The sequence below is a fragment of the Flavobacterium undicola genome (assembly GCF_009909155.2).
GTDB lineage: Bacteria > Bacteroidota > Bacteroidia > Flavobacteriales > Flavobacteriaceae > Flavobacterium > Flavobacterium undicola.
This window is the reverse complement of sequence record NZ_JAAAPM020000006.1, coordinates 1-57,671: the sequence shown is the minus strand read 5'-3', so window position 1 is coordinate 57,671 and position 57,671 is coordinate 1. Positions and strand designations below refer to the sequence as shown.

General features: G+C 33.3%; 48 protein-coding genes and 1 pseudogene (1 of these 49 running past the window's edge). 25 read left to right on the top strand and 24 right to left on the bottom strand.

The window, feature by feature from the left end; all coding sequences use genetic code 11:
* Positions 1–956 carry the 3' end of a cytochrome c biogenesis protein CcsA gene (gene ccsA, locus GTZ96_RS05200; RefSeq protein ID WP_161641572.1) on the top strand. The gene continues 2,245 nt to the left of window position 1, outside the view, so only the last 956 of its 3,201 coding nucleotides appear in the window; the start codon falls outside the window, past its left edge; it ends in the stop codon at positions 954–956.
* A gap of 96 nt (positions 957–1,052) precedes the next feature.
* Here ccsA and GTZ96_RS05195 read toward each other — a convergent pair whose 3' ends face one another.
* Positions 1,053–2,225: a helix-turn-helix domain-containing protein gene (locus GTZ96_RS05195; protein ID WP_161641570.1), complete on the bottom strand. Its 1,173-nt coding sequence runs from the start codon at positions 2,223–2,225 to the stop codon at positions 1,053–1,055.
* A 371-nt stretch (positions 2,226–2,596) separates the two neighbouring features.
* Between GTZ96_RS05195 and GTZ96_RS05190 the strand changes: the two genes are divergently transcribed.
* Genes GTZ96_RS05190 through GTZ96_RS05175 form a run of 4 tightly spaced genes read left to right on the top strand, consistent with a single transcriptional unit; the run spans position 2,597 to position 9,355 of the window.
* Entirely contained in the window at positions 2,597–3,067 is a 471-nt protein-coding gene (locus GTZ96_RS05190; RefSeq protein ID WP_161641568.1) for a T9SS type A sorting domain-containing protein, read from the top strand.
* A complete protein-coding gene (locus GTZ96_RS05185) occupies positions 3,064–3,693 on the top strand; it encodes a hypothetical protein (RefSeq protein WP_161641565.1) in 630 nt (209 codons plus the stop codon). Before GTZ96_RS05190 ends, GTZ96_RS05185 begins: the two co-directional genes overlap by 4 nt.
* A gap of 7 nt (positions 3,694–3,700) precedes the next feature.
* Positions 3,701–8,689 (top strand): beta strand repeat-containing protein, encoded by a 4,989-nt coding sequence (locus GTZ96_RS05180; protein ID WP_161641563.1) that lies wholly within the window; start codon positions 3,701–3,703, stop codon positions 8,687–8,689.
* A 6-nt stretch (positions 8,690–8,695) separates the two neighbouring features.
* On the top strand, positions 8,696–9,355 hold the full coding sequence (locus GTZ96_RS05175; protein WP_161641561.1) for a DUF1566 domain-containing protein: 660 nt from the start codon (positions 8,696–8,698) through the stop codon (positions 9,353–9,355).
* Positions 9,356–9,576: 221 nt separating this feature from the next.
* Here GTZ96_RS05175 and GTZ96_RS05170 read toward each other — a convergent pair whose 3' ends face one another.
* The 3 genes from GTZ96_RS05170 to GTZ96_RS05160 form a co-directional block, all read right to left on the bottom strand.
* Positions 9,577–10,521 (bottom strand): tRNA dihydrouridine synthase, encoded by a 945-nt coding sequence (locus GTZ96_RS05170; RefSeq protein ID WP_161641559.1) that lies wholly within the window; start codon positions 10,519–10,521, stop codon positions 9,577–9,579.
* 106 nt (positions 10,522–10,627) lie between these two features.
* Positions 10,628–11,413: an anti-sigma factor gene (locus tag GTZ96_RS05165; RefSeq protein WP_161641557.1), complete on the bottom strand. Its 786-nt coding sequence runs from the start codon at positions 11,411–11,413 to the stop codon at positions 10,628–10,630.
* A gap of 4 nt (positions 11,414–11,417) precedes the next feature.
* Complete coding sequence (locus tag GTZ96_RS05160; RefSeq protein WP_161641555.1) at positions 11,418–11,948, bottom strand: RNA polymerase sigma factor; 531 nt, start codon at positions 11,946–11,948, stop codon at positions 11,418–11,420.
* Positions 11,949–12,194: 246 nt separating this feature from the next.
* On the opposite strand from GTZ96_RS05160, the gene GTZ96_RS05155 reads away from it, so the two are divergent.
* From GTZ96_RS05155 to GTZ96_RS05130, 6 genes are all read left to right on the top strand, one after another.
* Positions 12,195–14,408 carry a TonB-dependent receptor gene (locus tag GTZ96_RS05155; RefSeq protein WP_161641553.1) on the top strand — a complete coding sequence of 738 codons (2,214 nt, stop codon included), beginning with the start codon at positions 12,195–12,197 and terminating at the stop codon, positions 14,406–14,408.
* 113 nt (positions 14,409–14,521) lie between these two features.
* Positions 14,522–15,109 carry a glutathione peroxidase gene (locus tag GTZ96_RS05150; RefSeq protein WP_161641551.1) on the top strand — a complete coding sequence of 196 codons (588 nt, stop codon included), beginning with the start codon at positions 14,522–14,524 and terminating at the stop codon, positions 15,107–15,109.
* Positions 15,110–15,297: 188 nt separating this feature from the next.
* Positions 15,298–16,959 carry a 2-succinyl-5-enolpyruvyl-6-hydroxy-3-cyclohexene-1-carboxylic-acid synthase gene (menD, locus tag GTZ96_RS05145; RefSeq protein WP_161641549.1) on the top strand — a complete coding sequence of 554 codons (1,662 nt, stop codon included), beginning with the start codon at positions 15,298–15,300 and terminating at the stop codon, positions 16,957–16,959.
* A gap of 372 nt (positions 16,960–17,331) precedes the next feature.
* On the top strand, positions 17,332–19,776 hold the full coding sequence (locus GTZ96_RS05140; protein ID WP_161641547.1) for a hypothetical protein: 2,445 nt from the start codon (positions 17,332–17,334) through the stop codon (positions 19,774–19,776).
* Between the two features lie 207 nt (positions 19,777–19,983).
* Positions 19,984–21,588: a family 43 glycosylhydrolase gene (locus GTZ96_RS05135; RefSeq protein ID WP_161641545.1), complete on the top strand. Its 1,605-nt coding sequence runs from the start codon at positions 19,984–19,986 to the stop codon at positions 21,586–21,588.
* Between the two features lie 320 nt (positions 21,589–21,908).
* Positions 21,909–22,763: a CvfB family protein gene (locus tag GTZ96_RS05130; protein ID WP_161641543.1), complete on the top strand. Its 855-nt coding sequence runs from the start codon at positions 21,909–21,911 to the stop codon at positions 22,761–22,763.
* Positions 22,764–23,396: 633 nt separating this feature from the next.
* Here GTZ96_RS05130 and GTZ96_RS05125 read toward each other — a convergent pair.
* A complete protein-coding gene (locus tag GTZ96_RS05125) occupies positions 23,397–24,239 on the bottom strand; it encodes a hypothetical protein (protein ID WP_161641541.1) in 843 nt (280 codons plus the stop codon).
* Positions 24,240–24,461: 222 nt separating this feature from the next.
* Here GTZ96_RS05125 and GTZ96_RS05120 point away from each other — a divergent pair, with 222 nt between their 5' ends.
* From GTZ96_RS05120 to GTZ96_RS05100, 5 genes are all read left to right on the top strand, one after another.
* Positions 24,462–25,292 carry a 1,4-dihydroxy-2-naphthoyl-CoA synthase gene (locus tag GTZ96_RS05120; protein WP_161641539.1) on the top strand — a complete coding sequence of 277 codons (831 nt, stop codon included), beginning with the start codon at positions 24,462–24,464 and terminating at the stop codon, positions 25,290–25,292.
* 129 nt (positions 25,293–25,421) lie between these two features.
* Entirely contained in the window at positions 25,422–26,384 is a 963-nt protein-coding gene (gene menA / locus GTZ96_RS05115) for a 1,4-dihydroxy-2-naphthoate octaprenyltransferase (RefSeq protein ID WP_161641537.1), read from the top strand.
* Between the two features lie 133 nt (positions 26,385–26,517).
* Positions 26,518–27,195: a metal-dependent hydrolase gene (locus GTZ96_RS05110; protein ID WP_161641535.1), complete on the top strand. Its 678-nt coding sequence runs from the start codon at positions 26,518–26,520 to the stop codon at positions 27,193–27,195.
* A 114-nt stretch (positions 27,196–27,309) separates the two neighbouring features.
* A complete protein-coding gene (locus GTZ96_RS05105) occupies positions 27,310–28,509 on the top strand; it encodes a tetratricopeptide repeat protein (protein ID WP_181033146.1) in 1,200 nt (399 codons plus the stop codon).
* 143 nt (positions 28,510–28,652) lie between these two features.
* A complete protein-coding gene (locus GTZ96_RS05100; protein ID WP_161641533.1) occupies positions 28,653–29,702 on the top strand; it encodes an o-succinylbenzoate synthase in 1,050 nt (349 codons plus the stop codon).
* Here the strand turns inward: GTZ96_RS05100 and GTZ96_RS05095 are convergent.
* From GTZ96_RS05095 to GTZ96_RS05035, 13 genes are all read right to left on the bottom strand, one after another.
* Positions 29,691–30,875 carry an MFS transporter gene (locus GTZ96_RS05095; protein ID WP_161641531.1) on the bottom strand — a complete coding sequence of 395 codons (1,185 nt, stop codon included), beginning with the start codon at positions 30,873–30,875 and terminating at the stop codon, positions 29,691–29,693. The two genes, GTZ96_RS05100 and GTZ96_RS05095, sit on opposite strands and share 12 nt — an antisense overlap.
* 160 nt (positions 30,876–31,035) lie before the next feature.
* Positions 31,036–31,509 (bottom strand): nuclear transport factor 2 family protein, encoded by a 474-nt coding sequence (locus tag GTZ96_RS05090; RefSeq protein ID WP_161641529.1) that lies wholly within the window; start codon positions 31,507–31,509, stop codon positions 31,036–31,038.
* Between the two features lie 129 nt (positions 31,510–31,638).
* Complete coding sequence (locus GTZ96_RS05085; RefSeq protein ID WP_181033145.1) at positions 31,639–31,977, bottom strand: hypothetical protein; 339 nt, start codon at positions 31,975–31,977, stop codon at positions 31,639–31,641.
* A 19-nt stretch (positions 31,978–31,996) separates the two neighbouring features.
* Positions 31,997–32,161 carry a hypothetical protein gene (locus GTZ96_RS05080; protein WP_161641527.1) on the bottom strand — a complete coding sequence of 55 codons (165 nt, stop codon included), beginning with the start codon at positions 32,159–32,161 and terminating at the stop codon, positions 31,997–31,999.
* 10 nt (positions 32,162–32,171) lie between these two features.
* Positions 32,172–32,636 carry a hypothetical protein gene (locus GTZ96_RS05075; protein ID WP_161641525.1) on the bottom strand — a complete coding sequence of 155 codons (465 nt, stop codon included), beginning with the start codon at positions 32,634–32,636 and terminating at the stop codon, positions 32,172–32,174.
* Positions 32,633–33,319: a peptidoglycan DD-metalloendopeptidase family protein gene (locus GTZ96_RS05070; protein WP_161641523.1), complete on the bottom strand. Its 687-nt coding sequence runs from the start codon at positions 33,317–33,319 to the stop codon at positions 32,633–32,635. The genes GTZ96_RS05075 and GTZ96_RS05070 overlap by 4 nt, the downstream gene beginning before the upstream one ends.
* A 100-nt stretch (positions 33,320–33,419) precedes the next feature.
* The gene (locus tag GTZ96_RS05065) at positions 33,420–34,160 is read right to left on the bottom strand and encodes an acyl-[acyl-carrier-protein] thioesterase (RefSeq protein WP_161641521.1); all 741 of its coding nucleotides are present in this window, start codon (positions 34,158–34,160) and stop codon (positions 33,420–33,422) included.
* Positions 34,161–34,180: 20 nt separating this feature from the next.
* Positions 34,181–35,104 carry a tRNA (adenosine(37)-N6)-dimethylallyltransferase MiaA gene (gene miaA, locus GTZ96_RS05060; RefSeq protein WP_161641519.1) on the bottom strand — a complete coding sequence of 308 codons (924 nt, stop codon included), beginning with the start codon at positions 35,102–35,104 and terminating at the stop codon, positions 34,181–34,183.
* Between the two features lie 74 nt (positions 35,105–35,178).
* The gene (locus GTZ96_RS05055; RefSeq protein ID WP_161641517.1) at positions 35,179–36,540 is read right to left on the bottom strand and encodes an exonuclease domain-containing protein; all 1,362 of its coding nucleotides are present in this window, start codon (positions 36,538–36,540) and stop codon (positions 35,179–35,181) included.
* 90 nt (positions 36,541–36,630) lie between these two features.
* On the bottom strand, positions 36,631–36,999 hold the full coding sequence (locus GTZ96_RS05050; RefSeq protein ID WP_161641514.1) for a four helix bundle protein: 369 nt from the start codon (positions 36,997–36,999) through the stop codon (positions 36,631–36,633).
* A gap of 46 nt (positions 37,000–37,045) precedes the next feature.
* A complete protein-coding gene (locus GTZ96_RS05045; protein ID WP_161641512.1) occupies positions 37,046–37,720 on the bottom strand; it encodes a YggS family pyridoxal phosphate-dependent enzyme in 675 nt (224 codons plus the stop codon).
* Between the two features lie 18 nt (positions 37,721–37,738).
* Entirely contained in the window at positions 37,739–38,626 is an 888-nt protein-coding gene (locus GTZ96_RS05040; protein WP_161641510.1) for a 3-hydroxyacyl-CoA dehydrogenase family protein, read from the bottom strand.
* An 80-nt stretch (positions 38,627–38,706) separates the two neighbouring features.
* Positions 38,707–39,672, bottom strand: coding sequence for a Gfo/Idh/MocA family protein (locus GTZ96_RS05035; protein ID WP_161641508.1), 966 nt, complete (start codon positions 39,670–39,672; stop codon positions 38,707–38,709).
* A gap of 122 nt (positions 39,673–39,794) precedes the next feature.
* Between GTZ96_RS05035 and GTZ96_RS05030 the strand changes: the two genes are divergently transcribed.
* Positions 39,795–40,436: a protein-L-isoaspartate(D-aspartate) O-methyltransferase gene (locus GTZ96_RS05030; RefSeq protein WP_161641726.1), complete on the top strand. Its 642-nt coding sequence runs from the start codon at positions 39,795–39,797 to the stop codon at positions 40,434–40,436.
* 11 nt (positions 40,437–40,447) lie between these two features.
* Here the strand turns inward: GTZ96_RS05030 and smpB are convergent, their stop codons facing one another.
* Complete coding sequence (gene smpB / locus GTZ96_RS05025; RefSeq protein WP_161641506.1) at positions 40,448–40,903, bottom strand: SsrA-binding protein SmpB; 456 nt, start codon at positions 40,901–40,903, stop codon at positions 40,448–40,450.
* Positions 40,904–40,973: 70 nt separating this feature from the next.
* Between smpB and GTZ96_RS05020 the strand changes: the two genes are divergently transcribed.
* Positions 40,974–41,201, top strand: a complete 228-nt coding sequence (locus tag GTZ96_RS05020) for a VF530 family protein (protein WP_161641504.1) — start codon at positions 40,974–40,976, stop codon at positions 41,199–41,201.
* Here GTZ96_RS05020 and GTZ96_RS05015 read toward each other — a convergent pair.
* Together GTZ96_RS05015 and GTZ96_RS05010 are read right to left on the bottom strand one after the other, a co-directional pair.
* A complete protein-coding gene (locus tag GTZ96_RS05015; RefSeq protein ID WP_161641502.1) occupies positions 41,198–41,755 on the bottom strand; it encodes a DUF3575 domain-containing protein in 558 nt (185 codons plus the stop codon). The two genes, GTZ96_RS05020 and GTZ96_RS05015, sit on opposite strands and share 4 nt — an antisense overlap.
* 125 nt (positions 41,756–41,880) lie before the next feature.
* Positions 41,881–42,735 (bottom strand): aldose 1-epimerase family protein, encoded by an 855-nt coding sequence (locus tag GTZ96_RS05010; RefSeq protein WP_161641499.1) that lies wholly within the window; start codon positions 42,733–42,735, stop codon positions 41,881–41,883.
* A gap of 157 nt (positions 42,736–42,892) precedes the next feature.
* Between GTZ96_RS05010 and GTZ96_RS05005 the strand changes: the two genes are divergently transcribed.
* A complete protein-coding gene (locus GTZ96_RS05005) occupies positions 42,893–45,151 on the top strand; it encodes a M1 family metallopeptidase (protein WP_161641497.1) in 2,259 nt (752 codons plus the stop codon).
* Positions 45,152–45,466: 315 nt separating this feature from the next.
* Entirely contained in the window at positions 45,467–46,153 is a 687-nt protein-coding gene (cmk, locus tag GTZ96_RS05000) for a (d)CMP kinase (protein ID WP_161641495.1), read from the top strand.
* A gap of 59 nt (positions 46,154–46,212) precedes the next feature.
* Here the strand turns inward: cmk and GTZ96_RS04995 are convergent, their stop codons facing one another.
* From GTZ96_RS04995 to GTZ96_RS04985, 3 genes are all read right to left on the bottom strand, one after another.
* Positions 46,213–46,650, bottom strand: a complete 438-nt coding sequence (locus tag GTZ96_RS04995; RefSeq protein ID WP_161641493.1) for an Hsp20/alpha crystallin family protein — start codon at positions 46,648–46,650, stop codon at positions 46,213–46,215.
* Positions 46,651–46,909: 259 nt separating this feature from the next.
* Entirely contained in the window at positions 46,910–47,389 is a 480-nt protein-coding gene (locus tag GTZ96_RS04990) for a hypothetical protein (RefSeq protein ID WP_161641491.1), read from the bottom strand.
* Positions 47,390–47,488: 99 nt separating this feature from the next.
* Positions 47,489–48,610 carry a pentapeptide repeat-containing protein gene (locus GTZ96_RS04985; protein WP_161641490.1) on the bottom strand — a complete coding sequence of 374 codons (1,122 nt, stop codon included), beginning with the start codon at positions 48,608–48,610 and terminating at the stop codon, positions 47,489–47,491.
* Positions 48,611–49,111: 501 nt separating this feature from the next.
* Between GTZ96_RS04985 and rpsA the strand changes: the two genes are divergently transcribed.
* The 5 genes and pseudogenes from rpsA to GTZ96_RS04960 all read left to right on the top strand — a co-directional run.
* The gene (rpsA, locus tag GTZ96_RS04980; protein ID WP_161641488.1) at positions 49,112–50,890 is read left to right on the top strand and encodes a 30S ribosomal protein S1; all 1,779 of its coding nucleotides are present in this window, start codon (positions 49,112–49,114) and stop codon (positions 50,888–50,890) included.
* A gap of 555 nt (positions 50,891–51,445) precedes the next feature.
* A complete protein-coding gene (locus GTZ96_RS04975) occupies positions 51,446–54,088 on the top strand; it encodes a gliding motility-associated C-terminal domain-containing protein (protein WP_161641486.1) in 2,643 nt (880 codons plus the stop codon).
* A 31-nt stretch (positions 54,089–54,119) separates the two neighbouring features.
* Entirely contained in the window at positions 54,120–55,055 is a 936-nt protein-coding gene (locus tag GTZ96_RS04970) for a PorP/SprF family type IX secretion system membrane protein (RefSeq protein WP_161641485.1), read from the top strand.
* A 10-nt stretch (positions 55,056–55,065) separates the two neighbouring features.
* Positions 55,066–57,189 carry an OmpA family protein gene (locus GTZ96_RS04965; RefSeq protein ID WP_161641724.1) on the top strand — a complete coding sequence of 708 codons (2,124 nt, stop codon included), beginning with the start codon at positions 55,066–55,068 and terminating at the stop codon, positions 57,187–57,189.
* 10 nt (positions 57,190–57,199) lie between these two features.
* A pseudogene (locus GTZ96_RS04960) lies at positions 57,200–57,481 on the top strand (fasciclin domain-containing protein); the annotation flags it as partial.
* Positions 57,482–57,671: the final 190 nt, after the last annotated feature.

Below are 57,671 nucleotides of genomic sequence, written 5' to 3'. Positions count from 1 at the left end.
AAGTTTCTTTAGAGATTCTATATAACAAATATGATGTGTTCCAAAAACTACCATATTGGTATTTAACGGCGGCAATTTTGATGCTATTGTTTACTATCTTGAAAATATTCAAAGAAGGAAAAGTATTGAATTATTTGGTTAACGGTATGCACATCATCATCGGATTGTTATTTGCATTGCACACTGCAGGATTAATTGCACGTTGGTATATTTCAGGTCATGCGCCTTGGAGTAATGCTTACGAGTCGATTGTGTATGTGTCCTGGGCAACGATGTTCTTTGGTTTGGCTTTCGATATAAAATCAAAACTGACTGTGGCTTCATCAGCCTTTGTAACAGCCATGATTTTGATGGCGGCTTATATGAACTGGATTGATCCGGAAATAGCTAATCTACAACCAGTTTTGAATTCGTATTGGTTAATGATTCACGTTGCCGTAATTGTGGCCAGTTATGGACCATTTGCATTGGGAATGATTTTAGGATTTGTATCGCTGTTGTTGATCTTTTTTACCAACGAAAAAAACAGAGCCAAAATGGATTTGAATATTCAGGAGATTACTTATATCAACGAAATGGCTTTAACCATTGGATTGATTATGTTGACTATTGGAAACTTCCTTGGTGGACAATGGGCTAATGAAAGTTGGGGACGTTACTGGGGTTGGGATCCAAAAGAAACCTGGGCATTAATCAGTATTATGATATATGCTTTTGTGATTCACGCTCGTTTTGTGCCTCATTTAAGAGGGAAATGGGTTTTCAACCTGATGAGTATGTTTGCTTTTGTTTCTATTTTGTTTACCTATTACGGAGTAAATTTTCACCTGGTAGGATTGCATTCTTATGCCAGTGGTGAAGCACATTCCCTAAACTGGATTTACTATTCGTTAGGAGGAATTGCTTTAATTGGGGCAGTTACTTACCCTAAATACAGAAAGTATTATAAGAAATAAGGTTTTGTTGTAAATAATAAACCTGACAGGTTTTTAAAAGCTGTCAGGTTTGAAATCTCTAAAAAAAGGCTCAACTTGTAAAAGTTGAGCCTTTTTTTAGGCTTCTAATTCCATTTTTATATTCTTGCAATATTCTATTGGAGAAACACCTGAGACTTCTTTAAAACTGGTGAAAAAAGGATTGTAAGATGTAAATCCGACTTGTTTAGATAAAGAATCCAATGTGTTGTTTTTTAAGTAATCCTGTTCAATATGTTTGATGGCGTCGTGAATTCGGATTGTTTTTTTGTATTCTGAAAAAGAAATTTTACAATGGTATTTAAACAAATAGGAGATATGACTTTTAGGAATATTCAGTTTGTTGGCCAGATCAGTAAGCTTCATATCGGGTTCCCTAAATAGTTCATATTCAAAAGATATTTTCTCTATTTGTTCTATATAGGATAAAATATTTTTATCTATTTTTTCTTTTAATATAAGATGCTGGCTGTTGTTTAAGGTGTTATTTGGTGATGTATTCCAAAGTTCATTCAGCACTAAGTCATTGTTTCTGTTTTCATTTATTTTTTGATAAAGCACATCGTATCCGTACAATATTTCAGGGGAAATCAATATTTTGAGCAGAATGAATAGCCAAATGAGAGAGGATACCCATTGATAACTAAGGCCTTTAATATGTTCATTATGAAAGCTTTTAAAAAGTATAGATACCAAAAGTCTTAAGGTTATCAATGTAATGGCGATAAATAAAAATATTGTCCATTTTTTTATTAATTCATTTTGCTTTTTAATTACTGTACTTTCAATTTTTCGGGTCCAAATAGTATCTTTTAATAATTGGTAACACACTACAGTGTAACACAAAGCGTAAATAAAAAAGATGGTGTAAAAAAGAATCTCTAATGATAAGGAAAAAATTAGGAATTTATTGACTAAGAGGATACAAACAAAAAAGAATATCGGGAATATAAAATGAAATAACTCTTTGCTCTCAAAATCTTTATTATTGTTGGCTAAATTTTTAAAATACAAATAGAAAAGGGGAATTACAACTGCTGCAAAATTGGAATAGGTATAAGAAGTGTCTTTAAAAACAGCATCTGACATGAAATAAGTGATTCCAATTGTTAAATGGCGTAGAGAAATAATGAGTATCAATAAAATCATATACAAATTCATCATCCTGTTTGATTTATAACTACCAAAGATTAAAAAAGTAGTTAATACACCGAGTATACCAGTAATAATGCAAAGTAAATTTGTAATCATTTGATTTTATATTTGGTTTTTCCCCATAGCGAATATGAATAAAAAAGTATAACTTTTTTATAGACAGAAAGGATGTTTTTTGTCATGCCTTAGTTCAATTTCAAATGTAGGTGTTTTTTTTAAATTTAATTCTAGGCTTACTAAAAATTGAAAAATTCTTTTAGATTTCTTAACTTTTTGTCAGTAGTTGTGAAATGTTTTTTAAAAACATCTTTAATTTCTTACGTTTAAGAGAGGTTTTGTTCTTGAAACTGGCTTTTTGTTTACTAAAAACTAAAAAGTTGTTACTAATTAACCTTTTTTTAAGATATATTTAAAAACATCGACGAAATGTATCAAAAGAACGATTAAGTTTGTTTAAAATTATTTTTATGAGGTATTTATTTATATTTATCACGATTCCTTTTTATGGGCAAATTTTGCACCATCAAATGCTTTCCTCACAAGGATTGACCACAAAAACTTCCGATGGCTACATTATAAGCCAAACAATAGGTCAACAAAGTGCCATTGGTAATTCAAATAGTAATACTGTAGTTATTCAGGGGTTTCAGCAAAGCCTTTGGAGTACTTATATCGCTTCCAATGAGAAAACTGAAGTTTCTATCCAAACTTATCCTAATCCGTTTTCGGAAACGGTTAATTTTCAATTTTCACAATTGATGCCAAATCAAATAACGGTGTATGTGTTTGACATCAGTGGGCGTTTGGTTTTTGAAAAAAAAGAGACAATAGACAATTCTATTTTGACAATTAATTTAGCCAACCTACCCCAATCAGAATATTTAGTCCGACTACAAGCCACAAATTTCAATTATTACACTAAAATTATTAAACTATGATAAAAAACTACTTACTACTTATTTTTCTATTGTCATCTGCAAGCATCTTTTCTCAGGAAATTTATTTTACTACAGGTAAAAATTACACAAAGTACCTTTATAAAGATGCTAATCTTCAGGTAAATCCAAATATCCAGAGTGGAACTGGAAATTTTTATGAAATTGGTTTTACAAAACCTTTGATAAACAAAAAAATATTGTATTCATTAGGACTTTCCTTAAATGATTATAACGCAATAGGAGGGAACTCAGCGAATTCTTATCGATGGGATACGCAGTATCTTGGTTTACAAGGTGGTTTGATGTATCAATTTTATTCTTATAAAACCAATTCAAAAAACAGTATTGATTTTTTGGTTAAAACAGCTCTAAATGCTTCTTCTCTAATTTATGGGAAACAAGAAGTAAATGGTATTTATTATGATTTAATGCATCAAAAAGAATTTTCGGGAATTATCTTAGAATCTTCGGCTGGTTTAATGGTAAAATATAATATTCCTTCATTTGGAGGTTTAAGTCTTGGATATGATTTTTGTCAGAGTATAAATATTACCAATTCTTTAAAGGAAAAATTATCATTCAGGACGAATCAATTAGAATTAGGAGTTCATTTCAACATTAATTAAAAGCGATATGAAAAAAATAGTTATACTTTTTATACTTTTTGTAGCAACTAAGACTTTTGCTCAAACGAATGGGATAAGCTATCAAGCTATAATTTTAAATCCTAAAGGCGAACAATTACCGGGGGTAAATAATGTCAGTAGCCCCGTTGTCAATAAGGATATCTGTATGGTATTTAAATTTGTTGATGAATTTTCGAATATAGAATACCAGGAAACGGTGCAAATAAAAACAGACGGTTTTGGGATGGTCAATTTAGTTATTGGTAAAGGGACACAAACTGCAGGATATGCAGCTTCTTTTAAGTCTATTGTTTGGAGTTCTTCAAAGAAAAGTTTAATTGTTGGAATTAATATCAATGGAAATTGTACTACTTATACTGAGATTAGCAGTCAGGAATTTAGTTATGCTCCACTGGCTTTTTCGGCAATAAGTGCTGAAAATGTGACTGGTGTTGTCGCTATAGAAAATGGAGGTACTAATGCTATTACCGTTTTAGGAGCCAGAACTAATTTACAAATAAACAATGTAGATAATACAACAGATTTAAATAAACCGATAAGTACGGCTACACAAACAGCATTAAATTTAAAAGAAAATGCAGCAAACAAAAGTACTAATGTTACAACCGACGGAACTTCAGATACTAAATATCCAAGTGTAAAATCGGTAAAAACCTATGTAGATGCAAGCGCTACATTGTCTTCAACGGCTTTGACTAACGAAATAACCCGCGCTACAACTGCGGAAAATACTATTGCTGCTAATTTGGTTACGGAAACCAATAATCGCACTGCTGCAAATAATACTTTAACAACCAACTTAGCTACTGAAGTAGCCAACAGAACAGCTGCAGATAATACGTTAACTACAAATTTAAGCACTGAAACTGCTACAAGAACTTCTGCTGATGCTACTTTGACAACTAACTTAGCTACTGAAGTAACCAATAGAACAGCTGCAAATAATACGTTAACTACAAACTTAAGTACAGAAACTGCTGCAAGAACTTCCGCTGATGCTACTTTGACAACTAACTTAGCTACTGAAGTAACGAACAGAACAGCTGCAGACTTACTGAAAGAAGACTTGGCAAACAAAAGCATTAATGTTACAACCGATGGAACTTCAGATACTAAATATCCAAGTGTAAAATCGGTAAAAACCTATGTAGATACCAATGCAGCATCTGCTTCAACAGCTTTGGCTAATGAAGTAACTCGTGCTACAGCTGCAGAAAATACAATTGCTACCAATTTAACTGCTGAAACTTCGGCAAGAACTTCAGCTGATGCAACTTTGACAACTAACTTAGCTACTGAAGTAACCAATAGAACAGCTGCAAATAATACGTTAACTACAAACTTAAGCACTGAAACTGCTGCAAGAACTTCCGCTGATGCTACTTTGACAGCCAACTTAGCTACTGAAGTAACAAACAGAACAGCTGCAGACTTATTGAAAGAAGATTTGGCTAACAAAAGCACTAATGTTACAACTGACGGAACTTCAGATACTAAATATCCAAGTGTAAAATCGGTAAAAACCTATGTAGATACCAATGCAGCATCTGCTTCAACAGCTTTGGCTAATGAAGTAACTCGTGCTACAGCTGCAGAAAACACGATTGCTACTAACTTAACAACAGAAACTTCGGCAAGAACTTCAGCTGATGCTACTTTGACAGCTAACTTAGCTACCGAAGTAACAAACAGAACAGCCGCCGACTTATTGAAAGAAGATTTGGCAAACAAAAGCACTAATGTTACAACCGACGGAACTTCAGATACTAAATATCCAAGTGTAAAATCGGTGAAAACCTATGTTGATGCTAGTACTGCATCTGCCACAACAGCTTTAGCTAATGAAGTAACTCGTGCTACAGCTGCAGAAAATACAATTGCTACTAATTTAACTGCTGAAACTTCGGCAAGAACTTCCGCTGATGCTACTTTGACAACCAACTTAGCTACTGAAGTAACTAACAGAACAGCCGCCGACTTACTGAAAGAAGACTTGGCTAACAAAAGTACTAATGTTACAACTGACGGAACTTCAGATACTAAATATCCAAGTGTAAAATCGGTAAAAACCTATGTAGATACCAATGCTGCATCTGCTTCAACAGCTTTGGCTAATGAAGTAACTCGTGCTACAGCTGCTGAAAACACGGTTGCTGCTAATTTGGCAACTGAAACTGCTGCAAGAACTTCCGCTGATGCTACTTTGACAGCCAACTTAGCTACTGAAGTAACGAACAGAACAGCTGCAGACTTACTGAAAGAAGACTTGGCAAACAAAAGCACTAATGTTACAACTGACGGAGCTTCAGATACGAAATACCCAAGTGTGAAATCGGTAAAAACGTATGTTGACGCGACATCTTCCACAGGTTCAACAGCGTTAGCCGCAGAAGTTACAAGAGCTACGAATGTTGAAAACACATTAACCACAGATTTAGCTACCGAAGTAACTCGTGCCACCACAGCAGAAGGGACAAAAGAAGCTTTGGCAAATAAAAGTACCGATGTGACTACGGATGGCGCTTCAGACACGAAATACCCAAGTGTTAAATCGGTAAAAACGTATGTAGATAATAGTATCGCTACAAACGCTACTCCTGATGCCACTACATTGATAAAGGGTAAAGTACAACTAGCAGGGGACTTAACAGGAACTGCAAACTCACCAACAATTGCGTCAGGAGCTATAGACAATAGCAAAGTTTCTGCAACTGCAGGTATTGTAGATACTAAGTTGGCTACCATATCAACTGCTGGAAAGGTGTCTAACTCAGCGACTACAGCCACTTCCGCCAACACGGCAAGTGCTATTGTTGCAAGAGATGCTTCCGGCAATTTTTCTGCTGGGGCAATTACCGGTACATCTTTAATCAAGTCCGGAGGTACTTCTTCCCAATTTTTAAAAGCGGACGGTAGTGTTGATTCTAGTACTTATTTAACAAGTGCAGTGACAACTTTAGATGGCCTTAGCGATTCTAAAAGTGGAGGCGCAAACTTTTCAAACAGTTTACTGATAGGTCACCGAACTACAGGTGTACTGAGTAGTGCAGATAGAAATATAGGTATTGGTTTTGGTGCATTATCCTCAATTACGCAAGGAGATGATAATATTGCTGTTGGATATCAAGCATTAACCAGTAATGCAACAGGTAATCAAAACATTGCTATTGGGCGACAATCTATGTTGGGTAATGTAACTGGATCTAGTAATACCGCAGTTGGATTGGAAACATTAGAATCAAATTCTACTGGTCATCACAATGCTGCCTTTGGTCATCTTACTATGATAAGTAACAGTACTGGTTATCAAAATGCTGCTTATGGGCAGGAAGCCTTGAAATTGAATGATACCGGAAATAAAAATACGGCGATGGGAGCAGAATCTTTATACAACAACAGCCAGGGTAATTTTAACATTGCCGTTGGATTTGGAGCTATGGGGTCTAATACCACGGGGAGTAATAATACCGCAGTGGGTTACAATGCCGACGTTTCAAGTTCTGCTTTAACCAATGCGACAGCAATAGGTAATGGTGCCATAGTTACGGCGAGCAATAAAATACAGTTGGGTAATGGAAGTGTAACTTCAGTAAATACCAGTGCAGCGATTACAGCTGCTTCCTATATTAAATCAGGAGGCACCTCTTCTCAATTTTTAAAAGCGGATGGAAGTGTTGATTCAAACACATATGTAAGTAGTGCGAGTGTAGCATCAACGTATTTGCCATTGGCAGGTGGAACATTGACAGGAGGATTAACCGGCACAACAGCTACTTTATCCGGTAATACAGCAATTGGTGGAACATTGAATGTAACGGGTAATCTTACTGCATCGGGTACTGCAAATACTGTTGGTACTATTACCAGTGGTATATGGAATGCTGGAGCCGTTACTTCAAGTGGGGCAATAACGGGTACTTCCATTGTTAAATCCGGAGGTACATCTTCCCAATTTTTAAAAGCGGACGGTAGTGTTGATTCTAGTACTTACTTAACAAGTGCAGTAACAACTTTAGACGGCCTTAGCGATTCTAAAAGTGGAGGAGCTAATTTTTCAAACAGTTTACTGATAGGTCACCGGACTACAGGTGTACTGAGTAGTGCAGATAGAAATATAGGTATTGGTACAGGAGCACTAACTTCCATTACATCGGGGGATGATAATATTGCTGTTGGATATCAGGCATTAACGAGTAATTCTACAGGTAATCAAAACATTTCTATCGGACGACAATCGATGTTGGGTAATGTTACAGGATCAAGTAATACGGCTGTTGGTTTAGAAACATTAGAATCCAATTCAACTGGTCATCACAATGCTGCCTTTGGTCATTTAACGATGATAAATAATACTACTGGTTATCAAAATGCCGCTTATGGGCAGGAAGCTTTGGCTGAAAATACTATTGGGAACTATAATACGGCGATGGGAGCAGAGTCTTTATTAAACAACAGCCAGGGTAATCTTAACGTTGCAGTTGGATTTGGAGCTATGGGTTCTAATACCACGGGAAGTAACAATACCGCTGTTGGTTACAATGCTGATGTTTCAAGTGATGCTTTAACTAATGCCACATCGATTGGTAATGGAGCTGTTGTAAATGCTAGTAATAAAATTCAATTAGGTAACACCAACGTAACTTCAGTAAATACAAGTGCTGCAATTACGGCTGCTTCCTACATAAAATCAGGAGGAACCTCTTCTCAATTTTTAAAAGCGGATGGTAGTGTAGATGCAACCTCATATTTAGTTAGAGAAGTTGCTGATGAATTTACAGCAACAGCTGCTCAAACCAGTTTTACTTTAACGCAGACACCTTCGACAAATAGTAAGGTAAAAATGTATGTGAATGGTATCAGAATAAGTAATACTGCTTATTCAGTGAGTGGCACTACTTTAACTTATATTTCTGCCAACAATGGTGCTTACGCATTGACAGCAGGCGATCGAGTTCAGTTTGACTATTATTATTAACAGGTTATGAGGAACATTAAAAACTATTTACTTATCACTATCGTTTTGTTTATTGCCAATGGTACATTTGCCCAGGGAATAAGCAAATACGGTCAAATCATATCAACAACTACTTCTTACCTGAATAAAAATGGGGGTATTGGTTTTTACGACGGATTGACCCTAACGGGAAATGTTACGATCAGCCCGTTAGGACCGGGTATTAAGTATCAGGGAGGTACTATTGTATATCTCTTTCAGAATGGAGATACTGGTTATGTACCAGGAGAAACGCACGGGCTTATAGCGTCCAATGAAGATGTAGGCTATACTGGTTGGGGTTGCCCCGGAGTGGCAACAAATGCTATAGGGACAGTAATTGGTACCGGAGTTACAAATACTGCAACCATATTAGCTATCTGCAATGCTGCGGGAACACCTGCGAAACTTTGTGATGACTATGCTGGCGGTGGTTACACCGATTGGTATTGGCCAAGTAAAGACGAACTGAACAAAATCTATTTGACTTTGTCTTACTTTACTAATGTTAACGCCTATTTGTACTGGAGCTCTTCAGAAGTTAGTTCTGCTAACGCAATCCGACAGCACATGGCCCCGGGAAATGGCGGACAACCACAGTTTGGTAAAAATTCAAATAGTCATATCAGGGCTATGCGAACATTTTAACTTACGGGTTTATCAAGCGGCACTACTTATTATGTAAGGGCTTATGCCACGAATAATCAAGGAATCTCATATGGAACCGGAGTTAGTTTTACAACACCATGAGTTTTTCGATTAGACCAAGACGAACGGTTAGGCTAATACTGTCTCTGGTCAAAAACGCATTTATCTAACGGGTGATTTGATGAAGGTTTAATAGTCTCTGACAAATGATTTAGTATCAATTACCCTTCCTTAATAATTTCTCTAACCGCTTGTTCATAATTGCGTATACTTTTAGCCTTTTTTATCTTTTTATGGATTTTGTGTGGATTGGAAAAAATTACCGAAAAGTACTCCCATAAATGGTGCATTTTCAATAAAATATGGGTTGCTCCAGATAGTGATTCACTATAACCGGCGTATAAAGTATCGTGGAAATCGCTGAATAATTCCATTTTGTTAGATGGATATTCGGAGCTGTTGTTTTTAATCATGCTCGGTAAAAAGGGATCGGCTATCAAACCGCGACCTATCATCCAATGATCGATAGTAGGAAAGCGTTCCTGCATTTTGTGAAATTGAGCTACCGAGGTAATATCGCCATTGTAGTATAGTTTAAGTTTGGTATTGTCTACACATTGTTGGAAACCGTCTAAATTCACTCCACCATTGTACAATTGTTTTCCAATGCGGGCATGAATCGCCACATTTTTGATGGGATATTGTTCTAACAGCGGTAAAACATCCAGAATTTCTTCGGCGTTGTCATAACCTAAGCGCATTTTCATTGATACAATAATGTCTGATTCGGCATGTACTTTTTCTAAAATTGCATTGATTTTTTCGGTTTGGCAAATCAATCCCGAACCCATTCCTGATTTGGTTACCATGGGATAAGGACAACCCAAATTCCAATTGAGTTCTTTGTACCCTAATTCCTGAACATACTTGGAAACAAATAAAAATTCCTCAGCATCATTGGTGATGATTTGTGGAATGACTTCTAATCCTTCATTATTTTCAGGAAGTAAGTCACGTTGATAAGACGATTTTACAACTAGTTTTCCATTTAAACGGATGTAAGGTGAATAAAAAGTATCAATCCCTCCAAAATATTTATTTTGGGCATTTCTAAAACGAAAATCAGTAAATCCTTGAAGAGGTGAAGAAAGAAGGGTGTAGCTCATGAAAAAAATAATTGTGCAAATATAATCAATACAAACTACAACTGTATCAAACAAAAAAAAGACTTTCGTGAGAAAGTCTTTTTTACTATTTAATTTTTGAATTGAATTATACTTTTCCTAACGTATACAATTGTTCCATTGTAGGTGTTATACTTCCGCCAGCTGGTTCTAATGTGATACCAAATGCCTGAGCGTCTCCAGTATTATTGACTGCAAAAAAGCGTTGGTCATTTTTATCAAAGTTATCCAGCAATCCGATACTTGTAGGAGTCAATGGATTTAATTTTAAAGCCCAAACCTGATACACCATGCCTTTAGGAGGTTGCGGTAATCCGGAAGCATCAACATATACTTTTTGAGTTTCTTTGTTCCAATATATTTTTGCTGAAGATTCTGGAGCTACAGTTTGACCCGCAAGAGCAACTACAGTATTTTTTTCGTCTTTTATAACGGCTAAATTAGTTTCGATGGCTGCTTTTTTAAGTGCTAATTCATTCAGTTCTTTTTCTACTTTAGCTTTTTCATTTGTCGCATTTACCACTTGATTATTGGTTTGTTCCAATTGATTGTATTGGAATCCAATACCAACTAATAATAGTATTGCCGCAGCCCAGCCAATGAATTGAGACCAATTTCTCTTAGGAGCCATTGGGATTACTTCAGCTGCTTTTAAATCTAGTTTTTCTTTTATTTTAGCGTAATTTTCTGCAGATTGAAATGGAGAAAAACTGGAAGACAATGCTACAATTGATTTCTCAATTGCTAAAATTTCAGCATTAATTTCGGGGTGTTTTTTAGCCATTGCTGCTACTTCTTCGCTTTCGGTCTCAGTTAATGAGCCGTAAACGTAAAGTTCTAATATGCCTGATTCTATATATTCTTTCGTTTCCATTGTACTATACTTTCAAATAGTTTCTTAAATCATTAATACAGTTTCTGTTGTGCGTTTTTACTGTTCCTAAAGGAATTTCCAGTTCTTCCGCAGCTTCTTGTTGGGTATAGCCTTTAAAAAATAATAAATCTATTATTTGGATACATTTAGGTTTTAATCTTTTAATAAATTCTTGCATTCCTATTCCATCAACCTTGTTCGTCAGTTTGTTACTGTCTTCTAATAGATTTACGAAATTATCTGTAGAAAGGTTTTTTTGACTGTTGTTAAAGTTTTTAGAACGTAATTTATCAATAGATGTATTACGGGCAATATTGAGTATCCAAGTGTAAAAACGACCTTTACTCTCGTTATAACTGTCTAAGTTTTTCCAGATTTTTACAAATACTTCCTGCAGAACATCTTCTGCTTCTTCCGTATTTTTAATGAGAACACTAATCACCGAAAATAAACTTTTAGCATACATATCATAAAGATGTGTAAAGGCTTTTTCGTCCTTTCTGTAGATTAAAACTAATAATTCGTCCTGGCTCATAGTTTTTATTTTTGCTATACAAACTTATACAAACTTATTTAGAAATGGATATCTTTTCATAAATTCATAAATAAAAATCTTATTTTTCATTTGGATAACTACTAACTAGAATGAAAACTGTTCTTGTTTTTTATCGCAATGAAAATGAAATATTTTAATTAGATACAGGATACTACTTATACCCCGACATTTTATATTTGGCAATTGTAAAATTATATAACAACCAACCCAATAGTATAGTTTTTTATGAAGCGCATTTTTACACTACTTACTGTTCTTATAGTTTTTTGTTCTTTCTCGCAAACGCAAAAAGGTATTGTAATAGATGGTTATGGAAATGCAGTTGAAAATGCTTTTATTATCAATCCTAGTACTGAATCTCATTCGCATACGGATGATTCAGGTGCTTTTATAATTGAAAAAACCAATGTAGGTGATGTTTTGAGAATTACCGCTTTAGGTTTTAAAATAAAAAGTTATAAAGTCAGTAATGAGGAAAATAAGATTGTTCTGGAAGATGGTGTGTTGAAATTAAATGATGTTGTAATTCAGCACAAACTTTCGGCAATGAATCTAATTTCAAAAATAGATTTGCAAACTTCGCCAGTGAATACTTCTCAGGAAATTTTGCAAAAAGTACCGGGATTATTCATAGGACAACATGCCGGTGGAGGAAAAAGCGAACAGATGTTTTTGAGAGGTTTTGATATTGATCATGGTACTGATGTTGCCATTTCAGTTGATGGAATGCCTGTAAATTTGGTTTCTCATGCACATGGTCAGGGCTATGCCGATTTACATTTTGTGATTCCTGAAACAGTTGATAAAATTGATTATGGTAAAGGAACTTATTATGCCAATAAAGGAGATTTTGCTACAGCTGGATATGTAGGTTTTCAGACTAAAGAAAAATTAGATAATAGTAGCATTAGCATCGAAGCAGGACAATTTAACATGAAACGAGCCGTAGGGATGTTTAATCTTTTGGACAATGCCAAAAATCAAAGAGCGTACATTGCCACAGAGTATTTTTTGACCGATGGACCTTTCGAATCGCCTCAAAATTTCAACCGTTTTAATTTGTTAGGAAAATATACGTATTTATTGGGACTCAATAGTAAATTTTCAATTTCTGCCTCTCATTTTTCAAGTAAGTGGGATGCTTCAGGGCAAATTCCTCAGCGATTAGTGGATAATGGTATTATTTCCAGATTTGGAGCAGTTGACGATACTGAAGGTGGAAATACTTCGAGAACTAATATTATAGCTTCTTTGAATAAGCCAATAGACAAAAACACCTTTGTAAAAATCAATACTTTTTTTAGCAAGTACGCACTTGAATTGTATTCTAATTTTACTTTTTTCTTAAAAGATCCTGTTAATGGAAACCAAATCAGGCAAAAAGAAAACAGAACGCTTTATGGGATGAGTGCCGAAATAAATAAAAAAATAAAGAATGATGTTTGGGATATTAATTATCAGGCTGGAATTGGTTTTAGAGCTGATGCAACAAAAGACAGTGAATTGTCTCATACTTTGAATCGAAAAACCACACTGGAAAATATTAAACTAGGGGATATCGATGAAAATAATAATTATGGGTACTTCAATTCAGAATTTATCTTCGGGAAATTAATGATTAATCCGGGACTGCGTTTCGATTATTTTAAATTCAATTATCAGGATAAATTAAGTGAAACCTATACAAACCAATCGGAGAGTGAAGTGAAATTCTCTCCAAAATTGAATTTCATCTATTCTCAAAACAACAATTTGCAATTTTTTGTAAAATCAGGAATGGGATTTCACTCTAATGATGTCCGTGTAGTTGTTCAGGATAATACTAAGAAAATCTTGCCAACAGCCATGGGCGCTGATATAGGAACGATTTGGAAACCTTCTCATAACCTGATTATTAATTCAGTTTTGTGGTACATGTACTTGCAGCAAGAGTTTGTGTATTCAGGTGATGGGGGAATTATGGAGCCAAGTGGAAGAACAAAACGCATGGGAGCCGATTTTGGTATTCGCTACCATTTAAATGAGATTTTATATATTTATTTGGATGCCAATTATACTTTTGCCAGAAGTATGGATGAAGTTAGAGGTGAAGATTACATTCCGTTAGCGCCTGATTTTACTACTACAGGAGGAATCAGTTTTCAAAATTGGCATCAATTTTCAGGAGGAATACGGTATCGTTATTTAAAAAGCCGTCCTGCTAATGAAGACAATTCTATTGTTGCCGAGGGTTACTTTGTGACCGATATGAATTTAAACTATGATTTCAAGAATTTTACTTTTGGTGTAGCCATCCAAAATTTATTTAATACCGAATGGAACGAAACCCAGTTTGCCACCGAATCCAGATTGAAAGATGAGCCAAATTCTGTTGATGAAATCCATTTTACTCCCGGAACACCTTTTAATTTAAAAGCTAAAATTGCGTATCGATTTTAAAAGTAAAGTGCTTTTTGTTGGGTTTTATTTAACCTTTGTTGAATCAAAATTAGTTATTGAAAAGAATGGCACAGAAATTGAATTTGATTAATTTTAGAAAAAAATATAGCTATATGAAAAAATTATTATTTACGGCCTGTGCCGCCTTATTGTTCTTTAGTGGATTTACTCAGGCACAAAGTAAAAAAAGCGATAAAATCAAAAAAGAAAAAACAGTGGATACACAAAGTATTTATCAATTTAAAGTAGAAGATTTATACGGGGAAAAATTTGACTTTTCGACTCTAAAAGGAAAGAAAGTGTTGATTGTAAATACGGCTTCCAAATGTGGCTATACACCACAGTACGAGCAACTGGAGGCAATTTATAAAGAATACAAAAGCAAAGGTTTTACAGTTATAGGTTTTCCTGCCAATAATTTCAATTCTCAGGAACCGGGAACAAATAAAGACATTGAGACTTTTTGTAAATTAAACTACGGAGTAACTTTTCCAATGATGGGTAAAATCTCGGTAAAAGGAGCCGATATGAGTCCGATTTATCAATTTTTAACTCAAAAAGAGAAAAATGGAGTGAAAGATTCGGAAGTAAAATGGAATTTCCAAAAGTATCTTATTGATGAAAAAGGACATTTGGTAGAAGTATATTTTTCTAAAACCAAACCTGATGCCCCGGAAATTGTAAACTGGATCAAACAATAAATAATACATTGTTTTTTAGAAAAAGCGATTTTTAAACTTAGTTTAGAAATCGCTTTTTTTATCTAAAAACGAAATGAATTCAAGTATAATATTATGTTTTTGGTATAAATTATTTATGTTATAAGTGTAAATTTTTATATTAAAGTAAGGGCATCTTTGTATCTTTGTTTTCTTTTGAAATAAAAACAATGATTTACCCCAAAATACCTTTAGCGCAAAGCATTATTCAGATTTGTCAAGCCAAAGGAATCCTTGATATCGTAATTTCTCCAGGTTCCAGAAATGCACCCTTAACTATTGGTTTTGCCTCTAATCCTAATTTTAAATGTTACAGTATTGCTGACGAACGATGTGCAGCTTTTTTTGCTTTGGGAATAGCCCAACAAATTAAGCGTCCCGTAGCGGTAGTTTGTACTTCCGGCTCGGCTTTGTTGAATTATTATCCCGCCTTTGCGGAAGCTTTTTACAGTCAAATTCCTTTGATTGTTATTTCGGCTGATAGACCACAAAGCAAGATTGATATTGGTGATGGGCAAACCATTCGTCAGGAAAATGTTTTTGCAAATCATTCTCTTTACAATGCTAATTTAACCGAAGAAGCTTCAAAAACAAACGATCATAAAATCAACGAAGCCATTGATGCCGCTTTTCATAAAAAAGGACCAGTACATATTAACGCTCCTTTTGAAGAGCCTTTGTATGAAACGGTTACGGAGCTTTCTGTAGCTGCGATGGTTCATAATTTTGCCAGTTTAAATCCAATACCTCCGTTGGAGGATTTGACTGCTTTTGCAGCTATTTGGAATAAATCGAATAAGAAATTAGTATTGGTAGGAGTGAATGATCCTAATGCGATTTCGGATGCAACCATTGAGGCTTTAGCCAAAGACGAATCGGTTGTGGTGATGACGGAGACTACTTCCAACTTGTATCATCCAAGTTTTATTTCGAATATTGATACTATAATTACGCCATTTAACAACGAAGATTTTGAAGATTTCTGCCCGGAAATTTTGGTCACTTTTGGCGGAATGATTGTTTCTAAGCGTGTCAAAGCCTTTTTACGTAAATACAAACCAAAACACCATTGGCATATTGATTCTTTGCGTGCTTATGATACTTTTGGCATATTAACAAAGCATTTCGAACTGAATCCCAATACATTTTTTGAAGCATTTTCACCTTTAACTATTGCTGTAAAAAGTGATTATTTTGAAAAAATGAATCAGATTAAAGAAATTCGAAAAGAGAAACAAGCAGCTTATTTAGCTAAAACTCCTTTTTCTGATTTTGTAGTTTTTGATGCAGTAATTAAAAGTTTGCCTTCGGATAGCCAATTGCAAATTAGTAATAGTGCAGCCATTCGCTATGCACAGTTAATAGATGTCAATCCTACTATTGAAGTATTTTGCAATCGAGGAACAAGTGGAATTGACGGCAGTACTTCAACGGCTATTGGGGCTGCTGTGGCCAATAATAAATCAACCGTTTTTATTACCGGCGATGTGAGTTTTCTTTATGATAGTAATGCGTTGTGGAATAATTATGTCCCAAATAATTTTAAAATTATTATCATAAACAATGCAGGCGGTGGTATCTTCAGAATTTTACCAGGTCACGATGAAACAGAAGTTTTTAATACTTTTTTCGAAACTTCACATGGCTTAACAGCCGAACATTTGGCTAAAATGTATGGTTTTGAATATAACACTGCTACTAATGAAACTAGTTTGGAAAATGGTTTAAAGCAATTGTATGCACAAAATAATCAAGCGTCTATTTTAGAAGTTTTTACGCCTACATTAGAAAACAATTGTGTTTTATTACAGTTTTTTAAGGAGTTGGTCTGATTTTGGAATAAAAAAATATTGAAATCAGGAAGAGTTTGCCTTAATTTGTTTTCTTTCTGATGAAAATAGAAAATAATAGTTATACATCAAAAGTCAGTTGTTTACTGGCTTTTGGTGTTTTAATATGTATGTTCATCCTGATAAAACAGAAATGAAAGTACGGCTAGTGAAGAGGAGTGATTAATGAAGTTCTTTTTAAAAAATAAAATACAGGACAGTACAGGTTAGTTAATTAGTTTTATGTATATATTTTAGTAAAATTTAACTTACCTATATTTTTGGTTCAGGATTGTTTTGCAATGTTTTATGCAACATTGAGAAGTAATGAAAGTAAAGTTTTATAAAGTAGTTTAATATAAATTCAAATTTTGTATGGTTACAGATTTTATTATAAATAAAAAGTTTAGCTTAGTTTGCTTATTTTGGTTCGTAGTATCAATTGGTTTTTTACAGGCTCAAGACAAAAAAACGCCTACTGATGTTGAAAAAGTATATCTTCACACTGACAAATCAATCTATTTTATTGGCGAAGATTTATGGTACAAAGCTTATAATGTACGTGCCTACAACAATTTGCTTTTTGATAATAGCAATATATTATATGTAGAATTAATTTCGCCCGATTCTAAAATAATTACCCGAAATAAGACCAATATAGAAATGGGTTTGGGCTCTGGTGATTTTCAGTTAACTGATTCCCTTGGCGTAAAACCGGGAGTTTACCAGTTACGGGCTTATACCAATTGGAATAGAAATTTTGGTGATGATTTTGTATTCAAAAAGAATATTGAAATTATCGATGCTTTTGAATCAAATTCTAAAACTAATAAAACAGAAAACGTTACTGTAGAAATGAAAACTACGGTATATGAAACTAGTAAACAAAATACGTTTACGGTTGATTTTTTCCCAGAAGGGGGTTCGCTTTTAGAAAATGTAGCCAGTGTTGTAGGTTTTAAAGCAGTTGACAGTAATGGAAAACCAATAAATGTTAAGGGGGATATTTACGATTCCGATAACGAATTGGTTACCTCTTTTTTAAGTCCTCATGATGGTATGGGGAAATTTCAAATTATGCCAATTGAAGGAAAAAATTATTACGCAAAAATTAAACTCCTATCAGGGGAAGAATTACGAGTTGAACTTCCAAAAGTGGCTAAACAAGGCTATTTGTTGAGTTTTAGGACTTTCAAAGGTAAAAATATTATAAGTATTAATACTAACCAAGCAACTTTGGTACAAAATCCTAATGCGGCACTAACGGTTGTTTGCAAAGCAAAAGGGATTTCCTATTTAGAAAGCACACAAACACTTACTGAAACAGCATTGGCTTTTGAATTAGCAAAAGATAAAGCTCCAGAAGGTATAAGCCAAATAACGCTTTACGACAGTAATAATAAACCACAAAGCGAGCGCTTGGTTTATATTGAAAAAGAACAAGATTTAGATGTACAGCTATTGACTGACAAAGCAAGCTACAAGCCAAATGAAAAAGCGACCGTAAATGTGAGTTCAAAATCGAAGGCTGGAGTAGCCAAATCGGCTAGTTTTTCATTAAGTGTTACCGATATGAATGGAATACTAGAAGATAAAGATTATGGCACAACCATTAGTTCTTATTTCTTGATGGAATCGGATATTAGAGGTAAAGTACATAATCCAGCCTATTATTTTGATACTAATAATTTAAAACGATTAGAGCACTTAGACGATTTGCTTCTAACTCAAGGTTGGCGTGATTTCGTATGGAAAACAATGCCAAAAGCAAACGATACCATTAGCTATAAAGCAGAAAAAGGAATTACAATAGCGGGTAGGGTGAAGCAACTTTTGGGAGAAAAGGCCTTGGTAAATAATAATATGACATTGGCTTTAATTAATAAAAAGCACATGAATATTTTTAACGCTACTACAGATGCTAATGGAAGTTTTAAATTTGAAAACATAATGTTTTCTGGGAAAACCAACATGTATTTAAATTCCAGAAATGAAAAAGGAAAGTTTAGAGGCGAAATACTAATAGATCCTATTGAACAAGTTCCAGTCCCTATTTCTTTTCAAAATGAACCAATTAATTGGACAGCAACTACAAAAACAATAGTTGAAAATGTTTTTAAGAAATTTACAGCTTTTGGAATAAAGCCTGAAAATGTTTTGAACGAAGTTAAAATTGTTGCTAAAAAGAAAAACCAAGCACCCATATTCTATGGAATTCCAGACAATAGCTATGTTCCAGACGAAAGTGTAGCTATGTTTACCGATATTTTTGATATGATTGTCCAAAAACTTCCAGGAGTCATTTCTGATGGTGACTCCGTTCGTTTTCAGCGTTTTGATGGAGAACCACTTTATTTATTAAATGGTAATACCGCGTTTAAAACGGAAATCGATTTTATTCAGCCTAGTGATGTTGAAAAAATAGATGCAGTAAAAGGAGCATCAGCAACATTGTATTATGGAAATGAAGCTGCTAATGGTATTATTGCGGTTTATACCAAACCTGGGACCAAACCAGCTGAAAAAGGAGGTTTTCATGCTATTAAAAAAGAAATAAACGGCTTTTACACGGCACGTGTTTTTTATTCGCCAAATCCGGAAAAACCTAATTTAGAGTTGGATGAAAAAGCAGCTGTAAGAAATACTCTTTATTGGAATCCGTATGTGCATCCTGATAAAACAGGTAATGTGAGTGTGAATTTTTACAATACCAAGGTGGAAACCAAAGTGAAAGTAGCTTTAGAAGGTATTACCGCAGCTGGAATCCCTGTAGTCAAAAACACTTATTATACGATTAAAAAGCAACAGGATTTAAAATAGTATTTCAGTATTTAAAGACTTGTTTTAATTGGATGAAAAGATAGTGTTTTTTCTTTAAAGATGGTAATTGATACTGTTCTTGAAAAACTTCTAAGCAAAATTTGTTTGATTTTATTTAGGAGTTTTTTTTTCAGCACAGTGCAGGATGATTTTCTATTACATAGCTTATATTTTAGCCATTTAAACTGAGATTAATTTCCTTAAATTATGATAAAGAACAGTTCTGTTAAATTAAATTGCCAATTTTTATGGATTGGAATATTGTTTTTATGTTCTACAATAAGTGCATTGGCACAAAATCAAAATATTAAAAACGATGTTTTTTGGGATACCAAAGACGGACTTCCTATTTACAGTCAGGGTGGTGGGATTTTTAAATTCAAAGATCCTAAAACAGGAATTGAAAAATATTATTGGTATGGCGTGCATTATGAAGAAGCTGAGAAATATAGAAAAGAACCGATTGTAACCTATCCACATTGTACTTTTAAATCCATAACATGTTATAGTTCCACTGATTTGGTGAATTGGACTTTTGAAGGAGATGTTTTTACTGATGAAAATGCATTTCCTGAAGGAAAAAAAACATGGGTTGGACGTTTGGGAGTGGCTTATGTAAAGGAAATGAACAAATACGCACTTTTTGTTCAACATGGAAATCAGGTTCTTATTATGTTAGCAGATTCGCCTACAGCTTTATTTTCCTGGCATCAAAAAATAAACATGCAACCCTGGATTGGCACAACAAATACAGGCGATCAAACTGTCTTTACAGATGATGATGGAAAATCCTATCTTATTTATTCCTATGGAAAAGGGCGAAATAAAATATATGTTTCTGAAATAGGTGTGAAAGAAGGGAAAGTGAATATTTTAGATTGTACCAAAGTTTTTCAGGGAGAAAGCAGAGAAGGGAATTGTATGTTTAAATACAAAAACAAATACTACATGGCTGCTTCTAATATTTATGGCTGGGACGCTTCTTTTGCCTATTATTTGGTTTCAGATAATATCAGAGGGCTTTATTTGCCAACCAATGATATGCAAATTATGAATGGTTCCGCCGGAGATTATGCACATGTAACACAAACTGGATTTTTCTATACCATAAAACGAAATGGCAAAGAAACCGTTATTTATTGTGGTGATCGTTGGGCTGATTTTGCAGGTAATGGTTTAGGGTATAACCAATGGTTTCCACTTTCTTTTGATGGAGCTAAACCTTATTTTAATTCATTAAGTTCATGGAATTTGGACGAAAAGACAGGAAATTGGACAGTTGGTACAGATAATAATTATGTAAAAAACGGCAGTTTTGAAGCCGATAGAAATAAAATCCCGAGTAATATTAAACCCGTTCAGGAACAATTATTAGGTTGGAAAACCAAAGTAATCAAAGGGAATCCAATTCAGGTAAAAAGCGACATTTCGCCACAATTGAATTATTTTAATACTGAAAATGACCGAAAAGAAGTAATTGGCGAAAAAAGCTTGAATATTACCGATAAAGTTGATTTTACTAGAGAAATTACGCAACAAATTAGCTCTTCACCTTATGTGGCTTTAGAAGATGGCGTGTATAATTTGACAGCCAAAGTTAAAAACAGCAAAGGTTTCGCCGAACTTAAAATGCATGCAAATACGGGCGGTGTTGATTATAAATATAGTATTGAAGAAGAAAATACTTCTTGGACAAGTATTGGTATTTCAGATATTGCAGTAAAAAGCGGTAAAATTACCATTGGTTTTTTTGCAAATGGAAAGGCTAATGCTGTTTGTTTAGTAGACGATGTGACTTTGGAGAAAAAATAATTTGGTTTAAAAATGAACCGAAAAGTTCGCAAAGGCTTGCGCAAAGTAAACGTAAAGCTTTGTGAAATTTTATTTTAAAAATCTGCAGAATCTGTAATATCTGCGAGAAAAATTTTCAGTACGCAGATTTTGCAGATTTTTGAACTTTCTGACCTTTGTGAAAAACTTTGCGAACTTAGCGGTTAAGATTATTCGGTAACATTAGTCCAAGTTGCGGGGCATTTTAAGGTAAAAATGTAACTCTGCGTAACTTTGTGTCTCTTTGTGAAACTTTGCGTAATAATTTCTTAGTACCTTTGCGGCTTAGAAAAAAGAAGAAAATGCTTAAAATAGGAAAATACAACAGCTTAACGATATTACGTGATACTAAAGTAGGATTGTTTTTGGGAAATCCAGAAAAAGATCCGGAAGGAATTCACGACGTCCTTTTGCCTAATAAATATGTCCCTAACAAATTTGAAATAGGCGAAGAGCTTATTGTTTTTGTTTATTTAGATCACGAGCAACGTCCTGTGGCTACCACATTAGAACCCTATATTTTATTGAATGAATTTGCACTTTTGCGTGTTAATTACACCAATCAGGTAGGTGCTTTTATGGATTGGGGAATGGAAAAAGATATTCTGGTTCCGTTTAAGGAGCAAGCCCGACCGATGGAAAAAGGAAAACGCTATTTAGTTTACCTTTATATGGATGAAAAAACCAACCGATTGGTTGCTTCAAGTAAGACGAATCAATTTCTTAATAATGATGAGCTTACGGTTGAAAATGGTGAAGAAGTAGAATTGATCGTTTCTCATATTACTGAAATCGGAATTAATGTAATTATCAATGAGAAGCATAAAGGACTTTTATACAAAGATGAAGTTTATGATGACAGTATTCGTACCGGAGACAGAATGCGTGGATTTATTAAAAACATTCGACCTGATAACAAAATAGATGTTTCGCTACAAAAACAAGGTTACGAAAGCATCGAACCTAATGCCGAGAAAATCTTGGACGAATTAAGAGCAAGCCGAGGTTTTTTAAGATTAAATGACAATTCGCATCCTGAAGATATCAAAACGGTGCTTAAGATGAGTAAAAAGACTTTTAAGAAAGCTATTGGAGCTTTGTATAAAGAGAAACTAATCGAAATTAAAGAAGACGGAATTTATCTGGTGAAAGAATAAAAAAAAGAAAGACTAATCCTCACGGTTAGTCTTTCTCTTTTTATAGCTCTTTCTTATTTTTGGACAAGCTATAATATATTTGACAATTGGAAATCCTAATTATAGGTTTCTCGTTAACTGTTCTTTCTTTATCTTTTTTTAACTTCTAAATGCTATTTGGAATCCCATTTTGCAATAAAAGCCTTTGGTGTAAATAGTTTCTTTGGATTTTACAAATTCATTTTAATGAGTGTTTCATCTTGTATAGTAATCCAAATGTTTACCGTAGGTGCTACTTTGAGTAAATTCTAATAAAATTTAGCGTTTCCCTTTTGGGCTCTTTTCTTCCGAAGTTTAAATTTAGTAACGTACTAAAAAGAGTGATAAAGCTTGTTGTTTGTTTCAATAATCTTTTTTTAGGTTAATAAATCCGTTAAGTAACTCTTGTTAGTTTGTATTGTAAATATTTGACCAATTCCTGAACTAACTATGTCTAAATTAGTAAAAAAAATGTTTCAGCTTTCAAAAAAAAGTCTTTATTCGACAAACTTTAACATTTTTAAAGGATTAACGGGATAAGGATTACCGCAAAGGCAATTTAAGCCAAAATTTAAAAAAAAGAGTCGTTTAAAAGTACTATTAAATCATCTTAAATTAATTTTCGGTAGAACGTATACTTTCTGATTTGGTGACAATTTCTTTAATCACTTCGTCTAATTCGTTACTCGATACGATAATATTGTCTATCAGAAATGTTTTTTCTTCGTCTGTATTGTCGTTTTCCTTTAAAAGATTGGTAATTGCCATTAATCGCGATAGAGGAGTTCTTACCACATGAGATTGAATCCAGGTGATTTCTTTTAAAACCTCATTTTGGTTTTCGATTTTTTCGGTATGTTGGATATTGTTTTTAAAACTTTCATCAAGACCATTGAATAATTTTGGAACTAAGGAACAAACCAAAAAGCTTAGGAAGATTAGATTTGAAAAAACTGCAAAAAGTTCGCTTGATTTAAAATTGATATTGTGTGGAGGTGTTAAATCGAGATAAAATAGGCATATATAAAAAATAGAAATATATATGTTAAATAGAGCAGGAGCATATTGGTTTTTAAAAGTATACATAAATGTTGCTAAAAAACAAGCTGCAAGTAAGTATAAGGTACTGTTTAGGCCGACAAAATAAATAAGGAACGAACTTAAAGTATATACCATGCCTATAAACATTAGTTTGCGTTGCTTTATTTTAATTCCTTTTTTAATTCCCGCAAACATAGCTAGTGAAACGGATAAGATGTCAATAAAAACCATAATGTAATACTCTGATTCGAAAGCCCAAATTAAAGAAGGGATCAAAGCAATGGTACTTAATGGAATGATGTATATTATTGTATTGGCAAACATATCATCGCGCCAATATTTCAAATCTTTATTTTCTTCGGAAGAAATCAAAATGTTTTGCCTGACAATTGAGGTGTATTTATTCCATATTTTCATAATCAAATAGTGTTTTTGTATGTTAGGAATAGGGGCTAGTGTAAATATAAAAAATAAAGTAATAAAATACTTATTTTAAGTTAGTTATTTATGCGACGGTATTTTATTGAATGAGTTTTGTTTTTGAGTTAGCGATTCTTTTTTCGGGCTAAATAAAGGATAGCATAGATAAAGTGTAAAAAATGATTTATTTTTACGCTAAAATAATTTAAACCCATTAGGATGGATTGGATCACAGCAAAAGAATACGAAGATATCACTTATAAAAAATGCAACGGTGTTGCCAGAATAGCATTCAACAGGCCTAATGTTCGAAATGCCTTTAGACCTAAAACAACTTCTGAATTATACGACGCTTTTTATAATGCGCAAGAAGATACTTCTATAGGTGTCGTTTTGTTATCAGCCGAAGGACCTTCAACTAAGGATGGAGTGTATTCTTTTTGTAGTGGTGGCGATCAAAATGCACGTGGTCATCAAGGATATGTAGGCGAAGATGGTCAGCACCGATTGAATATTCTTGAGGTACAACGTTTAATCCGTTTTATGCCAAAAGTGGTTATTGCGGTAGTTCCAGGTTGGGCTGTAGGCGGAGGACATAGTTTGCACGTAGTTTGCGATATGACTTTGGCAAGTAAAGAACATGCTATTTTTAAACAAACGGATGCCGATGTAACTAGTTTTGATGGAGGTTACGGTTCGGCTTATTTGGCTAAAATGGTAGGGCAGAAAAAAGCACGCGAAATCTTCTTTTTAGGACGTAACTATTCGGCTCAGGAAGCGTTTGAAATGGGAATGGTAAATGCTGTAATTCCTCATGACGAATTAGAAGCTACGGCTTACGAATGGGCTCAGGAGATTTTAGCGAAGTCGCCAACATCAATAAAAATGCTGAAATTTGCAATGAATCTTACTGATGATGGTATGGTGGGGCAACAGGTTTTTGCAGGAGAAGCAACAAGATTAGCTTATATGACCGAAGAGGCTAAGGAAGGTAGAAATGCATTCCTTGAAAAAAGAAAGCCTAATTTTGAAAAGAAATGGTTACCGTAGGGAAGTAGGGAGTTAGAAGAAGGGAGTTTTTTAGTGAATGTATTTATTACTAGATAAAAAATAACCTCTAACCTCTAACCTCTAACCTCTAACCTCTAACCTCTAACCTCTAACCTCTAACTTTTTAAAATGAAACACTGGATTGAAGCCGCAAGATTGCGCACCTTACCTTTGTCTGTATCAGGAATTATTGTTGGGAGTATGTATGCTCTGGCACATCCTACCGATGAGATATTAACACCAACTGAAGTTTTTAACTGGAGACTTTTTGGCTTTGCCATTCTAACCACATTAGGATTGCAAATCCTTTCTAATTTTGCCAATGATTATGGTGATGGAATGAAAGGAACCGATAATGAAGACCGAATAGGGCCTAAACGCGCCATTCAGAGTGGTGTGATTACACCTGCGGCTATGAAGCGTGCTATTATTATCACTTCTTTTTTGACCTTGCTTTCGGCAATAGCACTGATTTATTACGCTTTTAGAGATACTAATTTGTTTTATTCGCTATTTTATCTTGCGTTAGGAATTCTGGCAATTTTATCGGCTATTCGTTATACTGTTGGAAATACCGCTTACGGTTACCGTGGTTATGGTGATTTGTTTGTATTCGTGTTTTTTGGATTAGTAAGTACTTTAGGAGTCAACTTTTTGTATTCAAAACAATTGGATTTCGAATTGATTTTACCCGCTATGGCTATCGGTTTTTTAAGTGTAGGTGTTTTGAATTTGAACAATATGCGCGATGAAGCTTCCGATAAAAAGGCAGGGAAAAATACGATTGTGGTTAAAATTGGAGGCGAAAAAGCCAAAAAATACCACTACTTTCTAATTGCGGGAGCAATGGTTTTGACTTTAGTATTTGCTATTATAAGCGAATTCAAATTTGACCAATACTTGTTTTTATTGGCTTACATTCCTTTAACTAAACATTTAATTACCGTTTCTAAAAACCAAGAGCCTAGAGATTTAGATCCCGAATTAAAAAAACTGGCCTTAAGTACTTTTCTACTTTCGGTTTTGTTGTCTTTGTGTATGATTTACTTTTTTTCAGATATAGTTGTTAATACCTTTTTAGGTGGTAGATAAATACTTGGTTTGTAGTTTTTAGTTTATGGTTGGTAGTTAAATTAATTCATTGTAACGCTTTAATAAGAAATAATGAATTTTAAAATCTGCATAAATCTGCTAAATCTGCGTGCTAAATTAAAATATAAAAAAAATGAAAATAACTTATTACGGTCATGCTGCTTTAGGAATTAAAGTTGGCGGAAAGCATATTATCGTAGATCCTTTTATTTCGGCAAATCCATTGGCTGAAAATATCGATATTGACAATTTAAAAGCCGATTATATTTTGCTAACGCATGCGCATGGCGATCACGTTTTAGATGTTGAGGCAATTGCTAAGCGTACAGCTGCGGTTATTGTTTCTAATGCCGAGATTGCAGGTTATTATGCAGCCAAGGGTTTTCAGGCGCATCCCATGAATCACGGCGGAAGTTGGAGTTTTGATTTTGGAAAAGTAAAATATGTAAGCGCCATTCATTCGAGTTCGTTTCCTGATGGTTCAAATGGAGGTAATCCGGGCGGTTTTGTTATTGAAGGTGAACATAAAAACATCTATATCGCTGGAGATACCGCTTTGACAATGGACATGAAGTTGATTCCAATGCGTACCAAATTGGATTTAGCGATTTTCCCTATTGGCGATAATTTCACAATGGACATAGAAGACGCTATTCTGGCTTCTGATTTTGTGGAATGTGATAAAATTTTGGGTTACCATTACGATACTTTTGGATACATAAAAATCGACCATAAAGAAGCTATCCAACGATTTTTCGACAAAGGAAAAGACTTAATGCTACTCGAAATAGGAGATAGTATCGAATTATAAAATTTTTTGGAGCTATTTCCTGCTGTACGTTACAATCTCAGGTGGCGAACCCCGCCACCTGAGGATTTTCACTTCCATCAGGGCTCAGTTTTGTATCGTTAATAAACCACATCTGTGAAAAAAATAATTTTAGTGCTATTGATTAGCATTTTTTACCAGTCCGTTTTTGCTCAAAAATCAGGTTATTGGGACAAAGAAAGAGCTACTTCTAAAGAAATTGTTGTTTCGGCAAGAGATAGAATAATTATAGAAACCGATGATTTTCCGGCAGGAACAACCGAATTGATTTATAGAATTACGCTTTTGGATGATAACCAACAAATGACGAGTAGTTTAGTTTCTGTTCTAAAATCGATTCCGGATCCAACAGGAATTAGTCAGGGTTCAGCAGGAGCCGTTTTTTTATTGTCTAAAATTTCAGGAGATGATAAATGCAAATACGCTATTTTTTCGACTAAAGAATTAGCGACTTCTTATAGTTTAAAAGGAGAAACTGCAAATGCTTGCTTGGCTCAAAATGTGGCTTTAAGCAAAGACGCTAAACGACTTTCGATTGATAAATCGAGTTGTATTAAAACGAATACGACTAAATTGTATTTTGGTTTCGAAAGTTCCAATTGGATTATGAAACAGAAAATTGTTCTGGAAGTAGTCCCTTGGGTGGATTCAAAATTAAGTAGAGGTTGGACGTTAGAAAACAGAAAAAATATCATTAGTCAATGCAAAACTTCGGCTTTGGCTAGAAAAATGGGGAATTCAGACGATTTCTGCGTTTGTATTGGAGAGAAAATTCAAAAACAATATAGTTTCCAGGAATTCCAAAAACTCTTGCCTATGGAGCGAGCTAAGGCGTATAAGGATTTTGGAGCAAGCTGTTTTGAAGAAACCGGAATTGCAAACGCTGTTTTTAACGATTTGAGAACAAAAGCTGCTAATAACATTAAAAAAGGCGATTACAGCTCGGTAATAAAAAACTACAACGAAATTGTCAATCAACAAAAAGCAACTGCTTTAGATTACAGTAATTTGGGTTATGCTTATCTGTTGACCAAACAGTACGGAAAAGCTATTAAATCCTTGAAAGAAGGCGAAAAACGAGACGATACCGAATTGTTGGTAAAATTAAATTTAGCACACGCTTATTTATTGAATGGAGAATACTCGAAAGCGAAAACCATTTACAAAGAATACCAAAATCAAAATGTAAACGATAGTGTAAGCTGGACTCAAAAAATTAAAGACGATTATGAGACTTTTGCAAAAGCTGGAATTCAAAATGAAGATTTTGAAAGAGTTTTGAGGTTGTTGAATTAGAGAAAAGAAAATAGAATAAAGAAAAAAGAGTTGATTTTTAAAATAAGTTTGTCGGTTCGAGCGAAGTCGAGAACTTTTCAAAAATCTTAGCGAACCTTTGCGAATCTTTGTGGTAAAATACTCTTTGCGGTTAGAAAAAAAAAATGAAAGCAACCTATCATAAATACATTCTCAATTTCAAACGACCATCTGGAACTTCCCGTGGTGTGATGACCGAAAAGGAAACCTGGTTTCTGGTTCTGGAAAAAGACGGAAAAAAGGGAATAGGAGAGTGTGGAATTCTAAGAGGTTTAAGCGCTGATGATAGACTCGATTATGAAGCCAAATTACAATGGACTTGCGCTAATATTCATTTAGGTAAAGACGCGCTCTGGGAAGCTTTAATTGAGTTTCCTTCGATACAGTTTGGGGTTGAGATGGCTTTTCAATCCTTAGCGAGTGAAACTCCTTTTTTGCTCTTTCCTTCTGTCTTTACCGAAGGCGAAAAATCAATCGAAATTAATGGTTTGATTTGGATGGGCGAAGCGGCTTTTATGAAGCAGCAAATTGAAGAAAAACTAGCTCAAGGTTTTCGTTGTGTAAAACTCAAAATTGGCGCTATAGATTTCGAAAAAGAACTGGAATTATTGCGCTATATTCGAGAGTATTTCACTCCGGAACAAGTAGAGATTCGTGTAGATGCTAATGGAGCTTTTGGTTTAAATGAAGCTTTATATAAAATAAATCAATTGTCTGAATTTAAACTACATAGTATTGAGCAACCTGTTCAAAAAAACAATACTGACAGGATGGCAGAGTTGTGCGAAACGACTCCTTTTCCTATTGCTTTAGACGAAGAGTTGATCGGTGTGTTTACATTGGCTGAAAAAGAGCAATTATTGCAAAAAATCAAGCCGCAATACATTATTTTAAAACCCAGTTTTGTAGGTGGTTTTCGAGGAACTCAAGAGTGGATTACATTGGCTGAAAAGCACCAAACTGGGTGGTGGATTACCTCGGCCTTAGAGAGTAATATTGGCTTAAATGCGATTGCGCAATGGACTTTTTTACAACATAATGTAATGCCTCAGGGACTGGGAACAGGAGCGCTTTATACCAATAATTTTGATTGTCCGCTTGAAGTTTCAGCAGGACAATTGTGGTACAAAAAAGAGTTGGATTGGAACTTTGATTTTGAAAAATCACTTCAGTAGTTCCTCCGTTTTTTGAGGACGATGGATAAATAAATTGAGCAAACCTATTATTGGTCCTATTGCTAAAAGCATATAAATATAATCGGAATTGATAATTTTAGAGCTATATTGAATGAACTGAATGCTGACTATGGTGATAAAAAATCCGATACAATTGACAATAGTAATCGATGTTCCTTTGGTTTCTTTTGGTGCATTTTGGGCAACCAAGGTAGAAAATAGAGGAGAATCTGCAATAACTACAAATCCCCAGAATAATAAAAAGCACATCAGCAGATAGATGGAATCATTAGAAAGTAATAATGGTGAAATAACACAACAAATACAGGAAGACAGCAACATTATGTTGGCTAGTTTATATGGGCTTGTTTTTTGGGAATAGATACCGCTAAAAACACAGGCAAGGCTTCCAAAAGCAATTATTGTAAATGAAAGCAATGGAAGGTTTAGGTTTAAGTTTTGATGCTGGAGTTGGTACTTAGCTAGCATTACAGGAACAAAAGCCCAGAAAGTATATAATTCCCACATGTGTCCAAAATAGCCAAAAGCAACGGTTCTAAACTCTTCATTTTTAAATCCGCTTAAGAATGCTTTGTAATTTAGTTTAGAAGAGGCGGTTCTATAAGGGCCATCCGGAACAAAATTTAAAATTAATAGGCCACCTAAAACAGAAAACAGAGAAGTGGCATAAGCAATCAATTTCCAGGGTAAATTAGTCGTTATACTTTTGATTAAATGGGGAAAAGCAGTGCCAAGTACCAATGCGCCCACCAAAAAGCCTAATGATTTACCGAGTCCTTTTTCGTAATAATCGGATGCAATTTTAATTCCTATTGGATAGATACCAGCAAGAAAAAAGCCTGTTAGAAATCGTAATACAAGTAGAATATTGGGACTGATTGTATCGATGTTAATTCCCAAATTAAATATTGCTGCCAAAAAAGCACTTACTGCAAATACTTTGGATGGAGAAAAACGATCCGAAATAGTAAATATAGAATAGGATAATGTTCCGATGATAAATCCAAATTGAATGGCACTGGTTATATTAGCAAGGAAACCTTCGTTAACTTGAAGATGACGTATTAAATCAGGCATAATAGCATTTCCGGCAAACCACAATGAAGTACAAAGAAATTGAGAAAGAACTATTATGGTTAAAATAGGTTTCATTCTTTTTGTTTTAAAAGATTGCTTTTATTGGGACAGGATTTAAATGATCAGTTAAATTTAATGCTTTTTAAGTATTTAGAATATGAAAAGATACCAGAAAGTAATGGATTGGATTTAGTTTTGAAAAACTAGCGAGAGAAGTTAATAGAGTATGCTTATTTTACAAAGTTGTTTCTATGTAATCATTAAGAGATGATTTGGCTTTTTGATGAATTTTATTTTGCATATAACCAGTCCAACCTAAAAGAAAACCAGAAAAACCGAATGCCTGTTTTGCCCAAATCCAAATATCAAAATTGTCATTTTGTTTGATAATGAGTCCGTCTTTAAAATAAAATTCTGAGTGGATTGTGTTTTTTATTGGTCTTTTGTTTTTTCCAAAAGTATAAGTCGCCGTCCATTGTGCAGAACCTTTATGGGGGCCACTTTTAATAATTGTATATTCTATAGCTAGGTTTCCTTTGCTTTTTTCAATCAACATTTTCCACATTTTAGGAACTTCCGGACCTTTTAATGTGCCAAAAATAGGATCGTGAAATTTTACATTTGGATTATAACAGCTTTCTATTTCTGAAATTGTACCATCAGCAATTGAAGTGTATAATTGATGAATTATTTTTTCTGATGGAGTCATATTTTAGACTTTTAATATAAAATGCGTAATTTGTATTTTAAATTAAATGTAAGAATATTTTTTGTTTTGAATGTTTTTTTGTGGATAAATATTGTGATATTTTTTTGGATGAAAACAAAATTACTCTGCTTACAGCACACTAATTTCTTTGTTTGTATCAAATGTGTTTTTGCTGTTTTTATAGCTAGTCGTGTAATAAGATTTTTTATTAATAGCTGTAAAATTTCCTGTTTGACTACTAAAATTCCCCGATTTCCCTTTGATGTTAAAACGTATCGACGCGATGTTTAGCTTTTTAAGTTTGTTCATTTCAGCAGCTGTAAAAGTAAAATAGGAACTAAGTGTATTGTCACTATTTTTAAATAGTCCTTTATCGGTACAACTGATATAGCTGTTGTCACTAAGATAGACGTACGTCGTGCCAGAAATAATAAATTTAGGATTGGTCGTAGCAGCCGAAATTTTCAATAGACCCCCGCTTTCTGTCTTAGCTACTTGTATTTTGAACTTCACCACTAAGGGAATAATTAGTACTTATGAAATTCCAATTAGGAGTGGCTTTGTATTGTTTATTGCCTTTTAGAGTCATTATTTCCTGACTTGTGGCTGCAATCGAAATAAATAAAAAGAATAGTACTATTTTTGATTTCATTTAGAGATTTTTATGGGTTGTATGTAAAAGTATCTGTCCAATCGGATGTTTTTATGGACGAAACCAAATTGTCGGAATTTATAAAAACACGCAATTCTTTGTTGGCTATTTTTTTACTATACAAAGCTCTAAAGCGATATATTGTTGTTTGGTCATTCGTGTTTTTGTACACTTCAGCTAATTCTAAGTCTTTAAAAGTACCATACCATTGTCGGTATTTGAAACAGGTTTTAGAGAGTTTTTCGATAGTTATATTATTGATAACTGATGTTGTAGCTTCGCTGGCTGTAAAGGGTTTGAATTTAGATGTATTGCAAGTCATTAAAACGCGTTTTCCTAATTCGTAAGCCTTGTTTTTTTGACTGCTGTTGACTTGGCTTAAAGCCAATTTTACAACTTCATCTTTTTGATGTACTTTTTTTGATTTACATCCTACTAATGCAATTAGACTTAAGATTACGATCAGTTTTTTCATTTTAGTTTTTTTATTTTTAATAATAGATTAGGGTCAGGACAATTTTCTAAATAAAAATCCAAATTAGATTCACTGCAAACACCAGGATAATCTCCATCGTAATCCTCAATATTTTTGATGATTTGAAAATGCAAATGTGGTGCATAATCACCATTTTCAGATGGATTTCCAAGGGTTGCCAGTTTTTGCCCTTTTTTAAAAGGCATTCCGTTTTTTAGATTTTTTATACTTTCTAACGACAAATGACCGTATAAAGTATAAAAAACATGATTTTCTAATTGATGTTTTAAAATAATTGTTGGCCCATAATCGCCAATTGCGGCATTATTCTTAAGACTATGAATCCAGCCATCCATTGGACAAATTACGGATGTTCCTGCCTGAGTCCATAAATCAACTCCAATGTGAATGTTACGTTCTTCTGAATTCTCATTCTTAAAATGGGTACTTCTTTGGTATAAATTTCGTTTTTCCAGATAACCTCCAAAGGCAATTTTAGAATCGCAAAATTCTCTTTGTTGTTGAATGTAAGCTTCAACTGCTGTAGCATTTGCGAGATTAATCGTTTCTAAATCCACATTAGAAGCTGATAAATCCAAAGGAAAATAATCCTTCTCCGAATTGGCATTAGCCAATAGATGAATAGGTTCTGTATTTTTGAAAAGATTTTTGATGATTGTCATTATTTTGAAAGATTAAAATAAGACAAAAAAAGCCAAGCTAAAAAATTCAGTTTGGCTTTATAACTTTTAATTAGCAAAAATTAGGATTGTTTTTGGAAATTTACCTCAAATTTAACTGTAAGGCAAAACAGTTTTTATCTTCTTTAGTGATGCTAAAAACAATAACATCGTCTGAAACATTTTCATGAATCATAACTTGATCGCGCAATGAAAGTTCTTTCATGAAATTCATTTCGAAGCTTTTTATTTTTTGCTTCAAAATGATGTTTTCATCTACCAAATCCATGCACCATTCCAGATATTTGACATTATTAACATGGTTGACAATATCCAAATCAGACAAAATAACGGTTTTACTAAAAACTTCTTCTTTTTCAGGATTGATTTCAATTTTTGAAAATCCTTCTTGAGTAGCTTTTAAATCCGGGAATAATTCAAAATGATCGTGTGCCAATGTTAATAGTTCAGGACGACGTTTTTTAGTATTAAAAACCGCCCAAAAAGTCTCGCAACCCACCATTTTTTTACCATTGACATACATTTCTAAAGCACGTACCGAACGCGAATTTTCCAAACTGTTAATCCATGTTTTTACCGTTACGGTATCTTTCCATTTTGGCAAATCGCTAATTTCTACTCGCATTCTGCTCAAAACCCAGGCTTGGTCAAATTCCTGCATATCAGTAAAACTGATGCCTCCAATTTCAGAATGCGCTGCTGCTGTAAGCTGTAAAAGATTACACAATTCAGTATATTTTAAGTTTCCCGATGGCAAACATTGAGTAAAATTGATTTCAAAATCTTTACTTAATACAGAAGTGAAATTAGAATCTATTGGCATGGAGATTTATGAATTTAGATTTATGATTTTTGTTTCAAATTGATATAATCAATTATTTGATGTATTGGTGTTTCAAAATGAAACCATTTGGTGTTTTCATCTCGTTTGAACCAAGTGAGTTGGCGTTTTGCAAAACGACGGGTGTTTTTCTTGATTTCTTCGATGGCAAATTCTAAAGAGAATTCCTTGTCAAAATAACTAAATAATTCTCGGTAACCGACGGTTTGCAGTGCATTTAACTCCTTATTTGGATACAAACTTTTGGCTTCCTGAAGCAAACCTTCATTCAGCATAATGTCTACGCGTTGGTTGATACGGTTGTACATCACATTTCTTTCGGCTTCAAGGCCAATGAGGATAGGAGTGAAGCTTCTTTCGTTTTTCTTTTGGTTTAAAAAAGAAGAATAGGCTTTTCCTGTTCCAATACAAACTTCTACAAATCGCATCATACGTTGCGGATTGAGTAAGGTTTGCGGATTTTCGAGATTAATTTTTTCGAAATAATCAGGATCTCGTTTTTTTAGCTCTCCCTGTAAATAAACGATACCTAGTTTTTCGTATTGCTCATTGACTTCTTGGCGTACAGCCGAATCAATTTCAGGGAAATCGTCAAAACCTTGCAAGATAGCATTGACATATAATCCGGAACCGCCTACTAAAACCACATAATCATTGGTTTTGAACAATTCTTCAATGGTTGCCATGGCTTCTTTTTCGAAATCGCCTACGGTATAATTTTCAAAAATAGATTTGTTTTGGATAAAATGATGCTTTGCAGCAACCAATTCTTTTGGATTTGGAACAGCAGTTCCAATAGTCATTTCCTTAAAAAACTGACGGCTATCACAAGAAACAATTTCGCAATTGTAATGATTGGCTAATTGAATACTCAAAGCAGTTTTTCCTATGGCTGTAGGCCCGATTATGGTAATTAGGTGTTTCATATTTGGTTTCTAGGGAAAAACAAAATTTTTAACAAGTTTTGTGCTTGTGCATTAATGACAATATAGTCTTTTTTCTAAAAATGAATAATCTTTAAGGATTTGTTTTTTCTAATGTAAGCTTGAATAATTCGTTGTGTATCCCGATTATTTTCCATTGGAATTAGGATATTTTTTAGGATATCGACATTGGTAATCTGATAGTTCAAATCATAAAAAGCATAGCCTTTATAAACACCATTTTCGACTAATATGGCACTTCTTTCATTGATATTTCTTCCCCGGTCAATAACAATCATGTTTTTATTGTCGAAGCTGTTTTTATCAATGAAACTTTGAATTCTTTCGTTGTATTCTGAGCTTGGAATTTTACCCACACAGGCGCCGTCACATTCGTTAATAGTATGTTGAAAACAATGGGTTTTGGTTTCATATAAACCTGTTAATTTTTGGCACAAATGGTAATTGGCTGTAATACGAAACAGTGCATTTTTTCCATCAGCGGCATTCACATACGAAAGAATTTCTTTTTTTCTCCCATCGGTTTTTTGCAGTTTTAAACGCAAATAACCCTCGCTGTCTTTTTCAGAATAAATAGCCCATGAAAAATGATTCTTGCGAGCCATTCGGTTGTAAACGGGTTTGTTTATCTTAATTTCCTGAGCTTCTTTTATCAGTGCAATGAGTTCGTTTCCGGTTTCTTCATAAGTTACAGTAAAAACCTCCGCTTGGATTTTTTTAGCGCTTCTGGTGATTCCCGTAAAATGCTGATTGACTCTTTTTTTGATGTTTCGGCTTTTACCAATAAAAATTATTTTACCTTCTTCATTATGAATGTAATATACTCCTGTTTTTGAAGGTAAACTTCCAATAATATCTAATAGTTTTGGAGCAATACCTTTTTGTATTTCCGACTTGATTAAGCCAGTAATAATTTCTTTTTCCAGGTCTTTGTCCAATAACATTTTGAATAGCTTCACAGTTGCCATGGCATCACCGCTGGCACGATGTCTGTCGGCCATTGGAATTCCTAAAGCACGGACTAATTTCCCCAGACTATGCGAAGTTTGTTCAGGCAATAGTTTTTTGGATAATTCAACGGTACAAAGCGTTTTGATATTAAAATCATATCCTAAACGGCGAAATTCAGTTCGAAGAATGCGATAGTCAAAATCGGCATTATGAGCCACTAAAACACAACCTTCTGTCATTTCAATGATGCGCTTAGCCACTTCATAAAATTTAGGTGCCGAATGCAACATAGCATTATTAATCCCAGTCAATTTAACTACAAAGGGTTGAATGGGAATTTCAGGATTCACTAAACTGATGAATTGATCAACAATTTGATGACCATCAAACTTATATATAGCAATTTCAGTAATTCCTTCTTCGTTGAATTGCCCTCCAGTGGTTTCTATGTCTAATATTGCGTACATGTTGAATGTCAATTTCAATATCAAAAATCAATAGCAATGACAAAAATCAATGTCAATTCTTAAAAATTGAAAATTGTTATTGCAATTGATTTATTTCTTGTTGTTTATCATTTTTGAAGCGATTGCGATAAGTTCTTCAACTTCCGTCAAAAGCCATTTTCTTTCTTCTGAATCTCCTGCTTTTATGTAATCAAGAATTTTTAATGAATTTCTAGATTCTTTAAGTTCTTTTACAACTAATGAAACTTTGAAAATAAAATCTTTACTAGATATTGTACCTTGTGCTTCACCATAATTAAGTGCGGCACTTCCAGAAGATCTAATTAATTGATTTTTATAATAATCAAGTTCGAATGTTTTATCTAATTTTCTAACAAAGAAAATACTTTCGCCAGCAAATCGAACTAATCTGTCTTCTAAATTATAAATTTTGTCAAAATGAGGCTCGTTTACTTCCATTTTTCACTGTTATTGAAATTGACATTGAATTTTGTTATTGCAATTGCTATTGATAATTGCGATTTCCAAAGATACTGCTTCCTACTCGAATCATCGTACTACCACATTCAATAGCTAATTTATAATCGCCTGACATTCCCATGGACAAAGTTAGAAGTTTGAAGTTAGAAGTTAGAAGTAGGTTTGTTTTGTCAAAAATAGATTTCAAATGTGAGAATTCTTTTTTGATTTGCTCTTGATTATCCGTAAAAGTAGCCATCCCCATTAAACCCACAATTCGGATATTTTTAAATCCTTCTTTGTTATTTTGAACGAAATTAAGAATCTCGTTTAATTCTTCTTCATCTAAACCAAATTTAGTTTCTTCTTCCGCAATGTGTATTTGAAGTAAACAATCAATTACACGATTGTGTTTTTGAGCTTGTTTGTTGATTTCTTGTAACAATTTAAAACTATCCACGCCATGAATTAAACTCACATATTCAACCATGAATTTGACTTTATTGGTTTGAACGTGACCAATCATGTGCCATTGAATGTCTTTGGGCATTTGCGTCCATTTTTCGGTCATTTCCTGAATTTTGTTTTCACCAAAAATCCTTTGACCTGCATTGTAAGCTTCCATCAAATCAGCAACGGGTTTGGTTTTAGAAACCGCTACCAAAGTTACTTGTTCGGGTAAATTGTTTTTTATAGACAGTAAATTTTCTGCAATTGACATTGTTGTGTTTTTTTAATTCTATTGGAATTGTTTAGAAACTTTCTCTGCTTTTTTACTTTCTCTGTAATCATAAAATCCTTCTCCCGATTTTACGCCTAATTTTTTAGCATTGACCATGTTAACTAAAAGTGGGCAAGGAGCGTATTTTGGATTTTTAAAACCTTCGTACATCACATTTAATATCGATAAACAAACATCAAGTCCAATAAAATCAGCTAGTTGTAAAGGTCCCATCGGATGTCCCATTCCTAATTTCATTACGTTGTCAATTTCGCTCACTCCAGCTACTTTGTTATATAAGGTTTCAATGGCTTCGTTAATCATAGGCATCAAAATTCTATTGGCAACAAAACCGGGATAATCATGGGCTTCAACAGCTGTTTTTCCTAATTTGGATGCTAATGTCGTTATGAATTGGGTTACTTCATCGCTGGTGTTGTAACCGCGAATGACTTCTACCAAAGGCATTAGGGGGACAGGATTCATAAAGTGCATCCCAATTACCCGTTCCGGATGCGCGACTACAGCTGCAATTTGAGTAATGGAAATAGAAGAAGTATTAGTAGCAAAAATAGTGTTGTGAGAACAATATTCGTTCAGTTTTTTGAATATTTTAAGTTTTAAATCCAGGTTTTCAGTTGCCGCTTCAATCACTAAATCAGCACCAACCACACCGTCTTCAATATCAGTATAGCAAATAATATTCGAAATGGTTTTCATTTTATCTTCGGCAGTAATGCTTCCTTTGTTTTGCATTCTGTCCAAATTGGTAAAAATAGTAGTCATTCCTTTTTCCAAAGCTTCTTCGGAAACATCAATCAATTTTACGGTAAAACCATTTTGGGCAAAAGTATGAGCAATTCCATTACCCATAGTTCCTGCGCCTATTACTGCTACTATTTTCATTCAGTATTCGATTTATATTTAAAAAAATAAAAGTTACGAAACGTAACTTTTAAAATTTAATGTTTGTGTAAAAAAAATATTTATTTCTTGAAACAAGCTATAATTTGGTGTGCAACTCTTAAAGCTTCGGTAGCTTGATCCAGAGTTACAATTGGAGCTGTATTATTGACAATAGCATCAGCAAATGTTTCTAATTCGTCTAAGATGGCGTTGTTTTGTTGTACTTCAGGATTCGAAAAATAGATTTGTTTTTTTACTCCTTCGGCATTTTGTAAAATCATATCAAAATCGCCGGGAACTTCAGGAGCATCTTTCATTTTTACGACCTCACATTTTTTCTCTAAAAAGTCAACGGAGATGTAAGCGTCTTTTTGGAAGAAACGTGTTTTGCGCATGTTTTTCATCGAAATTCGGCTTGCTGTTAAATTGGCAACACAACCATTTTCAAATTCGATTCGGGCATTGGCAATGTCTGGTGTGTCACTGATTACTGAAACTCCGCTGGCGCTGATGTTTTTTACTTTTGAATTGACAACACTTAAAATAACATCAATATCGTGAATCATTAAATCCAGAACCACAGGAACATCTGTACCACGCGGATTGAATTCGGCCAAACGATGCGTTTCTATAAACATCGGATTTTCAACCATATTTTTCGTAGCAATGAAGGCGGGATTAAAACGTTCTACGTGTCCTACTTGTCCTTTAACATTGTATTCGTTTGCTAAGGCAATGATTTCTTCGGCTTCTTCGATGGTATTCGAAATGGGTTTTTCAATAAAAACGTGTTTTCCTGATTTGATGGCCGTTCTGGCGCATTTGTAGTGCGAAAGGGTAGGAGTTACAATATCGATTACGTCTACAGCATGAATTAATTTAGCAATAGTGTTGAAGTTAGTGTATCCAAATTCTTTTGAGATTTTTTCGGCGTATTCTTGATTTTCGTCATAAAAACCAACTAATTCATATTTTTCAGATTGTTGTAATAAACGCAAATGAATTTTTCCCAGATGACCAGCACCTAAAACTCCTACTTTTAGCATGATAATGTATTTTTAACAAAAATAGGAAATTCAAATTAAAATATAGAAAAATTGATTTGGATTTTGGATATTGCTTTTTGGATTTTTTACTGTTATTTTTACAAAAAAATAAACTCCCAACATTGAAAGATACAGCAAAACATCAAGGACTTCGTAATCAATTAGTAAGCACTTTAGAACAAAAGGGAATTACTGATTTACGTGTGCTTGATGCGATAAAAAAAATACCAAGACACCTTTTTTTAAACTCCAGTTTCGAAGCTTATGCGTATCAGGACAAAGCATTTCCAATAGGTGCGGGGCAAACTATTTCGCAACCTTATACGGTAGCATTTCAAACTCAGTTATTGGAAATAAAAAAAGATCATAAAGTTTTAGAAATAGGAACAGGTTCGGGCTATCAAACGGCTGTTTTGTGTTTGATGGGGGCTAAAGTGTATAGCATAGAAAGGCAAAATGAGTTATTCAAACAAACTTCGGCTTTATTGCCAAAATTAGGTATTAGACCTAAACATCTTTCTTTTGGAGACGGATATAAAGGCTTGCCAACGTATGGTCCTTTTGATAGTATCATTGTCACTGCTGGAGCACCTTTTGTTCCGCAACCATTAATGGCTCAGTTGAAAATAGGAGGACGATTAGTGATTCCGCTAGGAGAAGAAGTTCAAATAATGACGTTGCTTATTCGAAAAAATGAAACACAGTTTGAAAAACACGAATTAGGGAAATTCCGATTTGTTCCTTTATTAGAAGATAAAAATTAAAGCTTTTAAAATTAATTAAAAGCTTTTTTTATTCTGTCCAAATCTCGTTTGGTATCCTGTTCTTTCAAAGATTCGCGTTTATCGTAGTTTTTCTTACCCTTACAAAGACCAATTTCCAGTTTCGCAATTCCTTTTTCATTGGTAAACAATCGTAAAGGGATAATGGTTAAACCTTTGGCTTGTACACTTCGGGCAAGACTTTTTAGTTCTCGTTTGTTTAAGAGCAATTTTCTTTCGCTTCTGGATTTGTGATTGAATTGGTTTCCAAAGGCGTATTCTTCTATATAGGTATTAATGGCAAAGAGTTCAGTGCCACTAAATTCACAAAAACTTTCGGTAATATTAGCTTTTCCTAATCGGATAGATTTGATTTCAGTTCCTGCTAGCACAATTCCAGCAGTGAATTTTTCGATTATTTCATAATCAAATCGAGCTCTTTTATTAAGTATGTTGACAGTTTTTAGCATAAGAATGCAAATGTAGGAACAATTACTAAAATTCCACAATTTTTTAATGAAATTGATATAAATTTGCTTTATGGAAAAACAAACTTCAAATGACCCGCTTCACGGGATGACTTTAAAAGCAATATTGGAAAAATTAGTTGATTTTTACGGATTTGATACTTTGGGCGAATTAATAAAAATCAAATGTTTTACAGATAAACCAAGTATAAAATCAAGTTTGACTTTTTTGAGAAAAACCGATTGGGCTAGAAAAAAAGTAGAAGAATTATATGTTCAATCTTTAAATAAATTGGGTTAATTTAGTTTATAAGAAATCATAATGCCTCCTCTATACGGAAGCCATTCACCACTTTTATTGTAATGTTCGACTGATTCATATCTTCCGGGTGTGCCATCAGTATAATACCCTTTATAAAAACCCTGATGCCATCCACCACCTAAGAAAGCATCTAAAACGAATTTGTCGCTTAGTTTTTTATGATAACCTATTGTTGCCCCTATACGGTATCCCAATCCTTCTTCATATTTATTAGTTCCCCAATAATTCCATTTTTGTAATTTATAAATGTCTGGACCAGAGTGAAAACCCACATATATCCCATTATATTTTTCTTTAAAATGATAGCGATATTCTGGTGTTAACATGATAGTTTGCATTGGTTTTCCATCAAAAGATTTCCATAAAGAAGCAAAAACATCAACACTAAAAGTTGATTTAGCTCCAATACTTGTTTCGACTCCAATTTGAGGAACACCAACTAAAGCCGAAAGCCCGTTAAGTTTTATGTAGGTTTGAGCTGTAGTAGCCAATGATAATAGAAGAAAGAAAGAAAATAAAATTGCTTTTTTCATTGTGTTTTTATCTGACAACATTGTTTGTTGTTGTCAATTTGGGCGTAAATATATGTTTTTGTTGCTGCTCTATTTATTATAATTATGTTAATTTTAAAAGTAAAAAACTGATAATTCGGAAAGCTTTAAATTGTTTCTATCGTAAATTTTGAATTAAAAACTTCATTTGCTTCGATTATTTGGATTCCTTCTTTTTCGAAAATATTTCCTGTAGATTCATCAGTATCTGAATAACCGTACCAAGGTTCAATACAAATAAAAGGAGCGTCTTTTTTAGTCCAAATTCCTAAATGGGGAAATCCTTGAAAATCAACTTTTAGAAAAGGATTTTGTTTTTTTAGAATAGTTAAGCTTCTTGATTGTAAGTTTTTAAAAATCAAAGCGTCATTTTCAAATAATTTATAGTTTAGTTTGACTAAGTTGTCTTTTGTTTCTAAAATTTGCGTTTTATTCGAAATTAAATCATTCTCCAAAAGGTTGTAAACTAAGGCTTCTTCTTTTTCGAATTCAAGTTGATAGTCTTCAAAACTTCCATCTAAAGCAAAAGCTGGATGAGCACCAATGGAGAAAGGTAATTTTGATTGATTTTTATTAATTACTTTGTATGCAATGTTGAGTTTTTTGTCTTCTAATGAATAATGTATTTGTAATTCAAATTCGAAAGGATATACTTTTAAAGTTTCAGCTGATGATTGAATTGAAAAAGTAGCACTATCTTCCTTTTTATCTATCAATTCAAAAGTCATATCTCTGGCAAAGCCATGTCTGGATAATTGATATTCAGAATTATTTACTTTATAAGTATTCTTTTTAAGTGTTCCTACAATGGGAAACAAAATAGGTGAATGTTTTCCCCAAAAGGCTGGATTCCCTTCCCAGATGTATTCTTGGTCAGAATTATTACTTTTTAGAGAAAATAATTCGGCTCCTTTAGGATTAATTTTTGCGGTAATATATGCGTTGGAAATTGTAGTTGTCAAAATTGTAGTTGTTTTTAGATAAATTTAATATTGTAAATATATTTAATAAATTTTATTTAGTAATTACGAATGTAAAATCTTAAAATTTAATTAAAGCTCAAATTTAATTAAAGTAATGTCTGTTTTTTTTTATTAATTTGTTTTAAATTGGAAAAACATGAAAAACATTCGATCTGGAGCTATTTTTCAAATAGCAATATTCTTTGGAGCTTTATCTTTGCAGGCTCAAGAAACTTCAGTTGTAAAAACTACTTCTAACTATAATTATCATGATGCTTTTGCACCATTTTTTTATTCTAAAAATGGTACTGCAACACGTTCTGCAAGTGGTCAACCAGGAGCAGAATATTGGCAAAATCGCGCCGATTATAAATTGACAGCCACTTTAAATGAGAAGACCAATGAAATAATTGGTACCGATGTTATTACTTATACCAATAATAGTACGGATGTCATGTCTTTTTTGTGGTTGAATTTGGAACAAAATTTATTCAAAGCAGATTCCAGAGGAGAAGCAATAGTTCCTGTTACGGGAAGTAGAAGTGGAGGACAAGGGCAAATTTTTGATGGAGGTCATAAAATTAAATCAGTTAAAATAATTAAAATTGATAATAAGAAAGTTAATGATGTTGAAGCCAAGTATCTTATTACTGATACTCGCATGCAAATTTTTCTTCCTGAAGAGTTGAAATCAAAAGGAGGTAAAGTAGAGTTTAAAATCGAGTTTTCATATATTTCTCCTAATGAAGGTTCGGATAGAACGGGCGTTTTAGAAACTAAAAACGGTAAAATTTTTACTATTGCGCAATGGTATCCTAGAATGTGTGTGTATGATGATATTAGAGGTTGGAATACAAATCCTTATTTAGGTGCTTCAGAGTTTTATTTAGAATATGGCGATTTTGATATTGCTATTACAGCTCCTGCTAATCATATTGTGGTTTGTTCAGGAGAGTTAGTTAATCCGAAAGAAGTATATGATTCAGAAAATTTAAAACGCTTTTATGAAGCAAAGGAAAGTGAAAAAACGGTTGTGATTCATTCGCTTGACGATGTGTTGAAAGCTAAGAATTTGACAACTTCTGCTACTAAAACCTGGCATTATAAATTAAATAGTTCTCGTGATGTGTCTTGGGCTTCTTCGCCAGCTTTTATTTTAGATGGAGCTCGAATTAATTTACCAAGTGGGAAAAAATCATTGGCTTTGTCAGCGTATCCAGAAGAAAGTGCAGGGAATGAAGCCTGGGGGCGTTCGACGGAATTTGTGAAACATTCGATAGAAAATTATTCTAAAAGATGGTTTGAATATACGTATCCGGTAGCGACAAATGTAGCTGGTAATGAAGGGGGGATGGAATATCCCGGGATTGTTTTTTGTAGTTGGAAATCCAAAGGGAAAAGACTTTGGGGAGTTACAGACCATGAGTTTGGGCACAATTGGTTTCCAATGATTGTAGGTTCTAACGAACGTTTGTTTGCCTGGATGGATGAAGGTTTTAATACTTTTCTTAATTCGTTAAGTGATATTGATTTTAATAATGGAGAGTTTAAAGAAGAAAAAGACGATATGCACGAAAGTGGTGCTTCTTATACTGATCCTGAATTAGAACCAGTTTTGACTTCGCCAGATAATATGAAAGAAGCTAATATTGGAGATTTGTGTTATTCTAAACCAAGTTCCGGATTAGTGATTTTAAGAGAGCAAGTTCTTGGAGAAGAACGTTTCGATTTGGCTTTCAGAACTTATATTAAGCGTTGGGCTTTCAAACATCCTACTCCAGATGACTTTTTTAGAACAATGGAAAATGTAGGAGGCGAGGATTTGAGTTGGTTTTGGAGAGGTTGGTTTCAAAACAATTGGCGTTTTGATCAAGGTGTGAATTCGATAAAATATGTAAAAAACGATCCTAAAAAAGGTGTTTTTATAAGCATTGAAAATTTTGAAAAATTGCCAATGCCAGTGGTGATAGATGTTAAAACGAAAAGCGGAAAAGTAGATCGTGTAAAATTACCCGTTGAAGTTTGGCAAAAAAATGTAGCATGGACTTTCAAACACAATTCAACTGAAGAAATAGAAAGTATTACTCTTGATCCTGATCATGTATTCCCAGATAGTAATGAAGCTAATAATGTATGGACTGCAGAAAAAGGCAAGGTTGAAAAAGACGTGGTTTATGATGCTTATTTAGGTACATTTTCTAACCCAAGAGTACCAATTAAAATTGTTGTATCAGAAAAACACACTTTGTTGAATGTAGAAATCACCGATTATCCTGAATTCACAGTAGATACTGTTGGAAAGGATGAATTTGAATCTAAACGTGCTGGTGTGAAAATCAAATATAACGAAGACAAAACAGGATTTGATTTGATTATTGGAGATTCAAGAACAATTCCTTTTACAAAACAGAAATAATTACAAGAATATTTGAGTATCAAACGGCTATTGGATTTCAATAGCCGTTTTTTTTCTTCACCCTAACCCTCTCCAAAAGAGAGGGAGCTAAAAAAATAGATTGTTTATAATTCTAAATGGGATTATATCTACAAAATTTTTGTTTGCTAAGCTTAAAAAAATGTACTTTTATACCGTTTATTATTTCAAATTAGTCCAATAAAAATTGAACAAAATGAAATATATAACGGCATTACACTATAAACAATTGAACTAAAGTATAATAATTGGTGTCATTGTTTTTTATTTGATTACTAATTTTTCAATAACTTCATTTTGGATAAAAAGATTACAATTGCAATTGATGGATTTTCTTCTACAGGAAAAAGTACTTTGGCTAAACAATTGGCTAAAGAATTAGGTTATGCTTATGTTGATACAGGAGCTATGTATCGTGCCATTGCTTTTTTTTCGATGGAACATGGATATATTAATTCTGATTTTTTTGATAAAGAATCTTTAATAAATTGTTTGCCAAGTATTCGCCTTCAATTTCAATTTAATACCGATTTAGGTTTTGCTGAAATGTATTTGAATGATGAAAATATTGAAAAGCAAATTCGCACCATTGAAGTTTCTAATTTTGTGAGTAAAGTAGCCGAAATCCCTGAAGTTCGAACTAAATTAGTAGAACAACAACAGGAAATGGGCAAAAACAAAGGCGTTGTAATGGATGGAAGAGATATTGGAACGGTTGTTTTTCCTGATGCCGAACTTAAAATATTCATGACGGCAAGTCCTCAAACACGTGCTCAAAGACGTTATGACGAATTAATTCAAAAAGGAGACGCTGTTACTTTTGAAGAAGTCTTTAAAAATGTAGAAGAGCGTGATTATATCGATACGCACAGAAGTAGTTCGCCATTAGTAAGGGCTGAGGATGCTATAGAAATTGATAATTCTAATCTAAGTCGAGAGGAACAATTTGATTTGGTTTTAGACTTAGTTCGACAAGAATCTTGATGATGAAAAGTAAAAAAATGAGTTAGCGTTTATCTAACTCATTTTTTTTAGTTAACAGCTTATTTTATGCTGATTAGTTTTGGCGTTTTTGGTTTTGCTTCTTCTTTTTTAGGGATTGTGATAGATAAAATTCCATTTTCATATTTGGCTGAAATTTTTTCATCATCCACTAGTTCAGGAAGAGAGAAAGAGCGGCTAAAAGACTGGTAACTGAATTCTTGTTTGGTTATTCTTTCCCCATCTTTGAGCTCATTGTTTAGTTTTTTTTCTGAAGAAATAGTTAATAAATCATTATTCAGTTCAATTTTGAAATCTGATTTTTCAAAGCCTGGTGCAGCCACTTCAACAAGAAAGGAATCTTTGTTTTCTTTGATATTCAAAGTAGGTAAAGTAGTGTTGGTCATTGAAAAATTGTCTCTATTCCAACCTTCAAAATCATTATTAAAAAATCTGTCAAATAGACTAGGTAATTGGTTTTGATATCTAACAACTGTCATAATAATTAATTTTTAAGTTAAACATTTTTCAAATAATATACAAAGAAAATACCATTTGCAATAAACTGACAATAAGTTAGTTGTTTTGGTTTTAGGAGTTTTTTGTTTCTGAAAATTTTGATAATTTTTAAGAAAGAAATGTCATTTTTTCAGTTTGTAAATTGTTGAATTAGTAGGTATTACTCACTGTTGTAGGCACGGAAGGTATTTCCTAGCTAATGGGTTACAAATCCGCGCTATCTGGCACTATGAAGTTGCTTTAGTATTGTATATTAAAAAGACCATTGGTAAAAAGAAGTTCATTTGGACCGCCATTTTCATAAATAGTTCCTGAAAAAGTGCCTTTTAATATTCTAGCTTCACTGTTGGGAAGTATTTCAATTTTAAAATTAACATCACTGCTTGGATAATAGATATACTCATTATCTTCAGAATCAATATACCACGAATGATGAACAGTTGTTTTTCCATCTTTTCGTTTAACAGCGGCAAAATAAAATTTTTCTACAGGGTATTCATTTTCTTTCCAAGTTTTAATTATCAAATTCGAATATTCATCAGGTTGTCCTTGATTAAAGACTGTTTCAATTACTATAGGATCTTGAAATATTTTATATTTTCCATTTATTTTCATTTGAATCGATTGCGGAATATCTGTTAAAGGCTCGTCTGCATTGTCATTACTGCAGGAAACTAATAACGAAAAACACCAGAGTAATAAGAGAAGTTTATGTTTCATAATTTAAATTTTATTGTTGATTCATTATTCCAATTGCAAAGGGATTGTGCTTATTTGCTCACTGTTGCGGGCACGGAAAGCATTTCCGCGCTATCGGGGTTATTTTTTGAATTTTCTAAACGCCTGTATTGTTTGAAAGATACCATATGAAACAAATGCTCTACCAAAAAAATCCCATATATAAAAAAAGGTTTTTGGCTTTTCATTTTCTAAGTATTCTATTTTGTGAGTGGGAGTCATAAAATTAAAGTAATATTTTATACTTTCAAAAAATGCTTCTTTTGTCATATTCTGAAGACTAAAATAATAGTTTTCTGTTGCTATAAGAGAAAAATAGAAAAAAATAAGTCCAATTGAAAAAGTGAATAAAATTGCTCTTAAATATGATTTTCCGTGATTGTTTGAAATATAATTTAAAATGAGGATTATAAAATTTTGAATTGAATCCTTTTCAGGATTCTTACGAAATACTTTTTTCTTTAATTGATGATAATATGTTTCTTGTTCAAAAGTTGAATATTTCAAATAATCTATAGAATTACTTTGGTCGATAAAATGCTTTTTTAAAATTCTGAATGTTTCGCGCTTGTTTTTTTCGACAATAATACCTTCACTTGAAACATAATCTTCATAAAGTCCTTCGTCTTGTGTGTCAGGATTACATTTAAAATTTGCTATTGTAATATCAAAAGGACTAATGGTTCCACTAATAATAGCAACTGATAAATCTAATCCTTTGTTAAACTTTGTACCTCTGAAAATTATTAATTTTTCTATTAAAGAATATGTAAATAATACATTTTCTTTAAATACAGTTGTTGAAAAAACAGTTGTTTTAAGAAAGTCCGTTTTATAAAAAATAGTCTTCTGAAAAAAAATAACACCCCAAAAATCTGCTAAATCATTGAAAACTGTATTTCTGAATTCAACTTTTTTTTCAAAATGTGACGAATAAAATCTTACTTTTTTAATAAACTTGCAATTGCTGAAGCTTACATCAGATTTAAATTTACAATTACTAAAATTTGCATTTTCACCAATATGTTGATTAATTTTTAATGGCTTATTAAAAATGCAATTATCAACTAATATAACACCTAAAGGATAATCAATTATTACTTCAACATTAATTACGCAATTGTTTAATTGTACATTAGTGAAACCATCGTGTCTGTTTTTTATGTTATTCTTGAATTCTTCTAAAGTATTTATTTCTTTCACATATTGATATTTAGTGTTTTGGGTATAACTTGTGCTTGACTCGTATATACTCGCTATGAAGTAGCGATAATCTACCCAAAATAGGATGTATAGTCGCTACTGAGTATTACATTATTATTTCTCAAATATATCAAAATATCTTTACAAAAGTAGTTTTGAAAACAAAACGCCCTAAATAGCCCTGATCGAGCCGATATCCTCGAATCTCGTTTTTTGGAACGAGATGAAGAGATAGAACGGACAGCAGGAGGGAAGTACTTTGAAAACCAATTTATTGTGCTCCTAAAAAAGGGAAAAAGCGTATAAAAGAGCTTGAGTTTGGGTTTAGTGGTGATTATCAGTGGTATTTGTTTTGCAGTTACATAAAAAAGAATTAATTTTGCAGTCCTTTTGGTGAATAAGAGTTTCCTTTAGGTATCAACTAATTATACAAACAACTTCTGTTGTTTTCTATCACATTAAGAAACTCGAGAGAATGCAGAATACAAATTTTTTATCAGCATGTCTGAACAAATTAAATCACAAGAAGAGTTTTTAGCAAATTTTAACTGGCACAACTTTGAAGAAGGTATTGATGCAGTAGATGAAAAAAACTTACTAGAATTCGAAGAATTAGTATCAAAAACTTTCATTTCTACAGATCAAGAAGAAGTAGTTGAAGGAGTTGTAGTTAGAATTACTGATAGAGACGTTATCGTTGATATCAATGCTAAATCTGAAGGTGTTATTTCATTAAATGAATTCCGTTACAACCCAGCTTTAAAAGTAGGTGACAAGGTTGAAGTATTAATTGACATCCGTGAGGATAAAACAGGTCAATTAGTATTATCTCACCGTAAAGCACGTACTATTAAATCTTGGGATAGAGTTATTGCAGCTAATGAAACTGGAGAAATCGTTAATGGTTTCGTTAAATGCAGAACTAAAGGTGGTATGATCGTTGACGTTTTCGGAATTGAAGCGTTCTTACCAGGATCTCAAATTGATGTTAAGCCAATTAGAGACTACGATGTTTATGTAAATAAAACTATGGAATTCAAAGTGGTAAAAATTAACCACGAATTCAAAAATGTTGTTGTATCTCACAAAGCTCTTATCGAAGCTGATATTGAAGTACAGAAAAAAGAAATCATCGGTCAATTACAAAAAGGACAAGTATTAGAAGGTGTTGTTAAAAACATTACTTCTTACGGTGTATTTATTGACTTAGGTGGTGTTGACGGATTAATCCACATTACTGACCTTTCTTGGTCAAGAATCAACCACCCATCTGAAGTTCTTGAATTAGACCAAAAATTGAACGTTGTAATCCTTGATTTTGATGATGAGAAAACAAGAATTCAATTAGGATTGAAACAATTAAACGCTCACCCATGGGATGCATTAGATGCTAACTTAACTATTGGTGATAAAGTTTCTGGTAAAGTAGTTGTAATCGCTGATTACGGTGCATTTATCGAAGTTGCTGAAGGTGTTGAAGGTTTAATCCACGTTTCTGAAATGTCATGGTCTACTCATTTACGTTCTGCTCAGGATTTCGTAAAAGTAGGTGATGTTGTTGAAGCAGTTATCTTGACTTTAGATAGAGACGATCGTAAGATGTCATTAGGTATCAAACAATTATCTCAAGATCCATGGACTGATATTACTTCTAAATACCCTGTAGGTTCTAAACATTCAGGTATCGTTAGAAACTTTACAAACTTTGGTATTTTCGTAGAATTAGAAGAAGGAATTGATGGATTAATCTACATCTCTGACTTATCTTGGACTAAGAAAATCAAACACCCATCTGAATTTGTAAATGTTGGTGAGAAATTAGACGTAGTTGTATTAGAATTAGATGTTGACGGACGTAAATTATCTTTAGGTCACAAACAAACTACTGCTAATCCTTGGGATCAATACGAAGATTCTTTCGCTGTAGGAACTATCCACAATGGTGAAATTTCTGAAATCGTTGACAAAGGAGCTACTGTAGAATTTGGAGATGATATCGTTGCTTTCATTCCTACTCGTCACCTTGAAAAAGAAGACGGAAAGAAATTGAAAAAAGGTGAATCTGCTGATTTCAAAGTAATCGAATTCAACAAAGAATTCAAAAGAGTTGTTGCATCTCACACCGCTATCTTCCGTGAAGAAGAAGAGAAAAATGTGAAAGCTGCTACTGAAAATACTTCATCTGCATCTACTACAAACGCACCAGCTGCAACTTTAGGAGATAACAATGATGTATTAGCTGCATTGAAAGCTAAAATGGAAAAATCTGAGAAAAAATAATTTTCTGATTCTTTAAATACGAAAGCCTCACAGTAATGTGAGGCTTTTTTTTTGGTGCTGTTATTTTTGGAGCTTCTTCCTGCTGTTCGCTATATCTTTTATTTTGTTCCCTTCGACAAGCTCAGGGAATAAAATAAAAAGGATGTCGCTTCCATCAGCCTGTCGGCAGACAGGTCAGGGCTAGAGTTTGTTTATGTATAGTCTATTCTGTGTTTTTTAGACTAATTTGAAGTTTGCTATATCTTTTATATTGTTCCCTTCGGCAGGCTCAGGGAACAAAAATAAAAAGGATGCCCTTAGCATTAGAAAACTAATTACACCTGGAAAGTTTTTATTAATGTCTTTTGGCATACATATCAATTTGATTTTAAAAGGATAATGATTTGTGAGCAAAATTTGAAGAAAAATAATTTCTTATATTTTTTTGAATATAGAAAACCTCACAGCAATGTGAGGTTTTTTTATACAATTCAATCTGTTTTTTTGATATTCTTGATGCATTATTTCTTACATTAGCATTAGCTTACCCCCAAAATCTAATTTAAAAAGTACAGTATGATGATAAAACTACTCTCTTTTATAAAAGACAACTTTATAAAATGCTCAATTCTTTTTCTATTCTTTTTATCATCAAACAGTTATTCTCAGTGTGCTGGTGTTGGTACTACTATAACAATTTGTGATATTCAAAATCCAGCCAATAAAAATATTAATCTTTTTAGCCTTTTGGGTGGAAGTCCAACCGCAGGAGGAGTTTGGGTTGATAACTCAAAACCACTGGAAGAAAGTGTTTTTAATGGGATATTAGATGCACAAAATATAAAGAACAGTGGCGTTTATACCTATACTTATGTTCTGGACCCTTCAGTATGTACAAATAATACAGCAACAATAACCGTTAATATTGGTCCTTACACAGGGGTGCCAAGTCCTAATGTTTCTACTTGTAGCGATATTGAATTGTTCAATTTGTTTTCAATTTTTGATGGAACAAAAGTTGCTCCCCAACAAAATGGAACATGGAGAGATAGCAATGGTGTTGCTTTATCAGGCAATACAGTTAATCCAAAAGCATTAGCAGAAGGGAATTATTCGTATACTTATACCATTCCAGCTTTAGCTACTTGTCCAGCACAATCATCTACAGTTTCGATAACTGTTTTTAGAAAACCTGTATCAGGAACACCTACAAATTTAATTCTTTGTAGTACCGATAATTTGGCTGCCTATAAAAATCTAAATTTGACCGATAGATTATCAAATGAAGACACAGGAGGACGCTGGAGTGATTTATCTGGAACAAATCAGATAACCAGTACTGGTGATAATAGAATTGACGTAGAAAATATTTATAATACTTTTGGGGCAGGAACCTATAATTTTATGTATACTGTTTTATCTCCTAATCCAATTTGTACCAATTCTCAAACTACAGTTCAGGTTATTATTGAAGAACCATTGAATTTTACCGGAAGTACTCTAGTTGTGAATTCCGATATTTGTGAAAATGAAATAGCTACTGCAACTTATACAGCAGTCTTAAGAAAAGGACCACAAGCGATTCCTAATGGGAGTTATGATGTTAGTTACAGAATTTCTAATGGAACTACTACAAATAACATAACCGTTAACGGTAATTTTGTAAACGGTACTTTTACTTTTAATGTTAATCCTATTTATTTACAGGCTGTAGGAAACTATACTTTTACAATTACAAATATTATTAATAAAGCCAGTCGTGGAGCTTGTACTAACATTCTAGGCACAATTTTAGATGTTTTAACCATTTCTCCTTTGCCAAAAATTAATACTGCTACAGTAAAAATAGATCCAATATGTAAAGGATTGGCTGCCCAAGTGGAAATTTCAGGAAGTACGAATTTAACAAATGGAACTTATAGAATAAACTATAATTTATCAGGGGATAATTCGGCTACAAACCAACAATTGGATATTACGGTCACTAATGGCGTGACACTTTTTGCAATACCAGCTAATTTGATTCCGAATGTTGGAGTAAATACAACATTCAGTATTACTAATATCACCAATTTAACGACTGGCTGTACAAATACTTCGACTTTGTCAAAAGTATTTACGGTTAAACCTTTACCAAATGTTTCTGCTGTTGTTTTAAATATTAATAACATCTGTTTGAATCAAAGTGCTACTGTTCAGCTTTCCGGATTGGGAACTTTGACTAATATTACTTTAGATTATACATTATCTGGTGCAAATATTCTTTCGAATCAAAATAGTACCCTTGTAGTCAATGCAGGGAATGCCAGTTTTACAATTCCTGCTTCAGCATTTACAAATACTGGAAATACAGTATTCACATTGAATTCTATATTGGATAATTCGAATGGTTGTGCTGCTCTGGCTTTGAATAAAACAAAATCATTTTTGGTAAATAGTATTCCTGTTAATCCAACAACTAATAATTTTAGTTTTTGTAAAAATGATTTGAAAACAATAGCTAATTTAACGCCTAGTGGTTCGCAATACCAATGGTTTGATTCGGTTTCAAGTACTACAGCTTTAAGTGCTTCCACAGTTTTAGTTACGGGGAATTATTATGTAAAAGAAGTGAATTCGACGACAGGATGCGAATCGGGACGAACAGTAATTGGGGTAACGATTAACGAATTAGACACACCAATATTGGCTACTGATGGACAAAAATTTTGTGGATTAGACCAACCTAAAATTCAAGATTTAAGTAATAAAACAACTGCGGATGATGCCTTAGTTTGGTTTGATGCTCTTCAAAACGGCAATCAATTGGTAGCCAATGTACTTTTGAAAGAAGGAATGACTTATTACGGATATGATTATTCAAGTTCAACTAATTGTTATTCGAATGCTTTAGAAGTTACAGTTTCACTTTCTAATTGTGATGTTACTCCTGACTTTTTTATTCCTGACGGATTTTCACCAAATGGGGACACTAAGAATGATACGTTTAGAATTCCAAAAATTGAATTTATCTATGCTGATTTTATTTTAGAAATTTACGATCGCTACGGGAATTTACTTTTTAGAGGAAACCGCGATAAACCAGAATGGGATGGTAAAAATTCGGATTATAAAATAGGAATTGATGGTATAGCGCCAAACGGAGTTTACTTTTATGTACTTCATTTAAATAAAGGAAGTAGAAAACCAGTTCAAGGAAGACTATACCTAAATCGATAGTAGATTTTCATTACATTAAACTAAATTTCGAATGAAAAAAATAATATTAAGTATCAGTTTTTTATTATTGATAATAAAAGTCTCAGCACAGCAAGATCCTGAATATACACATTATATGTACAACATGAATGTTGTCAATCCGGCTTATGCAACGGGTACTCAGGCTATGTTAGATCTGGGCGTTTTATACCGTTCTCAGTGGGCTGGATTAGAAGGAGCGCCTAAAACATTTAACTTTTTTGGACATATTCCTTTGAATAAAAAGGTAGAAATGGGGCTTTCGATGATTTCAGATGATATCGGTGATGGTGCTAAAAAAGAAGATAATTTCTACGCTGATTTTGCCTATGTCCTAAACATGAGTAGTACCGCAAAATTGTCTTTGGGATTAAAGGCAGGATTTACTTCGTTTAAAACGAATTTTAATGGTTTTAAATTTGAAAGTGGCGATTCTTCTACCGATATGGCATTTTCTGAAAATGTAAATAATATTTTTCCAAACATTGGAGTAGGAGCCTATTATTTTACCGATAATTATTATCTAGGATTGTCAGCGCCTAATTTATTTTCGTCCAAACATATCGAAGAGCGTTCAGGAATTAATGCTTTTGGGTCTGAGGAAATTCATGTGTTTTTTACAGGAGGATATGTTTTTAACTTGTCGGATTCCTTTAAGTTAAAGCCAGCTTTTATGACTAAAATTGTTAAAGGTTCGGCTGTTTCATTAGACCTTTCGGCCAATGTCCTGTTTAATGAAAAATTCGAATTGGGGGCTTCTTACCGATTTGATGATGCAGTAAGTGCTTTAATGAGTGTTGCAGTTTCGCCTAGTATTAGAGTAGGTTATGCTTACGATTATACGACTTCTAATTTAGGACAGTTCAACTCAGGAACACATGAAGTTTTTATGTTGTTTAATTTAGATTTACTGGGCAAAGGATATGATAAATCACCAAGATTCTTTTAATATGATAGCAATGAAAAGAATATACCTCATTTTAATTGTACTCAGCATACAATTTACACAAGCGCAAACACAGGATTTACAAAGGGCAAAACGCTTGTTTGAAAGAACCTATTACAGCGAAGCAATTCCTCTTTACGAAACGATTTTAAATCAAAATCGCTCTTTTGAAGTAGTGAAAAATCTGGCTGATAGTTATTATTACACCAATGATTATGCAAATGCACAAAGACAGTATCGTTTTTTGATTTCGAAATTTCCAGAAGCTGCAACTGCGGATTATTATTTTAAATATTCGCAAACCTTAAAAGCATCTGGAAATTATGAAGAGTCGAATAAAGTAATGCGTGATTACTTTTTAACTTCAAATAATCAAAAAGCCATAGAAAAGCTTGATAAAGATAATCTGGTTTTAGAAAATATCTCGGCTTTAGGGAATCGTTTCGATATAAAAAATATGGTAATTAATACGCCAAATTCTGAATTTGGAGCCATGCCATACGGAGAAAAATTGGTTTTTTCAGCAGTATTAAGAAAGCCTCATACTTTTGAAAAAGTGTACAAATGGAACAACGAAAGCTATCTGGACTTAATGTCGGTTACGCTTAAAAATCCTAAAATCGATTCGATTAAGAAATTCTCTATCGAATTAAATACTCCATTGCATGAGTCTAATGCTGTTTTTACTAAAAACGGAAAGACAGTGTATTTTACACGCAATAATTCTAAAGATGGTATAAGAGCTAAAAATGAAAATAAGGTTTCGATGCTTCAAATTTTTAAAGCCGAATTAATTGATGGAAAATGGAGAAATGTAACCGCTTTGCCGTTCAATAGCGATAACTATTCAGTGGAACATCCTGCATTGAGTAATGATGAGAAAACATTGTATTTCGCTTCGGATATGCCGGGTTCATTAGGTTCTTTTGATATTTATAGTGTGGCTATTTTAGGTTCTGATTATGGTACGCCCAAAAACCTTGGTCCAACGATTAATACCGATAAAAAAGAGCAATTTCCTTTTGTTTCCAAAGACAACAAATTGTATTTTTCTTCGAATGGTCATGCAGGTTATGGCTTTTTAGATGTTTTTGTTTCAGAAATTAAGAATAATGAGTTTACGACTCCATTAAACATTGGTTTACCAGTTAACTCAGGATATGACGATTTTTCATTTGTAATGGATTCAGATAGTCATCAGGGGTATTTTGCTTCGAATAGAAAAGGAGGAAAAGGAGGAGATGATATTTATGAAATCAGCGAAATTCAGCCTTTGGTGGTCGAAAATTGCATGCAGTATATTTCAGGTGTGATTACTGATGTTGATTCTAAGCTTCCTTTGGAAAAGGCAAAAGTAAGCTTGCAAGATGCCAATAAAAAGGAAATAGAAACTACTTTAACTACTACTGATGGGCGTTTTAGTTTTTCGGTAGATTGCGAAAAAAGTTATACTGTTCATGCTTCGAAAGGAGATTATACCACAGCTTCAAAGTTCTTGAAATTGTTTAAGGACAGAAAGAAAATAAATGACGCTTCTTTGTCTTTAAAATCGATGAAAGCCATTAAAAAAGAAGAATTAGCTATTGAGCAACAAAAGAAAAAAGAAGCATTAGCGGCACTAGAGCTAAAGAAAAAAGAAGCTGCAATTATTGCTGAAAAAGCGAAAGTTGAAAAAGAAACAGTGGCTAAAAAAGCTATCGTAGAGGCTGAAATCAAGAAAAAAGAAAAAATTGCCACTATTGTTGCGGCTGAAAAAGATATTGTAAAAGACAAAGAAAGATTAATTATTAAAACCGATCCTATTTACTTTGATTATGATTTATGGTACATTCGAAAAGAATCAAAACCGATTTTGAATAGAGTAATTGAATTGATGAAAAAATATCCTGATATGGTGGTTGAAATAGGTTCACATACGGATAATCGTGGAAATGCAAAATACAACTTAGATCTTTCTTCTAAAAGAGCCACTTCTACCAGAGAGTATTTTATTAGTCAGGGAATTCCAGCGAAACGAATTTTTGCTAAAGGTTATGGTGAGACTGTTCAAATTATAAAATGTGAGCCAAGTGAATCTTGTAGCGAAGAACAACAAGAATTAAACAGAAGAAGTGAGTTTGTGATTAAGAATTTATAACAATAATAAAACGGTTGAAACGCTATTAAAACCAGAGAATTTAAAAACTTTGCAAACCATTTTGACCTATCATGTGGTTGCAGGAAAAATGAATGCTTCTGATATTGCAAAAGCTATTAAAGCAGGAATAGGGAAAGCTACTTTGAAAACGGTAAGTGGTGGTGCTTTGACCGCGTGGATGAAAGGACAAAAACTATACATCACTGATGAAAACGGATCAATCAATTGCTGATGTGAACCAGTCTAATGGAGTAATCCATGAAGTTATACCATTTTATTGCCAAAATCATAGTTGTTTGTTAAGTTTAAATTGTTAATAACGAAAAACCCATTCGCCGCGGCGAATGGGTTTTTTTAGGCACATTCAGAAGTAAGTTAACTTTTGAGTAAAAAATAAAAAAATGACCGATTTTGATTTTTCAATCTTGGTCATTTTGATTTTTCGAGGTTCTTCATGGATTTTTTTAGGTTGAAAAATAGAT

Excerpts from the sequence above, each read along its gene's own strand:
- GTZ96_RS05195 (WP_161641570.1), bottom strand. The coding sequence starts at position 2,225 with ATGATTACAAATTTACTTTGCATTATTACTGGTATACTCGGTGTATTA.
- GTZ96_RS05190 (WP_161641568.1), top strand. The coding sequence starts at position 2,597 with ATGAGGTATTTATTTATATTTATCACGATTCCTTTTTATGGGCAAATT.
- GTZ96_RS05185 (WP_161641565.1), top strand. The coding sequence starts at position 3,064 with ATGATAAAAAACTACTTACTACTTATTTTTCTATTGTCATCTGCAAGC.
- GTZ96_RS05180 (WP_161641563.1), top strand. The coding sequence starts at position 3,701 with ATGAAAAAAATAGTTATACTTTTTATACTTTTTGTAGCAACTAAGACT.
- GTZ96_RS05175 (WP_161641561.1), top strand. The coding sequence starts at position 8,696 with ATGAGGAACATTAAAAACTATTTACTTATCACTATCGTTTTGTTTATT.
- GTZ96_RS05170 (WP_161641559.1), bottom strand. The coding sequence starts at position 10,521 with ATGAGCTACACCCTTCTTTCTTCACCTCTTCAAGGATTTACTGATTTT.
- GTZ96_RS05165 (WP_161641557.1), bottom strand. The coding sequence starts at position 11,413 with ATGGAAACGAAAGAATATATAGAATCAGGCATATTAGAACTTTACGTT.
- GTZ96_RS05160 (WP_161641555.1), bottom strand. The coding sequence starts at position 11,948 with ATGAGCCAGGACGAATTATTAGTTTTAATCTACAGAAAGGACGAAAAA.
- GTZ96_RS05155 (WP_161641553.1), top strand. The coding sequence starts at position 12,195 with ATGAAGCGCATTTTTACACTACTTACTGTTCTTATAGTTTTTTGTTCT.
- GTZ96_RS05150 (WP_161641551.1), top strand. The coding sequence starts at position 14,522 with ATGAAAAAATTATTATTTACGGCCTGTGCCGCCTTATTGTTCTTTAGT.
- menD (WP_161641549.1), top strand. The coding sequence starts at position 15,298 with ATGATTTACCCCAAAATACCTTTAGCGCAAAGCATTATTCAGATTTGT.
- GTZ96_RS05140 (WP_161641547.1), top strand. The coding sequence starts at position 17,332 with ATGGTTACAGATTTTATTATAAATAAAAAGTTTAGCTTAGTTTGCTTA.
- GTZ96_RS05135 (WP_161641545.1), top strand. The coding sequence starts at position 19,984 with ATGATAAAGAACAGTTCTGTTAAATTAAATTGCCAATTTTTATGGATT.
- GTZ96_RS05130 (WP_161641543.1), top strand. The coding sequence starts at position 21,909 with ATGCTTAAAATAGGAAAATACAACAGCTTAACGATATTACGTGATACT.
- GTZ96_RS05125 (WP_161641541.1), bottom strand. The coding sequence starts at position 24,239 with ATGAAAATATGGAATAAATACACCTCAATTGTCAGGCAAAACATTTTG.
- GTZ96_RS05120 (WP_161641539.1), top strand. The coding sequence starts at position 24,462 with ATGGATTGGATCACAGCAAAAGAATACGAAGATATCACTTATAAAAAA.
- menA (WP_161641537.1), top strand. The coding sequence starts at position 25,422 with ATGAAACACTGGATTGAAGCCGCAAGATTGCGCACCTTACCTTTGTCT.
- GTZ96_RS05110 (WP_161641535.1), top strand. The coding sequence starts at position 26,518 with ATGAAAATAACTTATTACGGTCATGCTGCTTTAGGAATTAAAGTTGGC.
- GTZ96_RS05100 (WP_161641533.1), top strand. The coding sequence starts at position 28,653 with ATGAAAGCAACCTATCATAAATACATTCTCAATTTCAAACGACCATCT.
- GTZ96_RS05095 (WP_161641531.1), bottom strand. The coding sequence starts at position 30,875 with ATGAAACCTATTTTAACCATAATAGTTCTTTCTCAATTTCTTTGTACT.
- GTZ96_RS05090 (WP_161641529.1), bottom strand. The coding sequence starts at position 31,509 with ATGACTCCATCAGAAAAAATAATTCATCAATTATACACTTCAATTGCT.
- GTZ96_RS05080 (WP_161641527.1), bottom strand. The coding sequence starts at position 32,161 with ATGAAATCAAAAATAGTACTATTCTTTTTATTTATTTCGATTGCAGCC.
- GTZ96_RS05075 (WP_161641525.1), bottom strand. The coding sequence starts at position 32,636 with ATGAAAAAACTGATCGTAATCTTAAGTCTAATTGCATTAGTAGGATGT.
- GTZ96_RS05070 (WP_161641523.1), bottom strand. The coding sequence starts at position 33,319 with ATGACAATCATCAAAAATCTTTTCAAAAATACAGAACCTATTCATCTA.
- GTZ96_RS05065 (WP_161641521.1), bottom strand. The coding sequence starts at position 34,160 with ATGCCAATAGATTCTAATTTCACTTCTGTATTAAGTAAAGATTTTGAA.
- miaA (WP_161641519.1), bottom strand. The coding sequence starts at position 35,104 with ATGAAACACCTAATTACCATAATCGGGCCTACAGCCATAGGAAAAACT.
- GTZ96_RS05055 (WP_161641517.1), bottom strand. The coding sequence starts at position 36,540 with ATGTACGCAATATTAGACATAGAAACCACTGGAGGGCAATTCAACGAA.
- GTZ96_RS05050 (WP_161641514.1), bottom strand. The coding sequence starts at position 36,999 with ATGGAAGTAAACGAGCCTCATTTTGACAAAATTTATAATTTAGAAGAC.
- GTZ96_RS05045 (WP_161641512.1), bottom strand. The coding sequence starts at position 37,720 with ATGTCAATTGCAGAAAATTTACTGTCTATAAAAAACAATTTACCCGAA.
- GTZ96_RS05040 (WP_161641510.1), bottom strand. The coding sequence starts at position 38,626 with ATGAAAATAGTAGCAGTAATAGGCGCAGGAACTATGGGTAATGGAATT.
- GTZ96_RS05035 (WP_161641508.1), bottom strand. The coding sequence starts at position 39,672 with ATGCTAAAAGTAGGAGTTTTAGGTGCTGGTCATCTGGGAAAAATTCAT.
- smpB (WP_161641506.1), bottom strand. The coding sequence starts at position 40,903 with ATGCTAAAAACTGTCAACATACTTAATAAAAGAGCTCGATTTGATTAT.
- GTZ96_RS05020 (WP_161641504.1), top strand. The coding sequence starts at position 40,974 with ATGGAAAAACAAACTTCAAATGACCCGCTTCACGGGATGACTTTAAAA.
- GTZ96_RS05015 (WP_161641502.1), bottom strand. The coding sequence starts at position 41,755 with ATGAAAAAAGCAATTTTATTTTCTTTCTTTCTTCTATTATCATTGGCT.
- GTZ96_RS05005 (WP_161641497.1), top strand. The coding sequence starts at position 42,893 with ATGAAAAACATTCGATCTGGAGCTATTTTTCAAATAGCAATATTCTTT.
- GTZ96_RS04995 (WP_161641493.1), bottom strand. The coding sequence starts at position 46,650 with ATGACAGTTGTTAGATATCAAAACCAATTACCTAGTCTATTTGACAGA.
- GTZ96_RS04990 (WP_161641491.1), bottom strand. The coding sequence starts at position 47,389 with ATGAAACATAAACTTCTCTTATTACTCTGGTGTTTTTCGTTATTAGTT.
- rpsA (WP_161641488.1), top strand. The coding sequence starts at position 49,112 with ATGTCTGAACAAATTAAATCACAAGAAGAGTTTTTAGCAAATTTTAAC.
- GTZ96_RS04975 (WP_161641486.1), top strand. The coding sequence starts at position 51,446 with ATGATGATAAAACTACTCTCTTTTATAAAAGACAACTTTATAAAATGC.
- GTZ96_RS04970 (WP_161641485.1), top strand. The coding sequence starts at position 54,120 with ATGAAAAAAATAATATTAAGTATCAGTTTTTTATTATTGATAATAAAA.
- GTZ96_RS04965 (WP_161641724.1), top strand. The coding sequence starts at position 55,066 with ATGAAAAGAATATACCTCATTTTAATTGTACTCAGCATACAATTTACA.